Source organism: Xenorhabdus eapokensis (assembly GCF_001908105.1).
This window is the reverse complement of sequence record NZ_MKGQ01000015.1, coordinates 23,248-79,352: the sequence shown is the minus strand read 5'-3', so window position 1 is coordinate 79,352 and position 56,105 is coordinate 23,248. Positions and strand designations below refer to the sequence as shown.

The 56,105-nt window shown below is 45.9% G+C and carries 34 protein-coding genes and 4 pseudogenes; 13 read left to right on the top strand and 25 right to left on the bottom strand.

Annotation, left to right across the window (positions count from 1 at the left end):
• Positions 1 to 242 precede the first annotated feature (242 nt).
• From Xedl_RS11710 to Xedl_RS41235, 5 genes and pseudogenes are all read left to right on the top strand, one after another.
• Positions 243 to 569, top strand: a pseudogene (locus Xedl_RS11710) (IS1 family transposase); the annotation flags it as partial.
• A 50-nt stretch (positions 570 to 619) separates the two neighbouring features.
• Positions 620 to 958: a hypothetical protein gene (locus Xedl_RS11705; RefSeq protein WP_074023871.1), complete on the top strand. Its 339-nt coding sequence runs from the start codon at positions 620 to 622 to the stop codon at positions 956 to 958.
• 113 nt (positions 959 to 1,071) lie between these two features.
• Positions 1,072 to 1,347 (top strand): annotated as a pseudogene (locus tag Xedl_RS11700) (helix-turn-helix domain-containing protein); the annotation flags it as partial.
• Between the two features lie 44 nt (positions 1,348 to 1,391).
• Positions 1,392 to 1,547 (top strand): annotated as a pseudogene (locus Xedl_RS11695) (DUF1367 family protein); the annotation flags it as partial.
• A gap of 11 nt (positions 1,548 to 1,558) precedes the next feature.
• The gene (locus tag Xedl_RS41235) at positions 1,559 to 1,837 is read left to right on the top strand and encodes a DUF7823 domain-containing protein (protein ID WP_074023870.1); all 279 of its coding nucleotides are present in this window, start codon (positions 1,559 to 1,561) and stop codon (positions 1,835 to 1,837) included.
• Between the two features lie 412 nt (positions 1,838 to 2,249).
• Here Xedl_RS41235 and Xedl_RS11685 read toward each other — a convergent pair whose 3' ends face one another.
• Positions 2,250 to 13,913 carry a non-ribosomal peptide synthetase gene (locus Xedl_RS11685; protein WP_074023869.1) on the bottom strand — a complete coding sequence of 3,888 codons (11,664 nt, stop codon included), beginning with the start codon at positions 13,911 to 13,913 and terminating at the stop codon, positions 2,250 to 2,252.
• A gap of 184 nt (positions 13,914 to 14,097) precedes the next feature.
• Here Xedl_RS11685 and Xedl_RS27855 point away from each other — a divergent pair, with 184 nt between their 5' ends.
• Positions 14,098 to 14,265, top strand: a complete 168-nt coding sequence (locus Xedl_RS27855) for a hypothetical protein (RefSeq protein ID WP_158024367.1) — start codon at positions 14,098 to 14,100, stop codon at positions 14,263 to 14,265.
• Here Xedl_RS27855 and fliR read toward each other — a convergent pair.
• The 13 genes from fliR to fliF form a co-directional block, all read right to left on the bottom strand.
• Entirely contained in the window at positions 14,247 to 15,029 is a 783-nt protein-coding gene (gene fliR, locus Xedl_RS11680) for a flagellar biosynthetic protein FliR (RefSeq protein WP_074023868.1), read from the bottom strand. The genes Xedl_RS27855 and fliR overlap by 19 nt on opposite strands.
• Before the next feature lie 2 nt (positions 15,030 to 15,031).
• Positions 15,032 to 15,301 carry a flagellar biosynthesis protein FliQ gene (fliQ, locus tag Xedl_RS11675; protein ID WP_074023867.1) on the bottom strand — a complete coding sequence of 90 codons (270 nt, stop codon included), beginning with the start codon at positions 15,299 to 15,301 and terminating at the stop codon, positions 15,032 to 15,034.
• Positions 15,302 to 15,367: 66 nt separating this feature from the next.
• The gene (fliP, locus tag Xedl_RS11670; RefSeq protein WP_143187427.1) at positions 15,368 to 16,105 is read right to left on the bottom strand and encodes a flagellar type III secretion system pore protein FliP; all 738 of its coding nucleotides are present in this window, start codon (positions 16,103 to 16,105) and stop codon (positions 15,368 to 15,370) included.
• A 46-nt stretch (positions 16,106 to 16,151) separates the two neighbouring features.
• Positions 16,152 to 16,649, bottom strand: coding sequence for a flagellar biosynthetic protein FliO (gene fliO / locus Xedl_RS11665; protein WP_074023866.1), 498 nt, complete (start codon positions 16,647 to 16,649; stop codon positions 16,152 to 16,154).
• Between the two features lie 2 nt (positions 16,650 to 16,651).
• Positions 16,652 to 17,059 carry a flagellar motor switch protein FliN gene (gene fliN, locus Xedl_RS11660; protein WP_074023865.1) on the bottom strand — a complete coding sequence of 136 codons (408 nt, stop codon included), beginning with the start codon at positions 17,057 to 17,059 and terminating at the stop codon, positions 16,652 to 16,654.
• Positions 17,052 to 18,059 carry a flagellar motor switch protein FliM gene (gene fliM / locus Xedl_RS11655; protein WP_074023864.1) on the bottom strand — a complete coding sequence of 336 codons (1,008 nt, stop codon included), beginning with the start codon at positions 18,057 to 18,059 and terminating at the stop codon, positions 17,052 to 17,054. Before fliM ends, fliN begins: the two co-directional genes overlap by 8 nt.
• A gap of 5 nt (positions 18,060 to 18,064) precedes the next feature.
• Positions 18,065 to 18,541, bottom strand: a complete 477-nt coding sequence (fliL, locus tag Xedl_RS11650) for a flagellar basal body-associated protein FliL (protein WP_074023863.1) — start codon at positions 18,539 to 18,541, stop codon at positions 18,065 to 18,067.
• A 214-nt stretch (positions 18,542 to 18,755) separates the two neighbouring features.
• On the bottom strand, positions 18,756 to 20,222 hold the full coding sequence (locus Xedl_RS11645) for a flagellar hook-length control protein FliK (protein WP_074023862.1): 1,467 nt from the start codon (positions 20,220 to 20,222) through the stop codon (positions 18,756 to 18,758).
• Positions 20,219 to 20,665, bottom strand: coding sequence for a flagellar export protein FliJ (gene fliJ / locus Xedl_RS11640; protein WP_074023861.1), 447 nt, complete (start codon positions 20,663 to 20,665; stop codon positions 20,219 to 20,221). The genes Xedl_RS11645 and fliJ overlap by 4 nt, the downstream gene beginning before the upstream one ends.
• A 138-nt stretch (positions 20,666 to 20,803) precedes the next feature.
• The gene (fliI, locus tag Xedl_RS11635; protein WP_074023860.1) at positions 20,804 to 22,168 is read right to left on the bottom strand and encodes a flagellar protein export ATPase FliI; all 1,365 of its coding nucleotides are present in this window, start codon (positions 22,166 to 22,168) and stop codon (positions 20,804 to 20,806) included.
• Positions 22,168 to 22,872: a flagellar assembly protein FliH gene (gene fliH, locus Xedl_RS11630; protein WP_074023859.1), complete on the bottom strand. Its 705-nt coding sequence runs from the start codon at positions 22,870 to 22,872 to the stop codon at positions 22,168 to 22,170. Before fliH ends, fliI begins: the two co-directional genes overlap by 1 nt.
• Entirely contained in the window at positions 22,865 to 23,857 is a 993-nt protein-coding gene (fliG, locus tag Xedl_RS11625; RefSeq protein WP_074023858.1) for a flagellar motor switch protein FliG, read from the bottom strand. The genes fliH and fliG overlap by 8 nt, the downstream gene beginning before the upstream one ends.
• Positions 23,854 to 25,566: a flagellar basal-body MS-ring/collar protein FliF gene (gene fliF, locus Xedl_RS11620; protein ID WP_074023857.1), complete on the bottom strand. Its 1,713-nt coding sequence runs from the start codon at positions 25,564 to 25,566 to the stop codon at positions 23,854 to 23,856. Before fliF ends, fliG begins: the two co-directional genes overlap by 4 nt.
• Before the next feature lie 239 nt (positions 25,567 to 25,805).
• On the opposite strand from fliF, the gene fliE reads away from it, so the two are divergent.
• Entirely contained in the window at positions 25,806 to 26,117 is a 312-nt protein-coding gene (fliE, locus tag Xedl_RS11615) for a flagellar hook-basal body complex protein FliE (RefSeq protein ID WP_074023856.1), read from the top strand.
• A 175-nt stretch (positions 26,118 to 26,292) separates the two neighbouring features.
• On the opposite strand, the gene Xedl_RS25730 is transcribed toward fliE, so the two are convergent.
• The 4 genes from Xedl_RS25730 to fliD all read right to left on the bottom strand — a co-directional run bounded on the left by Xedl_RS25730 (position 26,293) and on the right by fliD (position 30,131).
• Positions 26,293 to 26,868 carry a C2H2-type zinc finger protein gene (locus tag Xedl_RS25730; protein ID WP_143187425.1) on the bottom strand — a complete coding sequence of 192 codons (576 nt, stop codon included), beginning with the start codon at positions 26,866 to 26,868 and terminating at the stop codon, positions 26,293 to 26,295.
• Between the two features lie 969 nt (positions 26,869 to 27,837).
• Positions 27,838 to 28,212 carry a flagella biosynthesis regulatory protein FliT gene (gene fliT, locus Xedl_RS11605; protein ID WP_074023855.1) on the bottom strand — a complete coding sequence of 125 codons (375 nt, stop codon included), beginning with the start codon at positions 28,210 to 28,212 and terminating at the stop codon, positions 27,838 to 27,840.
• Entirely contained in the window at positions 28,212 to 28,622 is a 411-nt protein-coding gene (gene fliS / locus Xedl_RS11600) for a flagellar export chaperone FliS (protein ID WP_074023854.1), read from the bottom strand. The genes fliT and fliS overlap by 1 nt, the downstream gene beginning before the upstream one ends.
• A 12-nt stretch (positions 28,623 to 28,634) precedes the next feature.
• Positions 28,635 to 30,131 carry a flagellar filament capping protein FliD gene (gene fliD / locus Xedl_RS11595; protein WP_074023853.1) on the bottom strand — a complete coding sequence of 499 codons (1,497 nt, stop codon included), beginning with the start codon at positions 30,129 to 30,131 and terminating at the stop codon, positions 28,635 to 28,637.
• Between the two features lie 275 nt (positions 30,132 to 30,406).
• On the opposite strand from fliD, the gene Xedl_RS11590 reads away from it, so the two are divergent.
• From Xedl_RS11590 to fliZ, 3 genes are all read left to right on the top strand, one after another.
• Positions 30,407 to 31,393 (top strand): flagellin N-terminal helical domain-containing protein, encoded by a 987-nt coding sequence (locus Xedl_RS11590; RefSeq protein WP_074023852.1) that lies wholly within the window; start codon positions 30,407 to 30,409, stop codon positions 31,391 to 31,393.
• Between the two features lie 274 nt (positions 31,394 to 31,667).
• Positions 31,668 to 32,390 carry an RNA polymerase sigma factor FliA gene (locus Xedl_RS11585; protein ID WP_074023873.1) on the top strand — a complete coding sequence of 241 codons (723 nt, stop codon included), beginning with the start codon at positions 31,668 to 31,670 and terminating at the stop codon, positions 32,388 to 32,390.
• A 53-nt stretch (positions 32,391 to 32,443) separates the two neighbouring features.
• Positions 32,444 to 32,959 (top strand): flagella biosynthesis regulatory protein FliZ, encoded by a 516-nt coding sequence (gene fliZ, locus Xedl_RS11580; RefSeq protein ID WP_074023851.1) that lies wholly within the window; start codon positions 32,444 to 32,446, stop codon positions 32,957 to 32,959.
• 183 nt (positions 32,960 to 33,142) lie between these two features.
• Here fliZ and putA read toward each other — a convergent pair whose 3' ends face one another.
• On the bottom strand, positions 33,143 to 37,123 hold the full coding sequence (gene putA, locus Xedl_RS11575) for a trifunctional transcriptional regulator/proline dehydrogenase/L-glutamate gamma-semialdehyde dehydrogenase (RefSeq protein ID WP_074023850.1): 3,981 nt from the start codon (positions 37,121 to 37,123) through the stop codon (positions 33,143 to 33,145).
• Between the two features lie 517 nt (positions 37,124 to 37,640).
• Between putA and putP the strand changes: the two genes are divergently transcribed.
• Positions 37,641 to 39,125, top strand: a complete 1,485-nt coding sequence (gene putP, locus Xedl_RS11570) for a sodium/proline symporter PutP (protein WP_074023849.1) — start codon at positions 37,641 to 37,643, stop codon at positions 39,123 to 39,125.
• Positions 39,126 to 39,311: 186 nt separating this feature from the next.
• On the opposite strand, the gene guaA is transcribed toward putP, so the two are convergent.
• Together guaA and guaB are read right to left on the bottom strand one after the other, a co-directional pair.
• A complete protein-coding gene (gene guaA, locus Xedl_RS11565; RefSeq protein WP_074023848.1) occupies positions 39,312 to 40,889 on the bottom strand; it encodes a glutamine-hydrolyzing GMP synthase in 1,578 nt (525 codons plus the stop codon).
• A 78-nt stretch (positions 40,890 to 40,967) separates the two neighbouring features.
• Complete coding sequence (gene guaB / locus Xedl_RS11560) at positions 40,968 to 42,434, bottom strand: IMP dehydrogenase (protein WP_074023847.1); 1,467 nt, start codon at positions 42,432 to 42,434, stop codon at positions 40,968 to 40,970.
• Positions 42,435 to 42,607: 173 nt separating this feature from the next.
• Here guaB and xseA point away from each other — a divergent pair, with 173 nt between their 5' ends.
• On the top strand, positions 42,608 to 43,957 hold the full coding sequence (gene xseA, locus Xedl_RS11555) for an exodeoxyribonuclease VII large subunit (protein WP_074023846.1): 1,350 nt from the start codon (positions 42,608 to 42,610) through the stop codon (positions 43,955 to 43,957).
• Between the two features lie 226 nt (positions 43,958 to 44,183).
• Here xseA and speD read toward each other — a convergent pair whose 3' ends face one another.
• The 3 genes from speD to Xedl_RS11540 all read right to left on the bottom strand — a co-directional run bounded on the left by speD (position 44,184) and on the right by Xedl_RS11540 (position 48,359).
• Positions 44,184 to 45,689 (bottom strand): adenosylmethionine decarboxylase, encoded by a 1,506-nt coding sequence (speD, locus tag Xedl_RS11550; RefSeq protein ID WP_074023845.1) that lies wholly within the window; start codon positions 45,687 to 45,689, stop codon positions 44,184 to 44,186.
• A gap of 614 nt (positions 45,690 to 46,303) precedes the next feature.
• On the bottom strand, positions 46,304 to 47,149 hold the full coding sequence (gene fghA, locus Xedl_RS11545) for an S-formylglutathione hydrolase (RefSeq protein WP_074023844.1): 846 nt from the start codon (positions 47,147 to 47,149) through the stop codon (positions 46,304 to 46,306).
• Positions 47,150 to 47,249: 100 nt separating this feature from the next.
• Positions 47,250 to 48,359 (bottom strand): S-(hydroxymethyl)glutathione dehydrogenase/class III alcohol dehydrogenase, encoded by a 1,110-nt coding sequence (locus tag Xedl_RS11540; protein ID WP_074023843.1) that lies wholly within the window; start codon positions 48,357 to 48,359, stop codon positions 47,250 to 47,252.
• 422 nt (positions 48,360 to 48,781) lie between these two features.
• On the opposite strand from Xedl_RS11540, the gene sfnG reads away from it, so the two are divergent.
• Entirely contained in the window at positions 48,782 to 49,864 is a 1,083-nt protein-coding gene (gene sfnG, locus Xedl_RS11535; protein ID WP_074023842.1) for a dimethylsulfone monooxygenase SfnG, read from the top strand.
• Positions 49,865 to 50,012: 148 nt separating this feature from the next.
• On the opposite strand, the pseudogene Xedl_RS11530 reads toward sfnG, so the two are convergent.
• Positions 50,013 to 56,006 (bottom strand): annotated as a pseudogene (locus tag Xedl_RS11530) (amino acid adenylation domain-containing protein); the annotation flags it as partial.
• Positions 56,007 to 56,105 lie beyond the last annotated feature (99 nt).

The following is a 56,105-nucleotide window of genomic DNA, read 5'->3' as shown; positions in this document are numbered from 1 at the left end:
CGTTGGGTATTTTTGCCAATTTTCAACAAGGTAAAAGTCAACGGGACTGGCTTCAACAAGCCAATGTTATAGGATGTTAAAGTCGAGCATCGCGTTAAACATAATCACTCCAACAGAAACTCTACTTGTATTAACCAATAAACTCATCATCCATAAATAACAAGCGAATAATGCTTAATAATTAGTTACCCTCTGGAATTAAAGTGAATGTTTTTTACCCATTCCCTTGGGTGGTTAAAGAAATATGGTATGCTTGGGAACCTCGACTAAAGCGTATCATCGCTCACACGTTTGGAAGGCGGAGCAAAAAAACGCTTAAAAAGCTTCTGAAAAAATTATCGCGATTCAATGTTGCTTTTTGGTGTACCGATAAGTTTAAAGATTACAATATGTTACCTGAAAATACACACCTCGTCGGGAAAAGTTTCACGCAACGTATCGAGCGTGAAAATCTTACACTTCGCAACAGAATTAACCGATTGAACCGTAAAACACTCGGCTATTCAAAATCCCCTGAGATGCATGACAAAGTTATTGGGACTTTTATTGAAAGAGAATACTATCTTTGAATCAGATCAACGGATTGAATGCATGACCCACGGGACAAGAAAATTTTTTCGTGGTTGGCCTGTGTCCTGCTTGTCAGGCCGCCCAACGTCAACGCCAGCAGGAGGCTGGCGTCACCAAGGTAGAATTGTTGCTCGACAACCAAGAATTGGAGATGCTTAAACGCAATGGTGTACTACGTAGACTGGGCAGGGAACCTTATGAGATCAATGAATATCTCACAATGCTAATTCGAATGGATGACCGTTCATTAAAAAAGCAAATGGCTGAGTTACAGCAACAATGTTGTGAAAAATGCGGTGAATCGTTACCCGTGACGGAATGCTGTTTTTCAGGTGAGGCCGCGTGTTGGAATACATGGGGCTGGCATGAACTGAAATTAACGCTATAAAGTGTTATTTCTGGCGTATCGTTGTATTTGCAGATAGTATCTGTCCCGTAGATTATACCAATCGCCATTGAAGATGCTTGATTTCTTATCCAAATCAGATCATGTTTGCAGCTATGAAAATTCATCTGATACCAGAACAAAAACGCGCCCTTGAATTGATGCATGATACCACGCGTGACAGTCGAGTTCGTGACCGCTTCAAGGCCGTGCTTTTGGCATCAGAGGGCTGGACAGCTCAGATGATAGCCCAGGCCTTGCGTATTTATGAAAGTACGGTCAGCCGTCACCTCAAAGACTTCATCGCGCAGGAAAAGCTGACGCCGGAAAATGGGGGCTCTGAAAGCCATCTCTCTGCTGAACAAACCGCCGACCTGATTGAATATTTGACCGCCCTAAACTTACGCTGCTGTGCCATTACCTTAAGGGAACAAGAATGGCGCAGCATAGTTTTATCAAAATTTCTGACGACACCTTACGGCCAGCTACTCCAGCGACCAGAGAATATCTGCATCTGAAAATCAAATGCGGCGATGTGTTGCAGGCTAATTTTAAGAAAGCCCGCAATCCCCGTTTCCACCGCAAATACTTTGGCCGCATACTATGGGCACTTTAAATATAACTTCAAACAATGAGATAGATATTACGGAAATATCATCATTCAGTTGGGGTGAAATAAGTAACACATTTTATATTAATTTATCTACTAAACAAGATAAGGGGAGTTACCAGAAGGTAGGGCTCCTCTTCCAAAATAAAGAACTTCGGGTAGCAGTTAATAATGAGTCTTATAATCTTGGCAAGGCACAACTAGGGTATCATGAGGGGGATGGACCTTTGATTACGAATTTTCGTATCAAAACGCTAAGGTACAAAGGCTAGGCGCTTTATTGCAACAAATGCAAAAAACGGGGTAGCCCCAAAACTTTTGCCTCCGCTGGGTTGGTAAATAAACCGCTCAAATCTACACCAGTATCCAAGCCTCGCACTCGCGGGGCTTTTTGCTATCTACCTGTAGTCAACTTAGCGTTGACGACTCGATCGGGATCGGTCAACACCTATATCGTAGTTAAATCAATGTATTGGGTGTTATTTTAGCCATTTTGGTCAGTAGGCTAAAAAATAGCCTGCTCTTGTTTTGATCCAAAACGACAATTAGCTCCATACCAAAGCCGCAGAAATGCGGTTTTTTTATTTCTCCAATGTGAGAGGTAGTCATGTCTCTGTTAGATAACGGATTGAAAAGTGGCTCCACAGGGTGTGGAACCACTTATTTTTCTTTTGGCTAATGGTATCAATTCAGGTTATTCGCTACCGTTGAGCGATTTGGGTTTATCGCCCTGGCCAGTTCACATAATGTGGGATGCGTGAACAAGGTTGCTAATGGAATTTCCATGTTTTGTTCACGCATACGAGCCAACAATTGTATTGCTATCAATGAATGACCTCCCAATGCAAAAAAATTATCATAACGACCGATTCGTTCCCGTTGCAGCAATTTTTGCCAAATCTCAGCCAGAGCAGTTTCCACCTCACCGAGAGGCGCTTCGTAACCGAAAGTTGTTCCAACAGTAGATTGGCCTGATGTCCGTGTATCTTGCGTTGAGTCAGCCTGAATAGGGTTGAAGTCGGTCAGTAGTTGCTGGCGTTCTGTGGCAGACGGGGTAGCAATGTTCATGATTGGTTTTTGGGGTTCGGTTTCCAATGTTTTTACCAGATCCGCTAAAGCCGTCGTCATATATGCAATCAGGTGTGCCGGATCAATTCCTGCTATAGCCTGAGCGGTCAACAGGAAACCTTTCCCCAAATCATCTACAGCCAGATAGATGGGATAGTTAGTTCTTTCTCGTCCTGTGACCAGACGTATACCGTCCCATAGGGTATTGGCAACATCCGGTTGGCTATGGCGGTAATTAAGGAGTGTATTAAAAAGCGGCAGGGGATGTTTTACACCACTGCAACGTTGAGCCAGCGCCAGTGGTGCCTGTTCGTGTTCAAGTAACTGCGTCAAACTGCGGTATGCTGCTTGCACGGTTGCTTGTGTGCTGTTCCCCGCAAGCGTGATCCGCACGGGCAGGGTATTGATAAACAGCCCCAGAATTCGCTCAATATCGGCACTTCCTTGCATACGTCCTGACAAAACCGTCCCGAAGACGACATCATCTCGCCCACTTATTTTTGCCAGAACTTGTGCCAACGCAACATGGAACAGAACGCCGGGGCTAACTCCTTGGCGGCGCGCCTGTTGGCGGATAGCACGGGTCAGTGCTGTATTAAGTGGCTTGATGATCTCAGTGACAGGCCTGTCCCCACTGTGAACATCTAATATGCCGAAAGGCGTAGTGGGTGTATCCACACCTGCGAGCATATTCCGGAAATAGGCTGCGTGATCTGGCATCGGCACATGTAAGGAGTGGGCGATAAAATGGCGGTATGGTAAGGCAGGTGGTAATTTTTCAGTACGATGATGCAGGCGTTCATTGATTTCAGCAATGATGATATTCAGCGATATATGGTCATTGAGGATATGGTGGCAACACAACGCTAACAACCACTCGCCCTGATTCGGATCATATGTGATATCAGCAGAGAATAGCGGAGCCTGGCTGATATCGAGGCGGTGTTGATATGGATCGGTCTGTGCCAACAATTGGGATGGTACGTCCTTATCGTTATCTGGCACGAAGGTTTTGATACACAGAGGTGCCTGACGCCAGACAACTTGTACTGGCTGGGTTAAACCCTGCCAGCAGATGGCAGTGCGTAGAATATCGTGACGATGAATAACCTGTTGCAAAGCAGCCAGAAAAGCATCAAGACGCTCGCGGGTGTTAAAAGCCAGCAAGAGGTGCAACAGATAAACATCGCCTTGTGTTTGCAGCAGATGCTGGAACAGCATACCCTCCTGTAATGGTGCCAGTGGGTAGATATCCTGGATATTGTTGGCGCCATTAGGAACGGTAGCAGTGATAGTCTCAATCTCGTGTTGCGTCAGAGAAACCAGCGGCAGCATATCAGGAGTGATAGCGGTACAACCATCGGGGATGAGATTGGGCGGAGCGATAAACGTGGATTCATCATCTTGCATTACCTGCATTATTTTCGCCATTTCAGCCAGTGTTGGGGTGGAAAATACAGCACGAACATCAAGGTGCCAGCCTCGATTGTGCAGCCGCTCAATCAGGTTGATAACCATCAGGGAATGACCACCGAGTTCAAAGAAATGATCATAACGCCCAACCTTTTCCAGCCTTAGCAATGCTTGCCAAATTTCAGCCAGAGTAATTTCCATTTCACCGAGCGGCTCTTCATAAGTATGGGTTACCATGGATGTCTGATCCGGCATCGGTAATGCCTGGCGGTTAATCTTGCCATTAGGCGCTAACGGAAAAGCATCCAGTGTCACAAATGCGCTGGGCAGCATATAGTCGGCGAGATGGAGTGCGAGTTGCTGGCGCAGTTCTGTCGGTGTCAGTTTTGCATTCGGTTCGGCGATCAGATAAGCAATCAGGCGCTTATCACCCAGTTTATCTTCACGGGCAAGCACGATAGCTTCACGTACGCCGTGGCATTGCATCAATCTGGTTTCGATTTCGCCCAGTTCGATACGAAAGCCGCGTAGCTTGACCTGAAAATCATTGCGGCCAAGATATTCGATATTGCCGTCAGATCGCCAGCGAGCCAAATCTCCGGTTTTATACATGCGAGCGTTGGGATGTTCGCTAAAGGGATCGGCAACAAATTTCTCTGCTGTCAACTCTGGTTGGTTTGAATAACCACGGGCGACCCCCATTCCGCCGATATAAATTTCGCCACTCACGCCAATAGGCACCGGCTGACCAAGTATGTCCAAAATATAGACACGTGTATTGGACAGTGGCCGGCCGATCGGAATATTGTTGGTGATAGGCGGAGTCTGTTTGTTATCTGTCACCATTGCTTTATCTACCTGCATAACGGTAGCAGTGATAGTAATTTCTGTCGGGCCATAAGCGTTGAACCAGCGGCAGGATTGGGTTTCTGGGCACGACAGCCAATCCATTAAATAACGGTATTCCACTTTATCCCCCCCAACAATAACGGTGCGTATAGAGGGGCTGAAACCGACACGCCTTGCCTTCATTTCTTGTGCCCAATGGTGCCAGAAAGCTGTCGGTAGATTGATGATTGTCACTTTCTGTTCACGTAAAAAATCAACAAACGCGCTATTCGGTATTTTGATATGAGGTGGGCGCAGAACCAGCGTGGCACCCGATGCCAGAGTAGGAAAAATATCTGACACTGAAATGTCAAACGCGAAGGTCACAAATTGCAGAATACGATCACCCAAGCCAGGTTCACTGATCTGACAATGGGCATGGATAAGGCTGACAACATTGCGATGTTCCAGCATGACGCCTTTGGGGTTTCCGGTTGAACCTGAGGTGTAGATGATATAAGCCAAATGATGTGGCTGAACGCCTGTTTGCCTGGGGTCAGGGTTATAAACAGGCTGTTTTTGCCGATTATCTTGATGAATTTCATCGTCCAGCAACCAGATGGGAATATCTTGTATTGCTAAACGTGTTTGTAAGTGTTTTTGCGTCAGCAATATTACAGGCTTGCAGTCTGACAACTGATAAATCAGCCGCTCGGCAGGATATGCTGGATCAAGCGGAATATAACCGGCACCCGCTTTTAAGATCCCGAATAGACCAATAATCATATCCAAACCCCGTTCAACTTGAATTGCCACGCGATCATCAGGGCGTACACCAAAAGCAATCAGACTGTGTGCCAGTTGGTTGGCTCGACAGTTCAGTTCGTCATAACTCAAGGATTGTTCTTCAAAGATCACCGCCGTAGCATCGGGTGTGCGTTGTACCTGAGCTTCGAACAATGAGTGAATCAACGCATCATTTGGAAAATCGGCTTGAGGGGCATTGAAATCAACCAATAATTGTTGGCGTTCTGTAATGGGCAACATCGGCAGGCGAGCAATAGCCTGTGTTTCATCGGTTGTCATGGCTGTCAGGACATTGGTGAGATAACCCACCATGCGTTCAACTGTCGTTCGGTCGAAGAGACTTGATGCATATTCCAGATAGCCACTGAGGCCATCCTGATTTTCGGTCAGTGACAGGGTCAGGTCGAAGTATGCGCTGCGGTGTGGCGGTGTCATCAAGGAGACCGATAAACCCGATAATTCAAGGGATTGCGTGGGAGTATTGTTCAGAGCCAGCATCACCTGAAAAATCGGGTTATAGCTCAAACTGCGTTCAGGTTTTAGGAGTTCCACCAATTGTTCAAAAGGCAGATCTTGATGTGCGTAAGCTGCCAGCGTCTGTTGACGAACATGAGCGAGCAAATTTGCCACAGAGTTGTACTGTTCCAGTTCGATGCGTAAAGGCAGGGTGTTGACAAAAAAGCCGATCAACCCTTCAAGTTCACTCAATGAACGGTTGGCAACGGGAGTGCCAATGACAATATCATCCTGTCCGCTCAGACGGGCAAGCACGATGCTCCAGGCTGTAAGCAAAGTCATAAATAATGTTGCATCCTGCCGCTGTCCAAGCGCCTTGAGAGCCGACAATAAGTCAGCATTCAGGTGAACTGCAACATGAGCACCGGTATAACTTTGTTCTGGCGGGCGAGGGTGATCAAGAGGGAGAGACAACAAGGTTGGTGCGTTTTGCAGTTGCTTCTGCCAGAAATCCCGCAGTGCAGTGAGCACCTCACCTCGCAGCCATTTCTGTTGCCAGACGGCATAATCCGCATACTGGATGGGAAGGTGGGGTAAAGGATCGCTACATTTTCCTTGTGCAATACGGTAGAGAACACTCAGCTCGCGGAGCAATATCCCGGCTGACCAGCCATCGGTGATGATGTGATGTTGGGTAAGGATCAGCACATGTTCTTGATCAGACAGTTGCAGTAATTGACCTCGGATCATTGGCTCATTAGCGAAATCGAATGGGGTTTGTGTTTCAAGTTCGGCTAATTCGTTAATACGGCTCCTGCGAGCAGTTTCGTCTAATTTGCGCAGATCCCGACGGGTCAGAGAAAAACCGGTATCTGCCCGATCTATGTGTTGGTAGGCGATATGTTGGTAAGGTTGTTCATCAATCAGGACAAAACGGGTGCGCAAACTTTCATGTCGGCTGACGAGATGGTCAAGTGCAGCCGTCAACGCAGCCTGATCGAGATACCCGCTGAGATGCAGGATTATCGGGATATTATAGGCCAGATTGGCTTTAGTATTGAGCTGAGCAAGGAACCACAAGCGTTGTTGGGCGAAGGAGAGTGGCAGTGGTTGATTGCGGTTGGTTGCAGGAATAACGATTTGGGTTGTCACAGGCGTGTCGAGGAGCAAGGTAGCTAAATCGGCCAGGACAGGATGGGAAAAGAGTTGCTGCAAGTGCAATTCCCGCGCCAGTTGCTGGCGTATGCGTGCGGCAAGCTGAATGGCGAGCAGGGAATGCCCGCCGAGTTCAAAGAAATGATCATGACGGCCAACGTGTTCCAATTTCAGCAATGCTTGCCAAATCGCGGCCAATGTTATTTCTATGTCTCCGATGGGTGCTGCATAATTGCGGGTCGCGAGTGCGGTTTGATCTGGCATTGGCAATGCCTGACGGTTGAGTTTGCCATTGGGAGTTAATGGAAAGGTTTCAAGCGTCACAAAAGCACCAGGCAGCATATACTCTGCGAGGTGTTGTGCCAGTTGCTGGCGTAGTTCTGCGGGTATCAATATCGTATTGGGTTCGGCGAGCAGATAAGCAACCAGCCGCTTTTCATTCGGTGTATCTTCGCGGACAATCACCACCGCGTCTCGTACACCACGACATTGCGCCAATATCGTCTCAATTTCGCCGAGTTCGATGCGGAAACCACGTATCTTGACCTGAAAATCATTACGACCAAGGTATTCAATATTACCGTCAGGTAACCAACGCGCCAGATCACCACTTTTGTACAGGCGGGCATCAGGATCTGAAGAAAAAGGATCAGCAAGGAAGCGTTCTGCGGTTAGTTCTGGCAGGTTCAGATAACCGCGGGCAACCCCAATCCCACCAATGTAAAGCTCCCCTGTAACCCCGATTGGTACGGGTTTTTTGTGACTATCAAGCAGATAAATTTGGATATTGGCGATGGGTTTTCCAATCGGTACTCGTCCGATATAACGATTTGGCACACACCGCCAGGCGGTGACATGAATCGCTGCTTCAGTTGGGCCATATAAGTTATGTACCTGACAATGCGTAAAATGGGACAGACACTTTTGCTGCAAGACATAAGGGAATTCTTCACCACTGCATAAAATATGGCGCAAAGAAGGGCAACATCCGGCAGGAGTGGCATGGATAAATTGCTGTAGCATAGCAGGCACGAAAAAGATAAGAGTAATTTGGCGTTTTTCTATCTCAGACAGTAAATAGTGCGGGTCTTTATGACCATCGGGGCGAGCTAAAATTAATTGTGCTCCAAACATCAGGGGCGGGAAAAGCTCCCAAACGGAAACATCAAAACTAAAAGGGGTTTTCTGTAAGACCCGATCCAGCGGGGTTAATTGATAAGCCTGTTGTGACCAGAGCAGGCCATTCACGACCCCACGATGTTCATTCATTACCCCTTTAGGCACGCCCGTTGAGCCAGAGGTATAAATCACATAAACCAGATGGCGTGAGGTGAGGCCAAGCGCCTGGGGATCAGGATCACTGGTTGGCATATCTGCGGTAAGGAGTGCAAGATTGTTGAGATCCACAATGGGTACGCGGGTTAGCCGATTGATTAACATTGTTTGGGTAAAGACAGTTTGGGTAAAGACAGTTTGGGTAAGCAAAGCCACGGGAGCCGCATCTTCAAGTATGTAGGCCAGTCGTTCGGCTGGATAGCCTGGATCGAGCGGGACATAGGCACCACCGGCCTTAAGGATAGCAAGTAATCCCACCATCATGGCCGGACTGCGTTCGGCACAAATCGCCACCCGATCATTCGGGCGGATACCTAAGGCAATCAGATAATGCGCTAAGCTATTGGCCTGACGATTCAGTTCAGCATAACTTAACGATTGTTCTTCAAAGATAACAGCAATTGCATCGGGATTTTGCTGCACTTGCTTTTCAAACAGTTGGTGAATAAACGTGTCTTGTGGGAGATCAATTGCTGTATTTTGCGAGAATATAGCGTCTGGGGAAGATGGGGGGGCATTGAAATCCAGCAGTAATTGTTGACGCTCCGCAACGGGTAGAATCGAAATAGCCAAAATTGGCTGGTGGGGCGAGGTTTCCAGCGCTTCCACCAGCCCCGTCAGAGCGGTGGTCATATAGCCGAGCAGCCGGATGGGATCGATGTCCAATACGGTTTGAGCAATCAGGCTAAATTCATCCCCCCAATCATCAACAAACAAACCGATGGGATAATTGGTTCTCTCTTCTTGCATCAGCAGGTGCACACCTTCCCATTTAGCCAACGTGGTATCCGCCTGGCTATGACGATAATTGAGTAGTGTGTTAAAGAGCGGCAAAGGGGGGATCACGCGACTGCAATGTTGAGCCAACGTCAGTGTGGCTTGTTCGTGCTCCAGCAACTTCATCAAATTAAGGTAGGTCTCTTGAACGGTTGCCTGTACGTTATGATCTGTCAGCCTGATCCGAATGGGCAAGGTATTGATAAGCAGCCCCATAATTTGATCGATGCCGCTACTGCCCCGCATGCGCCCCAGTAATACCGTACCGAAGACGATATCATCGCGCCCACTGGTTTTTGCCAGCACCAGTGCCAAAGCAACATGAAACAATATACTGGGGCTGACCCCCTGACGTCGGGCTTGTGTACGAATGGCCTTGGACAATGCCACATCCAATGGCTGTTTCGCCTCCAATATCTGCTTATCCTCACTGTGAATATCCAGTATCCCAAAAGGCGCTGTTGGGGCATCTATGTCAGAGAGCACCTGACGGAAATAGGCTTCATGATCTGAAGTCGGCCAATGCAGGGATTGGGCGACAAAGTGACGATAGGATAATATTGGGGGCAATTTTTCAGCATGGCGGTCAGGATATCCATTCTCGCTATGGTCAGGTAATAAGGCATCAATTTCATTAATGATGTGTTCCAGTGTTATATGATCACAGATTAAATGATGGATACACAAAACCAGTAACCACTCATCCTGATGCGGATCATAGGCGATGTCAGCGGAAAATAGTGGAGCCTGACTCACATCAAGGCGGTAATGCTGAGGATCGGTGTGTGCCAGTAATTGGGAAGCGATATTCTGTTCGCCATTGGGTAAGAAGGTATTAATGCGCAAAGATGCCTGTCGCCAGACGACTTGCACGGGTTGTGCCAATCCCTGCCAGTAGATTGAAGTGTGCAAAATATCGTGACAGTTAATGACCCGTTGTAAGGTTGCCAGAAAGGTATCGAGCCGTTCACGGGTGTCGAAGGCAAGCAACTCACGTAACAGATATGTATCGCCCTGTTTCTGCAACAGATGATGAAACAAAATGCCTTCCTGTAGCGGCGCGAGAGGATAGATATCTTGAATATTAGCCGCGCCACCAGGAATCGTTGCGGCGATGGCATTAATCTCGTGCTGGGACAGGGAAACTAAAGTCAACATGTCGGGGGTAATGGCTGTACAGCCGTCAGGGATGAGATTGGGCGGTACAGTAAATACCGTTGTCTTTTCTGGTTCTGTATGCCCTTGAACGGTATCTTTTTGAACCGACAGTAGCGCTTTTGCCATCGCTTTCAATACGGGTTTGGTGAATATAGCCTGGATGTCAAGAAACCACCCCCGTTCACGTAGTTGTTCAATCAGGTTAACGGCTATCAGTGAGTGCCCACCAAGCTCGAAAAAGTGATCGCAGCGGCTGACATATTGCACTCCGAGCAACGTTTGCCAAATTTGGCTCAGGATGGTTTCTGCTTCCCCTGTGGGTGCCTGGTAACTGCGTGTGACGATTGCGGTATGATCGGGTTTGGGAAGAGCCTGACGGTTAAGTTTGCCATTGGGTGTGAGTGGGAAGGCGTCGAGTGTCACGAAGGCACTGGGTATCATGTATTCGGCAAGATATTGTGTGAGCTGTTGCCGTAATGTCATGGGTTCCGGTTTAGCATCTGCCTTCGGTAGCAAGTAGGCGACTAGCTGTTTTGATGCCGGACTGTTTTCACAAGGTAATTTTTCACAAGGTAATACCAAGGCTTCACGCACACCGTGACATTGCCGCAGCCTCGCCTCGATCTCCCCTGGCTCAATACGGAAACCCCGCAGTTTAATTTGGAAATCATTACGGCCAAGATATTCAATTTTGCCATCGGGCAGCCAACGCCCCAGATCACCGGTTTTGTACATACGGGCACCTGGATTGTGGGAAAACGGATCGGCAAGGAAGCGTTCGGCAGTGAGTTCGGGACGGTTCAGGTAACCGCGGGCAACGCCGACACCAGCGATATGAATTTCTCCCACCACCCCTCGCGGAACGGGTTGACTGTGCATGTCAAGGATATAGATCTGGGTATTGGCGATGGGACGACCAATCGGTGGGGCATGGTCTCCCTGACTCTCACAGCGGCAAAGAGTCGCACAAACTGTGGCTTCCGTCGGGCCATAGGCATTGATCATTTGCCGTCCTGGTGCCCAGCGTTTGGTCAGCGTAGGCGGACACGCTTCCCCTCCCACCAGTAAGGTGTGCAGGGTTGCCGGAAGTGTCTCCATGCTTGCCAGAGCTGTGGGAGACAAAAGGGCATGAGTAATGGCGTGAGCCTCTAAATAGTGAGACAGGGTTGTTCCCGGCAGAAGGTTCTCCCGTCTGGCAAGGTAAAGGCAAGCGCCCGCCAATAACGCCATGCAATACTCCCAAATACAAGCATCAAAACTGTTTGAGGCAAATTGCAAAATTCGACTGTCTGGCGTGATGGCTAGCATGTCTTGCTGGGGGATAATCAAGTTACACAAACTACGATGTTCTATCATGACGCCTTTGGGCTGCCCTGTGGAGCCGGAAGTATAGATAACATAAGCCAGATGACGGGAGGTCAGCCCCAACGCGGGGATCTGTGGGTTTTCTGCCGATTTTCCATCCCAAACAGAATAGTCTGGAAGATCAAGTAGTATGGTTGGCAGGTGACTGTTTCCTATTTCGGCCATCGTTGTTTGTGTGATCAGTGCTACGGGGGCGGAGTCATTGAGCATATATGCCAGCCGCGGGGTTGGATAAGTCGGATCGAGGGGAACAAAAGCACCACCGGCCTTGAGGATAGCTAATAAACCAACCACCATCTCCAGACTGCGTTCAATACAAATTGCCACCCGATCATCAGGACGCACGCCGAGAGCAATCAGATGGTGCGCCAGACGGTTGGCACGTTTATTCAGTTCATCGTAGCTCAGCGATTGCTGTTCAAAGACCGCAGCCGTGGCATCGGGTGTGCGCCGTACTTGTGCTTCGAACAGTTGATGGATCAGGGTATCTTGCGGGAATTCGGCTTGGGTGGCGTTGAAATCCATCAATACCTGTTGGCGTTCAATGTCGGGCAGGATTGGCAGATTGGCTATTGTTGTATGTGTAATTTCTGTATGTGTAAGAGAGGGCATTTCCAGAGAAGTGAGAACGGCATCAAGCAGGACAGCAAGACGGGAGCGGAGTGCTATGACCTCCGTGGTACTCAGATAATCAGGAGAAAAAACGAATTCCATGGCAATCGGGGGCGCGGTATCTTCAGGACAGTCGGTGTTGGTATATTGCTTCATTCTGATACATAGAGGGTAGGGGGCACCAGAATGTAGCTCTAACTGTTTGACGCTCATGTTTTCGCCTTCCATATGCAAATGGGTTTTAAACGGTTCGAGAGATAAAGTCACGTCAAATAATCGGGCATTTCCGTCTTGTCGTTGCGAGTGTATGTGTCGGTTGAGTTCTGCGATGGGAAAGCGTTGGTGCTTATGGCAAAGACTCATTTCGGTTGCAGCTTTGCGCATAACATCACGAAATGTATCCTCCGGTGAAAGCGTTATACCAATGGGGATCACGGATGCAAACATGCCCATTGTGGACTTTTGTCGCGTATTCTGGCGATTGTGCAAGGGAATACCGATAACAATTTCATTAACATCTGTTGTTCGTGCGAAATAGCAAGCCAGGATGGCATACATGAAATACAAGAAGGGCAATTTCTGTCCACCAGCGACTTTTTCGATACGTTTAAAAAGAGTCTGGTCGATTGACCAAGTGACAGATTGAGGAGCTGCGGGGTTGGTTTGTTTATGGTTCGTCGTGTTATTGCAATTGACAGGCTGGAGCAAAGGCGGTGGCAGGTTTTCATAGCGTTGCAACCAAAATTGCCTGTCGTCTGAGTAGCGTGCAGAAGCAAGATAATTGAGGTTATCCGTAATAAAATCCAGATAAGAATAAGCGGAGTTGTTTAATTTTTCTCTTTTTATCAGTTGGTTATAGTTACCGATAACCTCGTTGATAAGTATAAATATACCTGTGCCATCCATGATCAAATGATGACAGCAAAATTGCCAATACCGACAGGTATTGCTTACTCGCAATAATGTGGTGCGCCACAATGCTTCATTCAGATGAAATGGGCGCGTGAATTCGTCATCCATGTACTGTTTTACTCTGGTATCAGCATCTGGATGGGATGAAAAATCCTGTATATCTACGATGACAGGAAGAGAATGAACAACCTTTTGGCTGGGTAAAGCGTGGATGTTGAGAAACTGCAAACGCAGAGTGTCATGACAATCAACAACAGATTCAAAGGCGCGGACAAATAATGCTTCATTCAACTCTCCTTCAATGCGAATAAAAGTGCTGAGGTTGTAGTTAGAAGAATGGGGATGGATAGCCTGATCAAACCAGATAGCTTGCTGGGGAGAACTAAGCGGATAGGTCGGTGAAGAGAGCGAATTGTTATGACAAATTACTGAGGAAGTATATGAAGTGTCGCTATGTGACATTTTTGTTTCTCCTTTGTAATCATTGGCTTTAAATTTGTTGCATCCATCTGAAAATAAATTAAATACCGCCTATAACTGTTTTTTCGTAAAAATGAACTGGATATCGGTCATTTGTTGGTTTTTTGTTCTAAGCTCTCGCTTGATAGTAACATTATGAAATTAAGTTAACTGAAATAAATACTGTATGTCGATATTTTTTGTTGTAAAAATGTTAATGCTGAATGCGATGGCTATGGTGGATAGTTGCAAAGGAATATCAGGACAAGGTGATTATGGTTTGGTTTATCAGGATGTTATCCCGCCAGATTGGCGGGTTGATCAGAAAAATAACGGTTACAACACCAGTTCATGAATAATGATCGCCAAATGGTCAAACATTTCTCCAAATAACTGCTCAGTGAATGGCACCAATGTTGGAAACAACAGGGAAAGCGTGAAAATGCCGACAGTCAGAGTTAACGGAAAACCGACCACAAATACAGAGAGTTGTGGTGTCATCCGGTTTAACATGCCCAGGGAAAAATTCATAACCAGAAGTAAGGTAATCATTGGCATTGCCAGCATCATGCCATTGATAAAAATCAAACTGGCACTTTGGGATAACAACAGAAAACCCTTGGGATTCAATTGAGTTGATTGAATGGGAATAGAATAGAACGTATCGGCCAGAATTGACAATAGCCATAAATGCCCATCAAGAGCCAGGAACAGCAACATCATCATCATATTGAGGATGCGGGCTAAGATAGGCATATTTGGGCCACCGGTAGGATCAAAAAACGTGGCGAATGAAAGTCCCATTTGTAAGCCGAGCACTTCACCTGCATGACGCACTACGGCAAAGGCGATCTGCATGGTCAGTCCCAAGGCCATACCAATCAATACTTGTTGTATCAAGATCCAAATTCCGGCAACCGAAAAAATCGGAATTTGCGGGGAGGGGAGAGTTGGAACGAGTAAAGCGGTGATCGCTAAGGCCAGGCTGATTTTAATTTTTATCGGTATCTGTTTTTCACTGAAAACGGGTGCAGTGCTGAACAACGCTAACAAGCGCACCAATGGCCAGAAAAAATCGCTGACCAGACGAGAAAGTGTTTCGCTATCAAACGGGATCATAATTAACCGATAATAGCCGGAATACTGCTAAACAGAGTGCGCATGTAATCCAGCAATAAATTGAGCATCCACGGTCCGGCAGTGACGATAGTCACGAAAACGGCCAGGATTTTCGGAATAAACGATAAGGTCATCTCGTTTATCTGAGTTGCCGCCTGTAATAAGCTGATGATCAAGCCACTAATTAAGGCAGATAAAAGAGGAGGGGCGGCCAGTGCTAACGCCACTTTCATCGCCTCAACACCAAGGGCCATTACCGATTCTGGAGTCATAATTTTCTCAAACCGCTTTTTGATCTTTATTCCAATAAGATTTCACGCTAGACATAAAGCTGTTGATTAGACATAAAAACTTTGTGCCAGTGAACCAAGCAAGAGTTGCCAACCATCGACCAAAACAAACAGCATAAGTTTGAACGGCAGTGAGATAGTGGCGGGTGGAACCATCATCATCCCCAACGCCATCAAGACACTGGCAACAACCAGATCGATGATCAGGAACGGAATGAAAAGAGTAAAGCCAATCTGGAACGCGGTTTTCAATTCACTGGTAATAAACGCAGGAACGAGCACGCGCATTGGAACAGCATCTGCCGTTTCAAATGCACCCTGATCGGCAAGGCGGGCAAACAGTGCCAGATCATTTTCCCGTGTCTGACGTAACATGAATTGGCGTAAAGGCTTGGCTCCCTGATCCAGCGCGACTTCCAGGGTGATTTTATCCTCACTGTAGGGCAGGTAAGCGTTTTGATAAACTTTATCGAATACCGGTGCCATGATGAAAAAAGTCATAAATAACGCCAGACCTAACATAACCTGATTAGGCGGAGCAGAAGGTGTTCCCAGCGCATTGCGCAGCAAACCAAGTACAATGATGATACGGGTAAAACTGGTCATCATTAGCAGGGCAGCGGGAATGAACCCCAGTGCTGTGATGAAAATCAGGGTTTGGACTGGCAATGACCAACTTTGTCCGCCATTGGCTAAGGGCTGGCTGATGATACCAGGAAACTCAGCCGCAGCATTCATGGGGAACAAGGGCAGCAGGAGCGCCATAAACAGCGTCATCGAACGCATTGGAGAAAGCTGTGAGACAAATTTTTTGCCTGTCATAAAAAAAACGCTATTTTTCATCATCGTCCTTGTCATTCTTGCTTTTTCGCTGGAGGGTATTTTTGAGCATCTGACCAAATGGCAGCGACTTGGGCGCGGTTTCCTTATCCACCTTGTCAGGGGGGGCAGGCATTTGATGCAGCATAGTGATCTGTTGAGATGTGACGCCTAAAACCAGCCAGCTATCCTCGACTTCTACCACAACAACGCGCTCTTTCGGCCCAAGGGCGCAGCTTGCTTTAACGTTTAACAAACGATGATTTTTGCTTTTAGCAGGGGAAAAACCCAAACGGCGAACAAGCCATGTTATGAAGAAAATCAGCAATAAAACACCGCCCAGAGCGCTGCTGACTTGCATCAACGTTTGGCTGGCCGGCAGGGGATCACTATTGCTTGCCTGTTTGATCGTATTCATATGGGTATGGCTGGTTGCCGTGTTAACAGGTGCAGCATCAGATGCCGCACCTTGTTGAAAAGAAGTATGAATGGAAGGCGGGTTTGCCATCATAGTTAACGACTCAAGCGACGCATGCGTTCGGAAGGCGTGATGATATCTGTGATACGGATACCGTATTTATCGGATACGACAACCACTTCTCCTTGCGCTATCAAATAACCATTAATCAGGATATCCAAGGGTTCTCCCGCCAGACCATCAAGGGGAACGACTGAGCCTTGTGACAGTCTCAACAGTTGTTTGATGGTCATTTTAGTCCGCCCCAGCTCGACCGAGAGCTTGACAGGAATATCCATGATCAAATCAATATCGGAGAGTTGGGCTAACGCATCCTGCACTTCCAGATTCTCAAATATTGACGCGCCGCCGTCAGAGGTTTGCTGTGCGGCCTGTTGTTCCAGCGCTTCTGCCCACATATCTTCAGTCGAGCTGGTATCTGTAGGTTGTTTAGCATCACTCATTGGGCTTTTCCTCATCCAGAGCAGTTAAAACAGGGTTAATCAGGTGTTCAACACGCAGAGCATATTGCCCGTTCAGTGTTCCATATTGGCTGGTGAGCACAGGCACACCATCAACGTGAACGATTAGACGTTCAGGTCTTTCAATCGGCAAAACATCGCCTTTTTTCAATTCAAGGATCTTTGACAGCCGCAGAGGGATATCAACAAAGTTCGCCACCAGTTCTAATTCTGAATGTTGAACTTGCTTCACTAGACTTTCACGCCACTGGCTCTCTTCCTGACGTATATTTTCCACCGGAGGATTGGTCAGGCGCTCGCGCAGAGGCTCGATCATGGCGAATGGAATACAAATATTGAATTCGCCGGTCAATGCACCGATTTCTACTTGGAACGGTGTAGTCACCACGATGTCATTCGGTGAAGTGGTGATATTAGTGAATTTCACCTGCGTCTCGGAACGCACGTATTCCACTTCAAGTTTAAAGATCGAATCCCAGGCGTCACGATAGGCATCCAGTGCCAGTTTCAGCATCCGGTTAATGATCCGCTGTTCGGTATAGGTAAATTCACGGCCTTCCACTTTGGTTGGAAAACGGCCATCCCCCCCAAACAAGTTATCAACGGCGATATAAACTAAGCTGGGTTCGAAAGCGAATAGCGCCGTTCCCCGCAATGGCTTCAAGTGAACCAGATTGAGGTTGGTGGGTACGGCCAGATTGCGGGCAAATTCGTGGTAAGGCTGAATCTTGATAGCGCCGACCGTAATATCCGGACTACGGCGCAACATATTAAACAGCCCCATCCTGAATTGGCGGGCAAAACGTTCATTGATGATTTCCAGTGACTGCAAACGTTCGCGTACGACACGGCGTTGCGTATTGGGATCGTAAGGGCGTACCTCACTTTCTCGGGACGCAATTTGTTCTACGTCATCAGCAGAGGCACTGTCACCATTGAGCAGAGCGTCGATCTCTGCTTGTGAAAGAATATTGTCACTCATTATGATTATCGCAGAATAAACGTGGTGAATAACACATCGGTGATTTCCTGATCGGGTTCACCGGGTATTAGTGTCGGGTGTAGTGTCTGTTTGATATCTGCCACCAAATGCATCTTGCCGTCATCTTTTGCCAGTTCGGCGGCTTTCTGGCGAGATAACAACAGCAACATACGACTACGAACTTCTGGCAGATATTCATGGAAGCGCTGACGGGTTTTCTCGTCAGTCAAACGCAATGTGATGCCAACGTACAGAACACGATCGAAATGCTCTTCGTTGTCGATCAAATTGACGGTAAAAGGCTCCAGTGTCATAAATACGGGAGCATCAATGGCTTTGGTTTTTTCGCTACTGTTATTGGTTGACTGGTTCATTACCCACCAGCTATACCCTCCGATGGCAACACCAAGAACAGCAATCAGTACTAACAGTATCATCCAAATTGGATTTGTGCGTTTAGGCTCGTAGCTATAATCAGACATGGACAGATAAATTCCTGTTTTCTGTTGCGAATAAGTCTCCGCGCATTCCGTGGCGAAGCCCTTATCCATCAAAATCGAGATCAATTATCCCGCGTCTTTGTTTCGGCAATGGCTGGAACAAACGGGGAAAAAACCATTAACTCACACGTTTGTCATTGACCTGTTTTCGTTTTATCCGATGTCTCACGAAATTAGGTTAATGTTTAGGTGCTCATCAGGCAAAAGTATCAATACCTCCTTGGGTCGAGGTAATTTGTTGAGGTGTTACCCTGATGGCTGATACAGGGGAGGCTGTGATCCCCATTGTTGAGGCAAAATCAGACTCTTGGGTTTCAGCATGGGAGTTAGCATCACTGTTCGGGTTATTGGCATGGTTATCAGCAAAATACGCTTGTTGTCCGTTTCCCTGAGCATCACTATTAACGCTGCTTTGTGCCAATTGAATGCCGTTTTCAGCCAGCGCATGACGTAACCCTGGTAATGCCGCTTCCAGAGCTGCACGAACATGCTGATGAGCGGAAACAAAATGCAATTGTGCCTGATTGTCTTCTACGCTCATGCGGATATGCAGCGCTCCCAGTTCCTGAGGATGTAAGCGAAGTTCTGCTTGTTGCAGGCCATTACGGTTAAAGAACAGTACATGCTGATTAAGCTGCTGCTGCCACTCTTCACTGCCAAGATGCGCATTCAATAAAGGTGTCGTGAAAGATGTCGTGGTGCTGTTAAGCTGAAATTGCCCCATTGGCTGTTGTCCGGCTGAAAGCAGGGAAGGGGTTGCCAATACCATCGGTGAGTCGATAGAAGCTGTTTCTACTGTTGAGGATGTCAATGCTGGTGTAGCCTGTATTGACATCTGGAGCAGGTTTGGATCTTTGTGATTACCTGAAACTGTCTCTTTGGTAAGGATCTTGCCAGATTCAGCTTTATTGTTGGTCGCAAGGTTATTGGTAGCCAGTTTGAATTGTGCGGTGAACGGCGCCAATTCAGATTGAAGGCTGACGGAACCCTCTGTCTTATTGTTCAGAAGGCTCTCCTGTTTAGCAGAAAGCTGAATGTTTTTATCTTGCTCACCCGCTTTAGACTGTTCAACAAGATTGGTGTCAGTTAACCCGCTATACCTCATATTGCTGCCTAATAGTGTATTAACCGTGCTGTTTTCGCTATCCAGCCAGGCACTTTCCGGCAATGCATCTTCTGGTAATGGATTTTTCAGCAGTTTATTTTCTAACGGCTCATTGCCCATCAAATCTGGTGAGTTTTCAGCCAGAACGGCGGAATTTGTCTGAGAAGTCAGCAGCCCAGCAAGCTGGATGGGTATCGCCGCACTTAATGCGGCGGCTGATAAGAGGTCTTCATCTTTTAATACAGCCAATTCAGCACTGTTTTCTTGCTGTGTTGTTTCTACCCGTGCTTTATCCTTGGTTACACTGTTGTTATCTGGCACTGCTGCTAATTGCGGCCAGTCGTTTTCTGCTGTTTTATCAGTGGTGGATTTTCCCTCTCTCAGGCTATTTTTATCCGCCTGGGTAGTGGGCTTGCGCATAGAGGCTGTTTCTGCATCAAGAAGTTGCCCAAATTGAGAAGAATGGTGACCGTTCACGGCATTATTTAGAGCCGGCTGACTGTTATCCGTACCTTTGTCCGTGAATTTTAAATCAGTAGGCAAAAGAGTGAGATTCATTGTTTCATTCTCCGTTGTGCACCGCGTTGTGCGTACTCGTCCATTTGTTTTTGCTCCATGCGATTTTGGTGTAACTTCAAATTATGCTCTGCCCGTTGTTGCAGTGTGTCGAAAGCGTTCAGGCGTTGCTGTTTTTCCTGCCATTGTGATATGGCTTGTTCAAGACGCTTTTTCCATTGGTTGAGCTGTAATCTGTGCTGTTCAATTGCCATTTCCAGCGTTTTCATAAACTGCTGGTAATTTTGCCAGGTCGAGCAGGACATCCCACTGTTGAGCGTGTCATTCAGACGGGTACGATACTCATCCTGATAAGCCATTAATGCCGTGAGTTGTTGCTCCATTTGTTGGTGACTTTGTCGAATTTGTGCAAGTTGTGATGCTGCTTTTTCTGCCGCATCCTGAGCAAGTTCACGCAAAGTCATGAGAGGGGAGTGTTGTTGCATGGATTTCCTCGTATTAATCACCAACAGACATCAGCGTTATTAAATGACATCAATAGTAAACTTATATCGGCACCGTATTGATAAATGTTATACCCCTTGGAAAAAGTATTTTTTGGTTAAATTTCCATAAGTAAAATATTATGTTGGCAATAATTGTTGAAGCTGAGTGCAGGCCTCATCGTATTCGCTGCGTTCGTCAATACCTTGTTGCAGGAATTGAGCCATATGAGGATAAAGCTCAATCGCTCTGTCAAGCAGGGGATCACTGCCCGCCGCATAGGCACCAACGTTGATCAAGTCTCGGTTGCGTTGGTAGCTGGAAAGCAACTGTTTGAAATGTTGTACTCGCCGATAATGGGTATTGTCGATCAACGCAGTCATGGCTCGACTGATAGACGCTTCGATATCAATAGCCGGATAATGACCAGATTCCGCCAGTGAACGTGATAGCACGATATGACCATCCAGAATGGCTCGCGCAGCATCGGCAATCGGATCTTGCTGGTCATCACCTTCTGTCAGCACGGTGTAAAATGCGGTAATGGAGCCGCCATCACTGACACCATTACCGGCTCTTTCCACCAGAGCCGGTAATTTGGCAAATACAGAAGGGGGATAACCTTTGGTTGCCGGTGGTTCGCCGATAGCCAGTGCAATTTCACGCTGTGCCATGCTGTAACGGGTCAGGGAATCCATAATTAACAAGACATGTTTACCTCTGTCGCGAAAATCTTCGGCGATGCGCGTTGCATAAGAGGCACCTTGCATCCTCAGCAAAGGTGAAACATCGGCGGGAGCGGCCACGACGACTGAACGTGATAATCCCTCCGTGCCCAAAATATTTTCGATAAAATCCTTAACCTCACGGCCACGTTCACCAATTAATCCCACAACGATCACATCGGCTTGGGTATAACGCGCCATCATACCAAGCAGCACACTTTTACCGACGCCGGAGCCGGCAAATAATCCCATACGTTGCCCACGTCCCACTGTCAGCAGGGCATTAATGGCACGAACACCAACGTCCAATACATGGCTGATAGGAGTTCTTTGCAGGGGATTAAATGGCGTTGTTGTCAGGGGAGCACGATAACCTGTATCAGGGGCAGGTAAACCATCAAGGGGGCGGCCTGCACCATCCACAACTCTGCCGAGTAATTCCGCTCCCAGAGGCAAGCGGCGTCCGGCTCCGGCATCTTCGCCATAAGAACGGGCATAGACGCGAGCGCCCGGCACAATGCCTTCCAATTCTTCCAGTGGCATCAGCAACAGTTTTTCGCCATTGAAGCCGACGACTTCACTTTCCACCTCTTCAATGGTGTTGCCATTTTGGCGCTCGATCAGGCAGGTAGCACCGAGCGGCATATGTAAGCCAGTGGCTTCCAGTACCAGACCCGTAGCGCGGGTCAGGCGTCCATAGCGACGTACTTTGGGGGTTTTTTCCAGACGCTTTTCTAATGAATCCAAAGTTGCCAGCCAGCGACCCAATCTTGCCGTCATCACAATTCTCCCGGTGCTGCCAGACGACACATTTCATGCCAGCGGGTAGCCAAACTGGCGTCCATATCGCCTTCATCGGCACTGACTTTACAGCCGCCCGGATGCAGTTTGTTATCCGCAACTAAACGCCAGCCGTGCAGCGCCAAAACTTCCCCCAGTTGCTGCTCAACCAGAGGAATATTTTGTGGATGGATACGCAATTGGGGTTTGCCGCTGAACATGGGTTCTTGCTGGATAAATTCGCGAATTTGATTCAGCAGGGCAGTGCCATCGCAAACCGCAGGCTGCCCCAAAATATGATGGGCAGCAGTTAATGCAAGTTGCATCAGGCGGGAAGCAATCACGGTATCCAACCCATCCAGTGAATGGCTAAAGTCCGTTAGCAAGGCTTTCCACTGATCAGTAATAACTTGCTGTTGTTGTTTGGCTTCCTGCAAACCTTGTTCTTGTCCTGCTTGGCGGCCTTCCTGAATACCTTGTTCATAGCCCTGTATCTGGCCTTCTGCAAAACCCTGCGCATGACCCGCCTGACGAGCTTGCTCTTTTAGCTCGTCCAGTATTCTTGCTTGCTCCAGCAGCCGATCCTGTTCGCTTGGCGCCTGCTCCTCTTCTATGGGTTCCAGTTTTGCCCGCAGGGTTTCCCACTGAGTCAATTCGCCGGGTTGCCACGGCCGCCAGTTTCCATTATTCGACTTATCAGACATAGGTATCGTCACCGCCATTTAGGATCATTTCGCCACTTTCTGCCAGACGACGAACAACAAGCAGGATGGTTTTCTGTTCAGCTTCCACTTGAGACATTCGTACAGGGCCACGGTTTGCCAAATCATCGCGCATGATTTCAGCAGCCCGCTGCGACATATTGTTGAGGAAGTGATCGCGTAATGCCTGATCGCAACCTTTCAATGCCACCAGCAAGGAATCGGTGGAAACCTCCTGCAACAAGCGTTGGATACTGCGATCGTCCACGTTGATAAGATTTTCGAACAGGAACATTTCATCAATAATTTTCTGTGCCAGTTCGTTATCGTAGGAGCGAACCGCCTCAATGACCCCTTCTTCTTGCTGGCTTTTCATCAAGTTGATGATTTCTGCCGCAGTACGAATACCGCCCATCTTGCTGCGTTTCAGGTTCTGACCATCCAACAGGTTATTCAGTACTTCCGTCAGTTCTGCCAACGCTGAGGGTTGTACTCCCCCAAAAGTAGCGATACGCAGCATGACATCGTTACGCAGGCGATCATCAAACAGGGCGAGGATATCGGCAGCCTGACCACGGTTCAGGTGTACCAAAATGGTGGCGATGATCTGCGGATGTTCATCGCGGATCATGTCGGCCGCCATCTGCGGCTCCATAAAGTTAAGGGTTTCGATGCCCGTCGTGGTATCACGGGACTCAAGGATATCCTCAAGCAAGCTGGAAGCCCGTTCTTCGCCCAATGCCTTGATGAGTACATTGCGCAGATAGTCATTTGCGTTGATGCTGAGGGCAGTAAACTGCCCTGCATCTTCTTCAAACTCTGCCAGTACTTCAACCAGTTGCTGATTAGAGACTTGTTTCATCCCCGCCATCGCGACACTCAGTTGTTGCACTTCTCTGGAATTCAGGTGTTTGAACACCTCGGCCGCCTGATCTTCTCCCAGGGTCATTAACATGACGGCACTTCTTTCTGTTCCGGTCAGGCTCATTGTTCGTTACTCATCCATTGACGGATCACCAGCGCGACGACGCGAGGATCTTTTTCTGCAAGTTCACGCAGACGCTGGCTTTGAAGCTCAACATTGACACGTTGGCGAGCCAATTTGCGGCGCGTTTTTTCATCCAATTCAGCATGGGTTTCTGTTTGCGGTTTCGGCGGGTTCTTTTGCGCTGCCAGCGCAGCTTTTTCCGCGGCACGTTTTTTAGCGATTTGTGGCACGATCATCTTACGCCACAGTAGCCATGCAACCAGTACCAACAGTAACCAACGACCTGCTTCTAACAATTTCTCCAGCAGGGCAGGGTGCTGCCAGAATGGCAAAGGTTCTATCACTTCGGTGGTGTCATTGAACGGTGTGTTAACCACATTCAGGCTATCGCCACGGGCAGTAGAGAAGCCCATTGCTTCACGAGTCAGTGCTTCGATTTGTGCTAGCTGTTCTGGTGTCAGCGCTTGTGTTTCAGGGCCATTTTCTCCCTTCACGGTGGCATAGTTGACCACAACTGCAACCGAAAGGCGTTCCACTGCGCCAGCCTGCAATTGGGTATGACGAATAGTGCGATCCACTTCATAGTTAGTGGTTTCGTCATATCGATTGTTGCGGTTATTACTTAACATACGCTCGTAACCATTGTTTTTGTTAGTGTTACTGCGCTGTTGGTCAGGTTTTTCGTCACCGTTGCCTTTGGCATTTGCATTCGGTTTTTCAATGGGGGCACTTGGTGCAGCACTTGGCTGGTTTGATAATGCACCAGGAACGCCACCCACCAGTGGCCCGCCGCTTTGCTCGCTGGTACTGCTTTGTTTAGAACGGACAGCCGCCTGGTTTGGTGGCTGGTTAGGTTTATATTCTTCTGCGGTTTCTTCGCGCCGAGAGAAATCAATTTGTGCCGTGACCTGTGCATGCACATTGCCACGGCCAACCACCGGCGCCAGGATGGTTTCAATCCGATGCTGGAAACGGTTTTCCACTTCCTGTGTATATTTCAACTGAGTGGTATTCAAATCGCGGCTAGTGGCATCACTTTGTGTTAACAAGCGACCGGATTGATCTACAATCGTGACATTACTGGCGGGTAAGCCAGCAACACTACTTGAAACCATATGCACGATGGCATTAATTTGTCCTTCATCCAGCACTCGGCCTTGTAGCAGCCCCACGGTCACTGAGGCTGACGGCGATTTTTGTTCACGAACGAACAAAGAAGGCTTAGGCAGAGCCAGGTGGACGCGTGCGCTCTGGACTGGTCCCAGTGATTCGACGGTACGAGCCAACTCACCTTCCAGCGCGCGTTGGTAATTTACCTGCTCACTGAACTGGCTGATACCGAATTTTTCTTTATCCAATAGTTCGAAACCTGCCGCTCCCCCTTTGGGCAGCCCTTGTTGTGCCAGTTTCAGGCGAGTCTCATGTACCTTATCGGTAGGTATCATAAGTGCCGCGCCATCCTCGGCAAAACGGTAAGGGATATTCATTTGGGTTAATTGCGTAACAATCTCGCCACCATCCTTATCGCTCAGATTGCTGTAAAGTACCCGATAGTCGGGACTGCGCAACCAGAGAAACAGGGCGACGAAGATAGCGATGGCAGCGGAGCCAGCAACTAATAACGGAACTTTTGGATCAGCTTTTATCCTGCTGATGATAGCGTTGAAGCCTTTATTGTGGTTTTCAACGTCGGTTGTTGCTGCACTCATAGACGATCCTTGCCTTGCTGGTCAACATGAATACTAAAAGCGTGGCGTAACAAAACAGACTCCCCATACGCAAGCGAAAAGATTCTTCCTATTATTAATCCCATCATTATTCGCTGTTCACACCTCTTTTAATGGCACAATAAGCTTCGAATTTTTACTTCAATTACCCGCTTTAGTTCAGAAAGGCTATGTTACGGTGTCATCACATAATCAATAGGGTGATTTAACGCGAGGTTTTTATGTCAATTCCGGCAATTGAAGGTGTGCTGCAACAGATGCAGGTTCAGGCTTTACAAGCAGCAAATATTGCCAAACCCATGCCAATACAAGGCGGTTTTGCCAGTCAAATGACTGCGGCAGTGGAAAAAATAAACCAAACACGCCTGAGTGCGACGAAGCAAGCACAAAATTTCACGCTGGGAGTTCCAGGAGTGGAGCTAAATGATGTCATGGTGAATATGCAAAAATCGAGCATTTCTCTGCAAATGGGTATTCAAGTGAGAAATAAACTGGTTAGCGCGTATCACGAGATTATGAATATGCAGGTTTAGATGCTTATCTAGCGGAACAAGAGCGAAGATTATGCAGGCAAATAACACACCACCACCTCAGAGCAAATGATGCTGGGAGGTGAGGTGTTATGAGTTATGAACTTTCATGTTGCTATTTTTTCCCAAACCAACTACTAAGTGATGGTAATCCAGTTGGAGATGAAGAAAATCCTTCTTAATCTAAATCAGCAGCATTTAATTGTGCAGCGACAGGATCACGTGGTCGAGACCTAACAGGAGTAAGTGATGCAGAGCTTGTTGTTGCCATTGGTCCATACCGTTGTGGTTGTCTTTGATGTCCTATTGGGCCTCCTGCTTGTTGAGAATGACTTTGAGTAGAAGATGAAGGCTGAGGTAGTCCAGATGTTCCGGCTCTAGTGCCGATAGACCGTCTTGGATGTAATGAATCTGGTTCTATAAATTCCTCAAGTACGGCCCAATCATTTAATGTTAGAGGATGGGTAGGAAAATTTTGTGTCATGGGCTGATTTGCATGAACAGTTTTTACATGTCGATTTAAATTAAAGCCACGGGTAAAGCACACTTTACAAACCTCACACTGAAAAAATATCTCCCCTGTATGTGCTCGCATATGCCTAGCTAAGTCACGCTTAGTTTTAAAGGTATATCCGCAATTCTCAAAAGTACAAGAATGTGGTCTGTTTTCTCCATGCCTTAATTCATGAATTTGACGTGCTTCTTGAGTAGTAAAAGTTTTCTGACAAGTGTAGCAGACAAACGGACCAGGCATAAAAACCTCCATGAATGAACGAATAGATCTTACTCTGGCTACTATTAAACCTATTCCACTCTAACAACAAACGAATAATACTGAACAATTAATTACCATCTGAAACTAAAGTAAATATTCCTGTATCCATTCCCTGAGTGGTTACAGGAATAACCCATGCTGCCACCCGTTCCCATCGCGTAGCCGATTTGCTTGGATAACGAAGATGAATTGAGAATTTACAGAAAATACGGCCTAGGAACAGAGAAATGAGCAGATAAACTGATGAGGCATGGGAAAGCGGTGAGCTTGGTTGCAGTGAGGCTCACGTTAAAGTATCTGATGATATTACGGAAAAACTGATTAATGAGGCACTAGACTTACAGTCAATTTCAATCAGGTTGAATAAGTCTCTGATAGAAGACCTGAAAATGATAGCAGATCTCAATGGATTAGGTTATCAGCCGTTAATCCGGCAGGTTTTAAATCGTTTTGTTAATAGTGAAAATATGAATATGCAGGTTTAGGTATATAACAAATTTATTTATTTTTTCGCATTAATTTTTTGGGCACACATGGGGCAATAGTGAGTTTTTCGTTTGCATGAATCGAAAGCGGCACTATGTGCAACCAGAGAATCAGTCCCTTTGTATTTATCAATGATACCACGGTGCTTAAACTCGGTGCCGATCATTATCAGATATTTTGATTTGTATTATTCGCCTTTTAATTAAAAATAATACGTGTTGATAATATCGCCTGTTAATTGCCTCCTAGAATAGGAATCGCCACTATCATTTGATGGTTAAATTTTTGTTAAAAACTATATAAGATACCTTGATTGTTTGCAAAATATCAATACAATAAAGTGCCGAATTAGGTTAACCAAAAAAAATGATAGTGACGAATTGACACCACCTGAAATAAAAAATAAATGACACCATTAATCAGAGTTATTGTTAAATGGAATCACTCGTGCCTTTGTGATATCTATTTTGATTCAGTTGTTGTTAACTCCATCTCATAGTTATTGATTGGGAACTGTCCATATGTATCATGTAAAAGTTGTTTACAACTTTCCTGTTTAATCAGGTCACTGAGTTCATTTAACCTTCTTTGCAACAATCTCTTAGTTTCTTTTTCATTATCCAAGACAGTTTGCAAAATTTTGGTCAATTGCTGTTGTAATGGAATAGGTGCGTCTGAATTTCCTGATAGTAAAGTCACCACTTCTACTGCCTTCAGATAAGTGATTTCCATATCAACAAGTTCATCCCACTTTTCATTTCTGGCTAAATCAATCATTTGCTCACTTAAACTAAGGATCTGCTGATAAGCTGACAAAAGATCCATATCATTTTTCATTAAACAATATCCTGACTGGCGTTGTAATGAGGATCTATTTGCCGCCAAGAGTCGGAAATCTCGGAAAGTAAATCAATCACTTCGGTAATAGCCTTCTCATCATTGCGTAAATTGGCATGGAGTAAACGGCGGCTCATATAATCATATAAAGCAAAAAGATTCTGGGCAATCTCACCGCCTTTTTCGAAATCTAATCCTTCTTTGAGGCCATTATCAATGATATTAATCGCCTTTGAAATAGCTAACCCTTTTTCTGGAATATTCCCTTGTTGTATCAGAATGATTGCACGACGCAGGGCGCTAAGCGCCCCGTTGAACAATATCTGAATCAACTGATAGGGAGAGGCATTCATAATTTCGCTCTCAAGATCTACCTGAGCGTATAACTGGCTTGCCGAACGTTGATACATTGGTGTCCTTTTTTATCTTAAAAGCTGAGCCAAGGATAAACCTGCCTGATTCATTGAAGTAGTCAGTTTTTCCAGTTCAATGAATTGTTTTTTATAGCGCGCCATTGTGGCATCAATGTTTCTGTTAGTCTGTTCTGCTTGTCTTTCCAGTGTTTTCAGACTCTTCTTAATACCTTCTGTTGCTGCATCGATAGTCCCTTCATGGCTATCTAGCGTTTTTTTCAATAAATTAAAATTCTGGGTGGCAAAACCGGTTTTTTCTCCATCCCCCATAAAGAAAGCCTTAACGTTGGCAGGTTTCTCTTTCAGGTTTTTTTCCAGTTTTTCGTTGCTAATTTCCAGCTTACCATCCTCTTTTTGTTTGATGCCCAGTTTATTCAGGGTAGCGATATCATCAACATGTTGTGCCGCAAACAATTGTTGTCTTAGCTGGCTTTGAATATTTTTTAAAGTACCATCACCCAATAAGACCCCATTGTCTTTCGAAGCTGCTTCACCTTTTGCAACAGGCTTGAATTTTGTCAATGAAGTAAAAGTAGTCTGTACTTCATTATAAGCATCAACCCACTTTTTGATTGCTTCTTTCATTGGTTCGATATCACGGGAAACAACCAGTGTTTCTGATTTAAATATTTCTTTGGTTATGGTTTTGGTTTCGGTTGTGCCATTTTTTCCCGGAACTTGTTCTGTGACTGTTTCTGATTTTGATTCTGAGACTTTTTTCAGATTTAGAATAACACCTTCTGGTGCATCCTTTATTTCATTAGTTTGGCGTTCAATCTCAATTCCATTGACTGTTAATTTTGCATTGGCAGGTTCCACCACTTGGTTCATTGCACCAGAGCCGACACCTTCATTGTTATACTTGTAGTTCAGCAGATTATTCAGTTTATCATCACCATCAACCTTGATAGTCATGACTGATTTTGTGCCGGCTTTTTTCGAAGTCAGTATCAAATAGTTTTTATCATCTTTTGCTTTGATAATGCTGGCATTAACATTGCCTTCTTGTTTATTAATTGCATCACGAATTTCAACCAGAGAAGTTTCATTATCTTTCAGGGAAATAAGAATTGGCTTTTCTTTTTCTTCACCGGTTTTTTTTTCACCTGGCTGCGTAATAGTAATGGTACGAGTACCTTTACCTTGTTCCCCTAATGGGGCTTTTACATCAGGAAATGCCTGAGACTGCAAAGACTGAGCCTTGGCAAGCTGTTGAACTTCAATGACATAGTTACCCGGACTGGCTTTAGAATCCGTACTTGGGGTAAATGTTTTATGATCTTCGCTGGTTTTAGTGGTATTGAGTTTATCGAATTTTTTGAGTTCTTCGGATGCACTCTTTAATTTTTCCAAACTGCCTTTTAATGTGCCAAAACCGGTTAGTTTCGCGTTATAGCTGCTTTGTTGCTGCGTTATTGGGTGTAAACGTTTTCTTTCATTTACTTCAAGTTGATCCAGTATCCCAGATATCCCAGATGTGGCTCCTGCTGAGGAAATGCTAGCCATATTGACTCCTTTTAGTAAAAAGCATCGCTGGGTGTGTTATCGGACTAATTTGCGAAAAGTTTACTGACAAAATAATTTTTTTGATGGCTGGAATAGTTGATGAGAACAGGCGCTATTTGGGTTATCGGGAAATTTTGTGAAAAAAAATAAAAAAGTTTTTCAAGAAATATTAAAGGTTCTTTTTAAGGAGCCGATAAAACTGTTGGCGGTGATGAACACCGTGAGCAAAAGGCTCAAACTCATTATATCGACTTGATTTTAAAAGGAACTCTACTATGGCATCAGTTATTAATACTAACTACTCATCTCTGCTGGCGCAAAATAACCTGACCAGATCTAAAGGCGTTTTAGGCTCTGCTATTGAGCGTCTGTCCTCTGGTTTACGTATTAACAGCGCGAAGGATGACGCTGCTGGTCAAGCGATCGCTAACCGTTTTACTGCTAACGTTAAAGGTCTGAATCAGGCTTCCCGTAACGCAAACGACGGTATTTCCATTGCTCAGACTACTGAAGGTGCGCTGAACGAAATCAATAACAACCTGCAACGTATTCGTGAACTGGCTGTTCAGTCTACAAACGGCACTAACTCTGAAAGTGACAAGAAATCCATTCAGGCAGAAGTCGATCAGCGTTTGGCGGAAATTGACCGTATCTCTGAGCAAACTCAGTTTAATGATGTAAAAGTACTGAGTGAAAAAGCCAAATCAATGACTATTCAGGTTGGTGCTAGTGATGGTGAAGTTATCAAAATTGATCTGAAACAAATTGATAAAGGAACATTAGGTCTGGGTGAGTTTAGAGTTGCATCAGAACAAGATGCAACGCAAAAAAAAGCAGTAACAGACGCTGAAGCTAAAGTAAAAGACGCTCAGGAAAAATTAAAGGCCGAAACAGATGATAAGAAAAAGCCGGATTTACAAGCGAAGCTTAATGAGGCAAATACAGAACTTAAAACAGCAAAAGAAGCAAAAGGGACTCTAAACCCTACAGAAAAGCCATTGGAAAAATTAGACGACGCTCTCGCTACAGTTGACAGCCTGCGCAGCTCCTTAGGTGCAGTACAAAACCGTCTGGAATCCACCGTTAATAACCTGAACAACACCGTTAACAACCTGAGCGCTGCTCGCAGCCGTATCGAAGATGCTGACTACGCGGTTGAAGTTTCTAATATGAGCCGTGGCCAGATCCTGCAACAGGCGGGTACTGCTGTTCTGGCTCAGGCGAACCAAATTCCACAATCCGTTATGTCTCTGCTGCGTTAATTTTTATTTTCCAGTTAGGCAACTATGCAGGGTAACCTGCATAAACAACGCTTATAAAATAAGGATCGGTGCGCCGATCCTTATTTTTTAGTATTTAGTTAGTGTTTTTATCAAGATTGTCAAGGACAGCCTGAAACTGATTATGCATTTGGGCGGACAGCAAAAATTTCGCATAGGTGAAAAAGAAGTGCTTTTACTTCATTGTTCCAACGATTGGACCGATTAGGGGATTGGATAATGGTATCCAGTCTCTTATCCAAAGGTGTCTGTTGTTGTGAGCGATTTGTATACCGCCGAAGGCGTGATGGACAAAAATAGCCTCTGGAAGCGCTATGTACCCCTGGTTCGCCATGAAGCATTGAGGCTACAGGTCAGATTGCCGGCCAACGTAGAACTCGATGACTTGCTTCAGGCCGGTGGCATAGGCTTACTGAATGCGGTGGAGCGGTTTGATTCCATGCAGGGAACCGCCTTTACCACCTATGCGGTACAGCGCATCAGAGGTGCAATGTTGGATGAGTTGAGGAGCCGTGATTGGGCTCCGCGTAGTGTGCGGCGTAACGCACGTGAAGTCACGCAAACCATCCGTAAACTTGAGCAAGAGTTAGGCCGTCCAGCCAGTGAGCAGGAAGTTGCTAAAGAATTAAAGATTAATCTGATAGAATATCGGCAAATACTGTTAGATACGAATAACAGTCAACTGTTTTCTTATGACGAATGGCACGAAATTCACGGTGAAAGCTGTGAGCCAGTGATTGAGGAAGAGCATGAAACCAACCCTCTTCAACTATTACTGGAAGGTGATCTTCGCCAGCGGGTAATCGAGGTCATAGAATCGTTACCTGAACGAGAAAAGATGGTTCTTACGTTGTACTATCAGGAAGAACTGAATCTTAAAGAGATCGGCGCAGTGCTTAATGTGGGAGAATCCCGCGTAAGCCAGCTTCACAGCCAGGCGATAAAAAGGCTGAGAGCACGTTTGAATCCAGAACAGTAACTTTTTGCTTGTTTGTTTTTTTTGTTAAGACTATACACAGGGCTTTATCTCTTATGTCTATTACAACACAAAAGAAACGGCCTCTTAGCCGTTATATCAAAGATTATAAACATAGCCAGACTCATTGTCTGCACTGTCATAAAACCCTCGACCGTATTTCGCTGGTTTTTAACGGTCAGGTCATCAATAAGGAAGCTATTTCTGAGATGACTGAATTGGTGGATGACAAAACCTGGAATGAGTTGCAGGGTAAATTTGTGGCGCTGTGCCGCTTTTGTAGTGAAATTTATTGCAATAGCCAGACTGATTATTTCGACATTATGTCATTTAAACAGTATCTGTTTGAGCAAACAGAGATGAGTCATAGTACTGTACGTGAGTATGTGGTTCGTTTAAGGCGTTTGGATGAATTACTGACTTCAAGTAATTATCCAACCAGTGAGTTTACGCCGGAAAAGATCCAGGAAAAACTCAGTGAGGAATTATCTCAATCTGCGTTTAGCAATTATAATATTGCCCTGCGTAAATATGAACAATATTTGAGCTGGCAACAGAGTGGTCGTCATTGATTAATTATACCGACAGGTAATGTTATTAAATTGAAACGATTTCAGAGGGGAATGCGATTATCACGCACTCCCCTCTATGTATATTTACGTTGAACGGATTAATTTAGCCACTTATTTTAATGACTAAATAAATGGCTTTATCAGAAATAACTTGCACCAAAAAATGACATTCGCTGTTTCATGTTAACCAATGGTCATCAGGCTGGCATTACCGCCTGCGGCCGCCGTATTAACACTTAATGAACGCTCATGCAGTAAGCGTTCTAGCAGTAAATTGGTTTCACCACGGGCAAAACCCTGTACGGAAATAATCGGCCCTTTACGTTGGGCAATCACTTCACACACATGGCGTAATTGGTCACAATCACCATGATAAATAACCGCTTCCATCGCTGTTTCTTCATTCTGCCAATCGTTGACCCAATAAATATGCTGGCGAACCTCATTAGGTAACTGACGATGTAACCCTTGATGCAGTTCGTCTTTTTCCCAAATTGCCTGACAACCGACAGAAAGCACCGCGGCTAATTGCACCAATGTGTCTTGTTCGTTGTCTGCAAGGCAAAGAACATGACCGCGCGGCAGTAAGGCATAAGTATTGCGCTCTCCGGTTGGCCCTGGTAACAGGCGTATTGTTCCGCCTTGTGCCAGTAAACTGTATTCCTGAATTACCTGATTCAATCCTTCATTATTCTGCTCGGTTGCCCAATTTGCCAGTTTGTAGAGCGGCGAGTGCAGGTCAACACGGGCTTTGGCATCAAGCTCATATTCTGTATCCTGCCGTTCCAGGGTTTGGCTGGCAGCATTGAGAGGGCGCTGTGACAGCAAACGATACAGATACAGAGGCCCTCCGGCTTTTGGTCCTGTACCTGACAAGCCTTCACCACCAAACGGCTGCACGCCGACGACTGCACCCACCATATTGCGGTTGACATATATGTTGCCGACTTTCGCTTTGCCTGTGACTTGGGCGATGGTCTCATCAATACGAGTATGGACTCCCAATGTTAAGCCATAGCCGGCAGCGTTGATCTGCTCCAGCAGATTATCTAACTCACTACGTTTAAAACGGACGACATGCAGAACTGGCCCGAAAATTTCTTTCTTCAATTCATCGAAACTTTCCAGTTCAATCAGCGTTGGTTTAACGAAAGTGCCTTGTGACCACTCTTGGCTATCTGTGGTATTTTCATATACCGCCTGATAAATTGTCCGGCCTTTGGTACGCATGGTTTGGATATGACGCTCGATACCCGCTTTCGCTTCTGCATCAATGACGGGGCCAATATCTGTAAATAAGTGCTCAGTATTCCCCATCCGGCATTCAGCCATCGCCCCTTTCAGCATAGTGATCGTTCTTTCAGCGACATCTTCCTGAACACACAGGATACGCAGGGCAGAACAGCGTTGGCCGGCACTGTCAAAAGCGGAAGCGATGACATCGGTAACAACTTGTTCGGTTAACGCGGAGGAATCTATGATCATGGCATTCAGGCCACCGGTTTCTGCGATCAACGGTGTCGGGCGACCTTGTGCATCAAGGCGACCAGCAATATTGCGCTGCAACAAGCTGGCGACTTCGGTAGAGCCGGTAAACATGACACCACGTACACGCTCATCACCGACCAGCAATGCACCTACTGTTTCCCCTTGTCCGGGTAATAATTGCAGTACATCGCGAGGAATACCAGCCTGATGCAATATTTTTACTGCAATGGCGGCAATAAGTGGTGTTTGCTCTGCGGGTTTGGCCAGAACACTATTACCTGCTGCCAATGCAGCCGCGATTTGACCGGTGAAAATTGCCAGCGGGAAGTTCCACGGGCTGATACACACCACAGGTCCTAGTGGGCGATGGGTATCATTGGCGAAATCCTGGCGAACCTGGCTTGCATAATAGTGGAGAAAATCCACCGCTTCGCGTACTTCGGCAATCGCATTGTTGAATGTTTTACCCGCTTCACGAACCAAAATGCCGAGCAAGGATTGCAGATTGTTTTCCATCAACTCCGCTGCACGGACTAAAATTGCGGCACGTTCTGAAGGGGGAGTGGCAAACCAAATTGTGCCGGCATCGGTAGCCACATCCAGCGCATAGCTAACTTCCTGTTCAGTAGCTTCGCGCACATAACCCACGATATCGGAGTTTCTGGCGGGATTGTTCACAGGCTTAAGCGCCGGCAGTTCTCCTGTCGGTTGGTAATCGCCACCTAATAACGGTTCGCTATTCCACGTTTCCATTGAAGAACTGAGCAGGGCGCTGGAAAGAGAAGCTAAACGATGTTCATTGGCGAGATCCAACCCTGATGAATTGACACGGTTTTTGCCATATAAATCACGGGGCAGAGGAATTTTAGGATGAGGCAAGCCGATTTGCCCTTCAGCTTGCGCCAATTCCTGTACGATTTTTACCGGATCAGCAACCAATTCGTCAATCGGCAGTGACGTATCGGCAATGCGATTGACAAATGAAGTATTGGCTCCATTTTCCAGCAAACGCCGCACCAGATAAGCCAGTAGTGTTTCGTGTGTGCCTACCGGTGCGTAAATGCGGCATGGACGATTGAGTTTACCTTCTGAGATCTTGCCGACGACTTGTTCATAAAGCGGTTCACCCATGCCATGCAGGCATTGGAATTCATATTGCCCCGGATAATAGTTTTGTCCCGCCAGATGATAAATGGCAGATAAAGTATGGGCGTTGTGGGTAGCAAATTGCGGGTAGATCAAATTAGGGACAGAGAGCAGTTTGCGGGCACAGGCAAGGTAAGAAACATCGGTATAGACCTTGCGGGTATACACCGGATAGTCTTCCAAACCATCGATTTGGGCACGTTTAATTTCACTATCCCAGTAAGCCCCTTTCACCAGACGGATCATCAACCTGTGACGGCTGCGTTGTGCCAAATCAATAATGCTGTCGATGACGAAAGGACAACGTTTCTGATAAGCTTGAATGACAAAACCAATACCGTTCCAGCCTTCCAGCTTTGGTTCGAAACACAATTTTTCCAGCAAATCGAGGGAAATTTCCAGACGATCGGCTTCTTCTGCATCAATATTGATACCGATATCATATTGACGAGCCTGTAAGGTCAGGGAAAGCAGGCGAGGATAGAGCTCCTCAATAACACGTTCATATTGGGCACGGCTATAACGTGGATGCAGGGCGGAAAGTTTGATAGAAATTCCTGGTCCCTCATAAATACCACGGCCATTTGATGCCTTGCCAATGGCGTGGATCGCTTGCTGATAAGAAACCATATAGGCTTGTGCATCTTCTTCGGTTAATGCAGCTTCGCCGAGCATATCATAAGAATAGCGAAAGCCTTTTTCTTCCAGTTTACGGGCGTTGGCAAGGGCTTGGGCGATGGTTTCTCCCGTCACAAATTGTTCACCCATCAAGCGCATTGCCATATCCACACCCTTGCGCACCAACGGCTCGCCGCTTTTGTTGATAATACGGTTCAGGGATTTGGATAACTTGGCTTCATTATGGGTAGATACCAGCTTGCCAGTGAACAACAAGCCCCATGTTGCAGCGTTGACAAACATGGAGGGGCTTTGGCCTAAATGGGAATGCCAGTTGCCATTACTGATCTTATCGCGGATCAGGGCATCACGGGTTGCTTTATCGGGGATACGCAGCAGGGCTTCGGCGAGGCACATCAATGCCACACCTTCCTGTGAAGAAAGTGAAAACTCTTGCAACAATCCCTGAACCAAACCTGAGCGGCCAATGCCCTGTTTTTGTTGACGCAGCTTTTCGGCAATAGAATAAGCGAGCTGATGCGTTGCCTTGGCTTGTTCTTCAGATAGCTGTGCACGTTGCAGCAGCATAGGAACCGCTTGGATTTCGGGGAGGCGATAGGCCGCAGTAATTGCCGAACGTTTCACCGATTGGGGTAAAATATGTTCGGCAAAATCCAGAAATGGTTGATAAGACGCCTCAATCGGTGATTCTACTTCGGAAATCAATTCTTCTTTGTTATCCTGATCCGCTGATATTTCTGGGAGTTTTTCCTCATTTTCCAGACGTTCAAGATAATTAAAAATGGCTTGCTTAATTAGCCAGTGTGGGGTGCGTTCAATTCGTTGTGCTGCGGCTTTTATGCGATTACGTGTTGCTTCATCGAGCTTTACACCCATAGTGGTACTACCCATTTTCACTCCTTAATAGGTAAAACTAGAACAAGTTACATAACAATATCTTTCATGTTGCAACTTTGTGCAACTTCGTTAAAAGTGATCATTCTAAATTTGTGAAATTAATCTTGTTTTTATTATTTTTTCAGAGAGTCTTGTTATAAATTTCTATTTATTATATTGATATTTATGGGTTTTATTTTAATTGTGCAAAGTTTAGGTATAACCAGTTATTTAATTTCAGGTGCAACTATTGGAGTGATAAATGTGATTTAGCAAGCGTTTTTTATAAAAATACAGTTAATTAGTTGTTAAAAATGTTTTGGCTAAACTAGGATAGAATGTAATTTTAAAATAATTACAAGTGTAAATAGTGCGTATGAAAACTAATATCATCTTCAGGTGCAACTGTTGTCGCAGCCTGATAAAAAGCGAAGTATCACTTGGGAGTACTGCGCGCACAGATGATATTATTTACACAAATAACACATTTGCAGATACATAATTTATAAAAACACTATGGAGAAGAACCTGCATGACAGTAAATTCACCAATGCTCATTACCTTCATTATCTATATCGCAGGAATGCTGCTGATAGGTTTTATGGCTTATCGTTCTACCAAAAATTTTGATGATTACATATTGGGTGGTCGGCGATTAGGTAGTGTGGTAACGGCATTATCTGCTGGCGCTTCTGATATGAGTGGCTGGTTATTGATGGGGTTGCCAGGGGCTATTTTTTTCTCTGGAATTTCAGAGAGTTGGATCGCATTAGGGCTGCTATTAGGCGCATACCTGAATTGGCGATGGATTGCAGGTAGATTACGCGTTCATACTGAAGTGAGTAATAACGCATTGACGTTACCAGATTATTTCACTCATCGCTTTGAAGATAAAAGTAAAATCCTGCGTATTATCTCGGCACTGGTTATCTTGATTTTCTTTACTATTTACTGTGCATCGGGTGTTGTGGCGGGTGGACTGTTGTTTGAAAACACGTTCGGCATCAGCTATGAAAAGGCTATCTGGTTAGGTGCATTGGCAACGATTGCCTATACCTTCCTTGGTGGTTTTTTGGCAGTGAGTTGGACGGATACAGTTCAGGCAACGTTGATGATTTTTGCTTTGATTTTAGTTCCTGTTTTGGTTCTGTTCAAAGTGGGGGGAGTTAGCTCCGCTATCAATATTATTGAAGCAAAAAATCTGGCCTATTTAGATATGTTTAAGAATCTGAATATTATTGCCATTGTTTCTTTGTTGGGATGGGGATTGGGTTATTTTGGTCAGCCACATATTCTGGCTCGCTTCATGGCGGCAGACTCTCACCAGACTATTCATAAAGCCCGTCGCATCAGTATGACGTGGATGTTCTTGTGTCTTGCAGGTACTGTGGCTGTTGGCTTCTTTGGTATCTCATATTTTGAAATATATCCTGAGCAGGCAGGGCCAGTATTGCAAAACCGTGAGCGTATCTTTATAGAATTAGGTGTGCTCTTATTTAACCCGTGGATCACTGGAATATTGTTGTCTGCGGTACTGGCTGCGGTTATGAGTACATTGAGTTGTCAGTTGTTGGTTTGTTCCAGCGCATTGACGGAAGATCTCTATAAAGCATTTATACGAACCAAAGCTAGCCAGAAAGAATTGGTATGGGTTGGTCGTATGATGGTTTTGCTGGTGGCAATTATTGCTATCGCGCTCGCAACTAACCCAAACAATAAGGTACTGGCTTTAGTCAGTAATGCCTGGGCTGGATTTGGTGCGGCGTTTGGTCCGGTGGTTTTGATTTCGGTATTGTGGAAGCGCATGACTCGCAATGGTGCATTGGCTGGTATGTTGGTGGGAGCTATCACCGTACTGGTTTGGATGGAGTTCCGTTGGTTTTCCTTGTATGAAATTATTCCAGGTTTCATTTTCGCGACGATTGCTATTATCGTGGTGAGTTTGCTAGGAAAAGCGCCAAGCCAAGCGACACAACAGCGTTTTCTTAAAGCCGAAGCGCATTATAAGACTAAGTAATCCAAATAAAATAATAAGCCTCTGAATATTTAGGGGCTTGTTAGGACACTGTAGCAAATAGCCGATGGTAGTATAAAACGGTTCATGATAACCCTTTCACTGAGTGGTAAACGAAAAAACCATCAGTAGCGTACTGATGGTTTTAGATTTATGGGTGCTTAAATTTTGTTATCGATTTATCGTAAATCATTCCCACTCAATCGTCGCTGGTGGCTTACCGCTGATGTCATAGACTACCCGCGAAATACCATCGACTTCATTAATGATCCTGTTCGATACACGACCCAAGAAATCATATGGCAGATGTGCCCAATGAGCGGTCATAAAGTCGATAGTTTCTACCGCACGCAGGGACACAACCCAGTCATATTTACGGCCATCACCCATAACACCAACAGAACGCACTGGCAGGAACACGGTAAATGCCTGGCTGACTTTATGGTATAAATCCGCTTTGTGCAGTTCTTCAATAAAGATGGCATCGGCACGACGCAGTAAATCACAATATTCTTTCTTCACTTCGCCCAATACGCGAACACCAAGGCCCGGACCTGGGAATGGGTGGCGGTATAGCATATCATGTGGCAGCCCCAACTCCAGACCGATACGGCGCACTTCGTCTTTGAACAACTCTTTCAGCGGTTCAACCAGACCCAGTTTCATATCGTCTGGCAAGCCACCGACATTATGGTGAGATTTAATAACATGGGCATTACCTGTTGCAGATGCTGCTGATTCGATAACATCTGGATAAATCGTGCCCTGTGCCAACCACTTAACCTGAGTTTGTTTTGATGCTTCTTCATCAAAAACATCAATAAATACATGACCAATGGCTTTGCGTTTAGCTTCCGGATCATTAATTCCTGCCAATGCAGACAGGAAACGTTCTTCCGCTTTAACATGAATGATGTTTAGGTCAAATTTACCGGCGAACATCTCCATCACTTGATCCGCTTCATTTAAACGCAGCAGGCCATTGTCTACGAAAACGCAAGTCAAACGCTTACCAATTGCGCGATTCAGCAACAGTGCCGTGACAGAAGAATCCACCCCGCCAGACAGTGCCAGAATAACGTGATCATCACCAATCTGTACGCGCAGACGTTCTACAATATCTTCAATGATAGAAGCAGGTGTCCACAGCGCTTCACATTGACAAATATCCAGAACGAAACGTTTCAGGATATTCGTGCCCTGGTGAGTATGAGTGACTTCCGGGTGGAACTGCACACCATAAAACCGTTTTTCGTCATTAGCCATGATGGCAAACGGACAAGTATCAGTGCTGGCAATCGTTGTGAAACCAGCAGGGATAGCCGTTACTTTATCGCCATGACTCATCCATACATCCAGCAGTGGTTTGCCGGTTTCACTCAGAACATCTTGAATATCGCGGAATAGTTCGCAATTATTCTTGATTTCAACCTGCGCATAACCAAATTCACGCTCATCAGAGTTGGAAACCTGGCCGCCCAATTGCATAGACATGGTTTGCATACCATAGCAGACACCCAGTACAGGTACGCCCGCATTGAAAACATACTCCGGCGCACGTGGGCTATTGTGCTCAGTCGTGCTCTCTGGTCCACCAGAAAGGATAATACCATTCGGGTTAAATTCACGGATTTGTTCTTCAGTGACATTCCATGTCCAAAGTTCACAATAAACACCGATTTCACGAATGCGGCGAGCAATAAGCTGAGTATATTGCGAACCAAAATCAAGGATCAAAATGCGATGCTGATGGATATTAGTTGTCATTTGAGGTGAGTTCCAAAAACAAGTGGCAATTAAAAAATAAAAAAATCAGTGGCCCTAGGGTGGGCCACTCTAAATAAATTACAGACCTAAACGGTAGTTAGGTGATTCTTTGGTGATTGTCACGTCATGAACGTGGCTTTCCTGAATACCCGCACCACTGATACGAACGAATTCTGCTTTAGTTCTCAGTTCATCAATGGTTGCACAACCGGTCAGCCCCATACAGGAACGCAAACCGCCCATTTGCTGGTGGACAATATTTTTCAGCAGACCCTTGTAAGCCACCCGACCTTCGATGCCTTCAGGAACCAGTTTGTCAGCCGCATTATCAGTCTGGAAGTAACGATCAGAGGAACCTTTGGACATCGCGCCCAAAGAACCCATGCCGCGGTAAGATTTGAACGAACGGCCTTGATAAAGCTCGATTTCTCCTGGTGACTCTTCTGTCCCTGCCAGCATGGAACCTACCATCACACATGATGCACCTGCCGCAATCGCTTTGGCGATGTCACCGGAGAAACGGATCCCACCATCTGCAATCACAGGGATACCGGTGCCTGCCAGTGCTTCAACCGCATCGGCAATAGCAGTAATCTGGGGAACACCAACACCAGTAACGATACGAGTCGTACAAATAGAACCAGGGCCGATACCCACTTTAACCGCATTCACACCCGCTTCTACCAGTGCCTTAGCGCCTTCACCCGTTGCTACATTACCGCCGATGATTTGCAGATCAGGATACTTAGCGCGAGTTTCACGAATACGCTGTAATACACCTTCAGAATGGCCGTGAGAAGAGTCAATAAGCAGTACATCGACACCCGCAGCAACCAATGCATCAACCCGCTCTTCGTTGCCAGCACCTGCGCCAACTGCCGCACCGACACGCAAACGGCCTTGTTCGTCTTTACATGCGTTTGGTTTACGCTCCGCTTTCTGGAAGTCTTTTACTGTAATCATGCCAAGCAGATGGAAGTTATCATCAACAACCAGCGCTTTCTCTACCCGTTTTTCGTGCATTTTATGCAAAACCACTTCACGAGCTTCGCCTTCTTTTACAGTTACCAAACGTTCTTTAGGGGTCATCACTGCCGTCACAGGCTGATTCAGATCAGTCACGAAACGCACATCGCGGCCAGTAATAATGCCCACTAATTCGTTCTGTTCTGTTACCACTGGATAACCTGCAAAACCATTGCGTTCAGCCAGTTCATGAACTTCGCGCAGAGTTGTTTGTGGCGTTACAGTAACAGGATCAGTGACTACACCACTTTCATGCTTCTTCACGCGGCTGACTTCTTCAGCCTGGCGTTCAATTGACATATTTTTATGAATGAAGCCAATGCCCCCTTCTTGTGCCAGTGCGATTGCCAATGAAGATTCCGTTACAGTATCCATAGCTGCGGAAAGCATAGGTACGTTCAGGCGAATGGTGGAAGTTAATTGGGTGGACAGATCTGCGGTGTTAGGCAAGACTGTTGAGTGGGCAGGAACCAACAATACATCGTCAAAAGTTAATGCTTCTTTTTTAATTCGTAACATGGGCAATATCTCACCAGGCTATGGAGCAATAAGAGGGATAAAATATTGCCGCGGCATTATACAGGCCGAAATCGGTTGCCTCCAGCATTTTTTGAAAAAAATTCTTGCTTAGTCGTGTAATGAGACTAATATCGGTTAATTAAGTCCTTGTTTTAAAATTTGATCTAGCTCACATGTCACTACCAACCCATACCGGAATTTTTTCTGTCAGCCGTTTGAATCAGACTGTTCGTCAGCTATTGGAGCTGGAAATGGGCAGAATTTGGTTGTCCGCTGAAATGTCCAATTTTTCTCAGCCATCATCAGGGCATTGGTACTTCACATTAAAAGATGAACGTGCACAAGTTCGTGCTGCCATGTTTCGAAGTCATAACCTGCGGGCAACGTTTCGTCCACAAAATGGTCAACAGGTATTGGTTCGGGCACAAATTACTCTGTATGAACCGCGGGGTGATTATCAACTGATAGTGGAAAGTATTCAGCCTGCGGGTGATGGTTTGTTGCAACAACAGTTTGAAATATTGAAGCAAAAACTCGCCACAGAAGGCTTATTTGATCAGCTTCATAAAAAGTCACTTCCCTCTCCGGCAAAACGACTCGGTGTCGTCACATCTTCCAGTGGTGCTGCATTGCACGATATTTTGCATATCTTGAAACGCCGTGATCCTTCCTTGCCCGTTGTTATTTATCCTACCGTTGTTCAGGGAGCCGAAGCACCATTACAGATTATTCGGGCAATCGAGCTGGCAAATGCGCGACAAGAGTGTGATGTTCTGATTGTCGGACGTGGCGGAGGATCGCTGGAAGACTTATGGTGTTTTAATGATGAACAAGTGGCACGGGCAATATTCCAAAGTCATATTCCCATTGTCAGCGCTGTCGGCCATGAAACCGATATCACCATTGCGGATTTTGTCGCTGATTTACGTGCACCAACGCCTTCTGCGGCAGCAGAGTTGGTTAGCCGCAATCAAACAGAATTATTACGGCAAATCCAATCCCTGCAACAACGCCTGGAAATGGCGATGGATTATTTCTTCGCGCAAAAACGACAGGAATTTAATGTATTGCAGCACCGTCTTCAGCAGCAACGTCCTGATTTGCAATTGGCGCGTCAGCAGAATCATTTAGCTGAGTTACGGCAAAAGTTGATTGATAGTTTTTTACGTTGCCTAAAACAGCACTCAATTTCATATGAAAAATTGAATCAGCGATTACTGCAAATTCACCCTGAGAGGGAAATCCAGCGTCATAGCCAATCTATCCAGCAGTTTGATTTCCGCTTGAAACAGGCCATTGAACGGCAGCTGGGGCGTTATCGGGAAAAATTTGCTGTTTCCTGCTCGCGTATGGAGGCTGTCAGCCCATTGGCAACGTTGGGTCGTGGTTACAGTATTAGCGAAGCTCCTGATGGAAAATTATTAAGGCAGGTTAAACAAGTAAAAGCAGGTGATATGCTGAAAACACGGTTGCAGGATGGCTGGGTTGAGAGTCAGGTGACACAAATTGGATTTGGATCCTAAATAAAAAGCAGCCCCAGCCTGGGGCTTATTCTGTGTTTATACACCGTGTTAATAGAAATCAATCCCTATCCAATTTCGTTTGGTTATCCATTTTAATCACATTGATTGGATAAATATGACAAATGAAAATGTTTGGTCAAGGATAATGCAGTATAGAGGTGAAACTTATTTGAATATTTTTTATATAAAACGATTTAATCTAAACGAGGCTTTCAGGGCTTTAAAATTAAAAACCCCGCTGTAGTATTTTATATTCATATTCTTGAGCATTAAGCTGCGTTTGTAGCTGCATCATAAATGTATCTTGATGTTTAAATTCATTGCAAACGAATAAATCAAGAGCGGCATATTGATGTTCAGGCCATGTGTGAATAGTAAAATGTGACTCTGCTAATATTAGCGCACCACTGACACCCCATGGTTGGAATTGATGGAAGTGATGAGTAACCACATTCAGCTCACATTGTTGGGCAGTATCAAGCATGATTTTTTCAATGGCTGATACAGATTTCAGTACCTCTGCATCACAATCTTTCATATCTATGATCATGTGAGTGCCAAGTTGTCGTGTATTATCCGGTGTACTGACTTTTTCCTGACCACGATATTGAAATTTAGTGCCGTGACACTTATTACAAGTTGCCTCTATGAGCTGTTCTATCGTTAATATGTTCTTTCCGTGTCCAATGGTTATCATATTATTACATGATTTACATTGGTAAAATTTTATACGAGGGTTAATTTCTCCGGTATAGAGTTTATCTGAATAATTATTTTCCCTTGGGATTGTCGGGTACGTTAGAGGTGTAACAGAAAGAACATAGAGATCGCTGACATTACTGATAATACTTCCGCCATGATATTTATTGAATTGCGGATAAATATGTCTGATAAGAAGATTCTGGTTGTTAAATAATTTTTGAACTTCTTGGTTTTCCATTGGTTTTTTTTGACCAAAGGAGAGTAAAATCTCACTATTATCATTTTTAGTGAAACTAATAGCACGTGATAAAAATAGTTTTAATCCGCTCAATGTATAAGGAGGATCTGTCAAGACGATGTCAAAATTTTTAGTGTATACATTAGAGAGTTTTAGATCTAAATATTCAGTATTAATGACAAAATTATTTTGCTCTGCGACATCCCGAATAAATATTAGTAGGTCCTGATCGATATCCTTGACAAAAATATTTTTTGAGCAGTCGTGGCCGAGCTTTTTAAATGCCATCATCAGGGCTAAGGAAGTCAAATCATCATCACCCAAAAATAAAATATTTTGTTTAAATACTCTTGGGTTATTAAGTAATAGCATTACCCGGCGTATTGATGTCTCTAATGTCGCATGTGCTTGATCTAACAAAACATTGACTTTAGGTCTGCTGTTATATATAGGCGCCAATAAAACGGAAAGCTCTTGCTCAAACTCTTCTCGTTTCTCCTCTGATGACAGCAAGTTATATTTATTTATATCAATTGATCGGTATCCCAGTTCATCTTGTACGTATTTTACGCCGATAGAGTTTAACCTAAAAATACCTTTGTTTTCAGCGTAATCATATTTGATTAATTCTTTTTTAAATGCGAAAATGATAGGAATAGGTAAACCGCTTTTTAATGAAATATCTTTATTTGATGTGCGGTCATATAAATATAAGCGTATTAATAATGTCTCTAGCACTTCAACTGGGTGTGACAACTTCATATTATTTCTTATAACATTCAGCGTGTTCATGGTAATCTCTTTTTACGTGATTTACTAATTTTACAACGTAATTAAAACTCAGAATTATTAACCCAGATGTTTAAATTCCACTTGAATCTACTACTACTGTTGTTCTTTCTGAAGTCTGCAATTTATCCTCCTGCCATAAATTCTGGAAATTCACTTATACTGTTTATAAATTTAGCCATTATATAAGTGATTATAATTTTCAACTAGTTTCTATTACTTTTGAAACAATAAATAAGGGTAATGTGTTTGTATTTTTTTCTTAACTGAATCCACCAGTATTGTGATATTATTCGCAAAATTAATGTAAATATACTCAAGTTGGAGTATATTTCTCAGTTTTATTGGGTAAAAAACAATTGGATTTTTTAAATAACAATAACCCGTATTTTATTCTTTACTAAATTAGTCAAATAATAACAATAAATAATTATCACGTAGAAAATAATCATAACGCGACTGTTTTTTAATTGCCGAAAAGGATGAGCTGTTTTCTTCCACGGCGATGAAAGAATTTGCCACTAGATATGGTTCATCACACCTCAAAGTAAGTGTTTTACCAGAATATTCCCATCTGGATTGTAGGCGGAAATTATAGCTATCTCGACTTGAACTAATTATTTCCGCTCAATATGCCTTTGCATTGCTTTGGCATGATAAGAGATATGATCTTCAATAAAGCTGGCGATAAAGTAGTAGCTATGATCATATTCTGGCCGAAGATTGATAGTTACTGGATAACCGGTTTCATCGCAAATATCTTGCAATAAATGAGGGCGTAACTGTTCATCTAAAAAGTCATCATTGAGACCCTGATCAATCAAAATAGGAAGCTGTTCTTGCGCATTCCTGATCAGTTCTACAGTGTCATATTGTTTCCAATCTGATGTATTTTCGCCAAGATAGGCTGAAAATGCTTTTATTCCCCACGGAACCTGGCCAGGAGCCACAATAGGTGAGAATGCCGATACACTGCAATAACGACCTGGATTTTTCAATGCAATGATCATTGCACCATGACCTCCCATTGAGTGCCCACTGATTGCCCGTATATTCGTTACCGCAAAGTGTGTTTCAATCAGCTTGGGAAGTTCTGAAACAACATAATCATACATACGATAGTGTGAAGCCCACGGCTGTTCTGATGCATTGAGATAAAAGCCAGCACCTTTTCCAAGATCATAGGCGGGATCGTCAGCGACATCATCACCTCGTGGGCTGGTATCTGGAGCAACAATGACGATACCCTGTTCAGCAGCATAACGTTGGGCACCTGATTTTGTCATGAAATTTTGCTCGGTACAGGTCAAGCCGGAGAGCCAGTAAAGGACGGGTAATCTTCTGTCTTTAACCTGAGGGGGCAAGAAAATGGCAAAACGCATCTGGCAAGCCAGAACTTTTGATTTATGTTGATAGACATCCTGCCATCCACCAAAACAGGTGTGGTGTTCGATTCTTTCCATTATTTCCTCTCTAAGGTCATTTGTTGCAGTGATTATTTTATTACTTGTCAGATACCGTGTTGGCTTGCAACACGGTTTTCTGTCTACGATCCAGATTTAATCAGTAGTAAATGACTGTTCGGATCGATTTACCTGCATGCATCAGTTTGAAAGCCTCATTAATATTTTCCAGAGCCATTGTATGGCTAACGAAAGGTGCAAGTTCGATTTCACCTTTCATCGCCTTTTCCACCATTTCCGGTAATTGGCTGCGTCCTTTTACGCCACCGAAAGCTGTGCCTTTCCATGTACGTCCGGTAATAAGTTGGAATGGCCGAGTGGAAATTTCTTGCCCAGCGCCCGCTACACCGATGATGACTGATTGCCCCCATCCTCGATGTGCGCTTTCCAGAGCGGCACGCATGACATTGACATTACCGATACATTCGAAAGTATGATCAACACCCCATTTGGTCATCTCCACAATCACCTGTTGAATAGGTTTGTCGTAGTCATTGGGATTGAGGCAATCAGTGGCACCAAATTGTCTGGCAAGATCAAATTTAGTGGGATTGGTATCAATGGCAATAATGCGTCCCGCTTTTGCCTGGCGAGCGCCCTGAACAACGGCCAGACCAATCCCACCCAGCCCGAAAACAGCAACAGAATCTCCCGGTTGCACTTTGGCGGTATTGTGTACGGCACCGATACCAGTAGTCACACCACAGCCCAATAGGCAAACTTGTTCATGGTTTGCTGTTGGATTTATTTTTGCCACGGATACTTCAGCTACGACAGTGTATTCACTGAATGTGGAACACCCCATGTAATGATAGATAGGTTTTCCGTTGTAAGAAAAGCGTGTTGTGCCATCTGGCATGAGACCTTTACCTTGCGTTTCACGGACTGCGATGCAAAGGTTAGTTTTCCCAGACCGACAGAACTCACATTTGCCACATTCTGCCGCGTATAGTGGAATGACATGGTCACCGGGTTTGACACTTGTGACACCGTCACCCACTTCGACAACAACACCGGCCCCTTCATGGCCCAGAATAACAGGAAATATTCCTTCAGGATCGCTGCCTGAAAGGGTAAAGGCATCCGTATGGCAGACACCCGTATGGCTGATTTTTATCATGACTTCACCCGCTTTTGGTGGAGCAACGTCAATTTCGATAATTTCGAGTGGTTTGTTTGGTTCAAAGGCAACGGCAGCACGTGATTTCATATAACCCCTCTTTATTGTTAAACAGAATAATTGTTAAACAGAATATTTTAATACTTCTATTTATCTGGATATTATCCGGATGGTGTGATTTTATTTTTGAGCTATGACCAATCTTATTGTATTTAAAAAATATTAATTGGAAATATTTAGTGTTTTATATTGAGTGCCTGACTCAATAAATCCTTAAATTCTTTTGTTTTTTAAAGGGATTTTGATAAAAGATCCCATAACCATGAGTTGACTTTAAATTGAGAAATAATGTTTTTTGTAAATTATTTAAAATAAAATAATAAATTTTATCAAGGCCTGCTAATAATATGTCTCATCAGTTGCTTGGTGTGATATCGATCTATAAAAATCATTGAAGATGATAAACGCTCTTCCCGAATAGTTATATTCTAATTTCAAATAATGGAGGTTTAATGGCTGAATTCAATTCTCAACCCATTAAATTTGCTTATTGGGTACCCAATGTTTCAGGTGGATTGGTTATAAGTAAAATCCAGCAACGTACTCACTGGGATCATACTTATAATCGCAGGCTGGCTCAAATCGCCGAAAATGTAGGTTTTGACTATGCATTGACCCAAATTAGATTTACGGCTGGGTATGGTGCTGAAAACCAACATGAATCGATGGCTTTTTCGCAAGATCTGCTTTCAGTAACAAATAACTTGAAAATCATCGCAGCTCTTTTACCTGGGCCTTGGAAACCGGTATTGGCCGCTAAACAGATAGCAACAATCAGTCAGCTCTATGGTGCCCGTATTGCGGTTAATATTGTGAGTGGTTGGTTTCGCGGTGAGTTCAAAGCGATTGGTGAACCCTGGTTGGATCATGAAGAACGCTATTTACGTTCTGAAGAATTTATCCGTTGTTTGCAAGGGATCTGGTCGCAACCGGCTTTCAGTTTTTCTGGTGATTTTTATCGTTTTCATGATTATGTTTTAAACCCCAAGCCACAGGCACCACGACCGGAAATTTTTCAAGGAGGGAGTTCCAGAGCGGCCAGAGACATGGCGGCACGTGTTTCCGATTGGTATTTTACTAATGGTGGCAGTGTGGAATATATTCACAAACAAATCGAAGATATCAAAGCTAAAGCCTTATTGCATAATCATCAGGTAAAAATAGGTGTTAATGGTTTTGCTATTGCCCGTGATGACGAGAAAGAGGCTCGTGCAGTATTACAGGATATTTTAGATAACAGTGATTTTGAAGCGGTGAACAGTTTCCATCATGAAGTACAAAATGCGGGGAATGCATCACCGGAAAAAGAAGGGAATTGGGCAAAATCAACGTTCGAAGATCTTGTACAGTATAATGACGGCTTTAAAACTAACCTTATTGGTACACCATTACAAATAGCCCAACGAATTATTGAATATAAGAAGGTTGGCGTAAACCTGATGTTGCTTGGATTTTTGCATATGCAGGAAGAGCTAGAGTATTTTGGTAAAAACGTGATCCCACTGGTTAGGGAATTGGAACAACAAGCTGATTGAGTCATCATTTATTGTTTTTAAACGACGCATTATTCGCGTTTTCTATGCATAAAAAAGAACCCAATAGATTTCAGGTTGCAGTATAGCGGCAGTTTGAAATCTATTGGGTATATCAGTTAATCAAATTTATACTGGGATATCAGGTTACTCACTCAATATTCTGCCATAGGCTGGTTATCCATTGCCCGACATAGGGTGCGGATAACATAGTCATATGATTGCCGGACACAACCATTGTATTGAGTTCTGCTACGTGAAGACGCCACTGGGTTTCACGAACTCTCCTTTCATCCTTATCGCCTTCCTCTGCGTTAATCAGATGCATAAGCCCTTCATAACGGGTACGGGGTATATAACCTGTATTCAGATTAGCCTGCATAACGCGAACAATTCCTTGCAACAGTGATATTGGTGTTTTTGCCGGAAAGAGACCGACCTTAACCAGAGCACGGTGCAGATGCTGAATTTGTTCATCCGGCGCCAGATCATCAAAATCTTGTCTGGTGAGCGGAAGAGACTGGTTTAATATCATATTATAGATATCGATCAACTCCATTATTGTCTCAATATGGTTGACTGACTTGAGGGCACTTCCTTGCTGGTCAGGTTCATCGGTATCGATAAGAATAAGATCGGATACCTGCTCTCCTTCAGCTTGCAATTGCAAGGCTATTTCAAAGGCAATCCAACCACCAAAAGAGTGGCCTAGCAGGTGATAAGGGCCATGAGGCTGGATTTGCCGGATATGCTGGACATAGGCACGAGCCGCCCCTTCAACACTGCTGTAAGGAAAATGATGCTCAATCATGAACCCACGTGCCTGTAAAGCGTATACCGGAAGTTGCTGTGGGAACGATAGGGCCAGTTCGAGCAAACTGGAGGGGCTGGCACCGGCACCAGGCAGACAAAATAGCGGCGATACAGATGGAGAGCCCTGCTGAATAATAACCAGTGGGTCGAAAGTAGGAACATCCCGCAAGTTTTCAGTGACTGAATCCACGACTTGGTTTAGCAGGGGAGGATGCATGATGGAGAAATGTGTCCCGCCGATAGGGTGGAGCACCGAATCGTGGCCGACAATGTCATGCCAGCCGCGCCAACGGTCGCCGTTGATTGACTTTTCCGCAATATAGAGGTGGACAGGTAAGGCGGATTCTTGCGCGATGTACTCTTGGCCAAGCTGTGAAACCCTATCGGCGGTATAGACACGCAGGAGAATATCTTCGCGTGTGATACCTGCCGGCAACCACTGGTGTTCAATAAAGTGATCAAGTACCTGATCTATGTCATTGAAATCTTGCAGCTCTGCCAAATTCCTTTTATCGTTAATAATCTTTTGGGCATAGAGTGAGTTAATGACTAATTCTATTTGCCTTGCTTTCTTGTTTACAGATTGGTCGGCAGTTGTTGAGATCTCTCCACTCTCTTTAAGGGCATTATAATAGGAATCGATCATACCGAGAAACTCAACTGTCTCACCGTCACTTGTTAATTGCTGGGCTATCTCATAGGCAATCAAGCCACCAATCGACCAGCCAATTAGACGATAAGGCCCTTGTGGTTGGATACGGCGAATGGCCTGAATATGGCAAGTGGCCAGCGCTTCAATCGACATCGGAGGATGTTCCAGTGTATGGATGCCGAGCGCCTGCAAGGCATAGACTGGAAGTTCAGATGGCAACAGGATAGCCAAAGGAGAATACACCAGTGGATCACCGGAAGTTTCGTGAACCAAGAATAAAGGTAGCAAAGTACCAGCCGGATTGAGCGGTACAGGATTTTCATCAAATGGAGATACTGGCATGACGAAGTGCTCCTTAACAGCCTGTGCCAGATCACATAAGGTTGGATGGGCGAATAAGGTAGTCAGTGAAACCTCCATGTTTTGTTCGCGCATGTGATTCAACAACTGCATAGCGAGCAGTGAGTGCCCGCCAAGCTCAAAGAAATGGTCATGGCGGCTAATCCTTTCTAGCCCTAGTAAATCTTGCCAAATCTGCGCCAGGGCGATTTCGGTCTCCCCGACGGGGGCTTCATAGCCACGCGCCACGACCGCCGATAAATCGGGAGCCGGCAGCGCCTGACGGTCGAGTTTGCCGTTCGGGGTGAGCGGGAAATTTTCGACGGTGACAAAGGCACTGGGCAGCATATAATCAGCCAGATGCTGCGTCAGTTGTTGGCGCAGTGCCGCAGGCACCAATTCAACCCCTTCTTCGGGGCGCAGATAGGCGACCAGCCGTTTCTGCCCCGGTTTGTCTTCGCGGGCAATCACCACTGCCTCACGCACACCGTCATATTCGGTGAGTCTGGCTTCGATTTCCCCTAACTCAATGCGGAAGCCGCGGATCTTGACCTGAAAATCATTGCGCCCCAGATATTCAATATTGCCATCGGGCAGCCAGCGGCCGAGGTCGCCGGTTTTGTACATGCGGGCATGAGGGGTGGTTGAGAACGGGTCGGGAACAAAGCGTTCCGCGGTTAACTCAGGCCGGTTGAGATAGCCGCGGGCGACGCCGGTGCCGCCAATATAAATCTCACCGGCAACGCCAAGAGGCAGCAACTGGCCTTGTGTATTCAGAATATAGATCTGAGTGTTAGCTATTGGCTGACCAATGCTGGGTTGTGACAATGATAAACTAATCGGACAGAGTGTGGCGTCTACCGTACACTCTGTGGGTCCGTAAACGTTGATAAAGCGGGTGGTTGCTATGTCTTGCAGCCGAGACCACATGGAAGGGGGAATGGTGTCACCCCCAATCAGCACCAATTTAGGTTGATAACCTGCCCGTGTTCCCAATCCGGTCTCTAACAGCCATTGTAATTGAACTGGCGTGCAGTCGAACATGTCCACAAGATGGCGGGCAAAATAGCGCCAGAGTTGCTGGCTATCGGCACGGATCTCTTCAGGCACGATAATCAATGTGTGGCCTGAGAGTAACTGCAGCCAGATTTTCACCGAGGCATCGAACACAATACTGGCATTCATGGCTATGCGACACGGCGGGGTGAGGGCGAGCGCGGTATTCAATCCCGTCAGCAGATTGATAACATTCCTATGTGTCACCATCACCCCTTTGGGTTGTCCGGTAGAACCGGAAGTGTAAATCACATAGGCCAGATGGTGTGGTGTCAGCCCCCGCGTTTGCGCATCGGGATTATTTTCAGTGCCCTTATCAAAAACAGGGGGTGACTGAGTATCGAGTAATAGGCAGGGTAAGTTGCTATCCAGCACTTCAACAAGTGCAGACTGGGTAAGCAGAGCTACTGGTGCTGCATCGTCTATCATGTAAGCCAGTCGTTCAGCCGGATAAGCTGGATCCAGTGGCACATAGGCTCCGCCGGCTTTGAGGATAGCCAGCAGTCCCACCATCATTTCCAGGCTACGTTCAACACAGAGAGCCACACGATCATCAGGACGTACCCCCATAGCGATTAGCTGATGCGCCAGACGATTGGCACGGCAATTCAGTTCACGGAAGCTGAAAGACAGATCTTCGAAGACTACGGCGGTGGCTTCAGGCGTGCGGGCGGCTTGTTGCTCAAACAGTTCATGGATCAGGCTGTTTTGTGGGAAGTCAGTTTCGGTAGTGTTGAATTCGACCAGTAGCTGTTGGCGCTCAGTGGCAGGCAGAATTGACAGATCCAACACCGGCCGCTGGGGTTTGTTCATCAGGGCTTCGGTCAAGCCGCTGATGGTTGCGACCAAATAATCCGCTATTCGGGCAGGATCAATTGTCTCGGCGGCCTTGACTGATATGCTGAAATCTTCCCCAAGGTCATCCACTGCGAGGGTCAACGGGTAATTAGTTCGCTCCTCAGAAAACAACGGGCGCATGCCATCCCAGGCCGTATTATTCGTGTTTGGCCGGCTATGGCGGTAATTGAGCAAGGTACTAAACAGCGGCATCGGTTGTGCCACGCCACTGCACCGTTGTGCCAGCGCTAATGGCGCTTGCTCATGTTCCAGTAAGGCGGTCAGGTTTTGGTAGGTCTCCTGCACAATTTCTTGCACCGTGCGCCCGCCCAGAGAGATACGCAGAGGTAACGTGTTGATAAACATCCCCAATATGCGATCAGCCCCGGCGCCGCCTTGCAAGCGACCCAGTAGCACAGAGCCAAATACCACATCATTGCGGCCGCTGGTCTGGGCCAACACTTGCGCCCAGGCCACATGGAACAGCACACTAGAACTCACGCCAATACGACGCACCTGAGAGCGAAGGGTCTGCGACAATGTGGGATCAAGCAGAAGCTGGTGTTTGGTGATAACACTATTATCGCCCTTATCGCTGGGTACATTGAGTACCCCAAAGGGGGCGGTGGGTTCATCAATATCCGCCAGTCGGGCGCGGAAATAGGCTTCATGCTCTGCCACTGGCACACTTAATGTTTGGGCAATAAAGTTGCGGTAGGGCAGCATAGCGGGCAGCGTTTTGGCATTGCCCAGAAGTATCTGGGTCATTTCCGCCAAAATCAGCTCCAGGGTCATATGGTCACTGACCAGATGGTGGAAACGCAACGCCAGCAGCCATTCATTTTGTGCCGGATCATGGGCGATATCGGCGGCAAACAGCGGGGCGTGATTCAGATTGATACGGTGCTGGCGCGGATCAGTATAAGCCTGTAACTGTGCCGGAATATCATCCGTTGTGGCCGCAGTGAATTCACGGACAGTCAGTGACGCCTGACGCCAGACCACCTGCACCGGTTGCTCCAATCCTTGCCAGAAGACGGAAGTGCGCAGGATATCATGGCGGTTGATGACCTGTTGCAGGGCGTTCAGGAAGCTATCGAGACGATCACGGGTATCGAAAGCGAGTAAACTTCGCAACAGATAGGTATCCCCCTGGGTCTGTAACAGATGGTGGAACAGGATACCTTCCTGCAAGGGAGACAGGGGATAGATATCCTGCACATTTTTGGCGCCGCCTGGGATCTGCTCAATGATGGCATCAATATCAGGTTGGGAAAGCGAAACCAACGGCAGCATATCGGGGGTGATGGCCGAGCAATCGTCGGGGATACGATTGGGGGGCACGACAAAGGTGCTGGCCTCATGCCGGATAGCCTCAGCCATATCGGTTAGAACCGGTGAGGCGAATACACGGCGAACCTCGAGTTGCCAGCCCAGATGGCGTAATTCTTCGACCAGACTGACAATTATCAGCGAATGGCCGCCGAGTTCAAAGAAATGGTCATGGCGACTGACCTGTTCCAGACCCAATAATTTTTGCCAAATCTGCGCCAGGGCGATTTCGGTCTCACCGACGGGGGCTTCATAGCCGCGCGCCACGACAGCCGATAAATCGGGGGCTGGCAGGGCCTGACGGTCGAGTTTGTCGTTCGGGGTGAGCGGAAACGCTTCTAACGTGACAAAGGCACTGGGCAGCATATAGTCAATAAGATGCGGCGTCAGTTGCTGACGCAAATCAGCGGGCACCAATTCACTTCCTTCTTCGGGTCGCAGATAGGCGACCAGCCGTTTCTGCCCCGGCTCATCTTCACGCGCCAGTACCACTGCCTCACGCACGCCGTCACATTGGGTGAGTCGGGCTTCGATTTCCCCTAACTCAATACGGAAGCCGCGCAGCTTGACCTGAAAATCATTGCGCCCCAGATATTCAATATTGCCATCGGGTAACCAGCGGCCGAGGTCGCCGGTTTTGTACATACGGGCATGAGGTGTGGTTGAGAACGGGTCGGGAACAAAGCGTTCCGCGGTTAACTCTGGGCGATTGAGATAACCGCGGGCGACGCCGGCACCGGCAATATAAATTTCCCCCGCCGCCCCGCAAGGAACGGGCTGGCCGTGTGCATTCAGAATATAAATACGGGTATTGGCAATTGGCCGACCAATCGGTGGTGGGTTATCACCTGAAGAGAAACAGGGATAGAGTGTGGCACAGACCGTGGTTTCCGTTGGCCCGTAGGCATTGAGTATCTGCCGTCCCGGTGACCAGCGTTTGATGAGGTGTGGCGGACAGGCCTCGCCCCCTACCAGCAAGGTTTGCAGGGTATCGGGCAGGGAATCCATCGCGGCTAATGCAGTCGGTGACAAGAGAACATGGCTGATAGCCTGATCTGCTAAATAACCGGACAGGATAGCGCCCGGCAACAGACTAGCCCGTTGGGCGAGATAGAGGCGGGCGCAAATAAGCTTTCATAATAACGATACACTCATTTTTCTCACTCCCGGTTGTTGCCCTGATGAAAAGGCGGTCATAAATTCTTCAACGCACAC

What these genes read in the sequence shown, in the direction of transcription:
- fliD (WP_074023853.1), bottom strand. Translation starts at nt 30,131, where the DNA reads ATGGCTAGCATTTCCTCAGCAGGAGCCACATCTGGGATATCTGGGATA.
- putA (WP_074023850.1), bottom strand. Translation starts at nt 37,123, where the DNA reads ATGGGTAGTACCACTATGGGTGTAAAGCTCGATGAAGCAACACGTAAT.
- fliF (WP_074023857.1), bottom strand. Translation starts at nt 25,566, where the DNA reads ATGAGTGCAGCAACAACCGACGTTGAAAACCACAATAAAGGCTTCAAC.
- fliT (WP_074023855.1), bottom strand. Translation starts at nt 28,212, where the DNA reads ATGAAAAATGATATGGATCTTTTGTCAGCTTATCAGCAGATCCTTAGT.
- fliE (WP_074023856.1), top strand. Translation starts at nt 25,806, where the DNA reads ATGTCAATTCCGGCAATTGAAGGTGTGCTGCAACAGATGCAGGTTCAG.
- fliZ (WP_074023851.1), top strand. Translation starts at nt 32,444, where the DNA reads ATGTCTATTACAACACAAAAGAAACGGCCTCTTAGCCGTTATATCAAA.
- Xedl_RS25730 (WP_143187425.1), bottom strand. Translation starts at nt 26,868, where the DNA reads ATGCCTGGTCCGTTTGTCTGCTACACTTGTCAGAAAACTTTTACTACT.
- fliR (WP_074023868.1), bottom strand. Translation starts at nt 15,029, where the DNA reads ATGATCCCGTTTGATAGCGAAACACTTTCTCGTCTGGTCAGCGATTTT.
- fliI (WP_074023860.1), bottom strand. Translation starts at nt 22,168, where the DNA reads ATGACGGCAAGATTGGGTCGCTGGCTGGCAACTTTGGATTCATTAGAA.
- Xedl_RS11590 (WP_074023852.1), top strand. Translation starts at nt 30,407, where the DNA reads ATGGCATCAGTTATTAATACTAACTACTCATCTCTGCTGGCGCAAAAT.
- fliJ (WP_074023861.1), bottom strand. Translation starts at nt 20,665, where the DNA reads ATGCAACAACACTCCCCTCTCATGACTTTGCGTGAACTTGCTCAGGAT.
- fliL (WP_074023863.1), bottom strand. Translation starts at nt 18,541, where the DNA reads ATGTCTGATTATAGCTACGAGCCTAAACGCACAAATCCAATTTGGATG.
- Xedl_RS27855 (WP_158024367.1), top strand. Translation starts at nt 14,098, where the DNA reads ATGTCGATATTTTTTGTTGTAAAAATGTTAATGCTGAATGCGATGGCT.
- fghA (WP_074023844.1), bottom strand. Translation starts at nt 47,149, where the DNA reads ATGGAAAGAATCGAACACCACACCTGTTTTGGTGGATGGCAGGATGTC.
- guaA (WP_074023848.1), bottom strand. Translation starts at nt 40,889, where the DNA reads ATGACAACTAATATCCATCAGCATCGCATTTTGATCCTTGATTTTGGT.
- fliN (WP_074023865.1), bottom strand. Translation starts at nt 17,059, where the DNA reads ATGAGTGATGCTAAACAACCTACAGATACCAGCTCGACTGAAGATATG.
- sfnG (WP_074023842.1), top strand. Translation starts at nt 48,782, where the DNA reads ATGGCTGAATTCAATTCTCAACCCATTAAATTTGCTTATTGGGTACCC.
- putP (WP_074023849.1), top strand. Translation starts at nt 37,641, where the DNA reads ATGACAGTAAATTCACCAATGCTCATTACCTTCATTATCTATATCGCA.
- Xedl_RS11645 (WP_074023862.1), bottom strand. Translation starts at nt 20,222, where the DNA reads ATGAATCTCACTCTTTTGCCTACTGATTTAAAATTCACGGACAAAGGT.
- Xedl_RS11540 (WP_074023843.1), bottom strand. Translation starts at nt 48,359, where the DNA reads ATGAAATCACGTGCTGCCGTTGCCTTTGAACCAAACAAACCACTCGAA.
- Xedl_RS11685 (WP_074023869.1), bottom strand. Translation starts at nt 13,913, where the DNA reads ATGTCACATAGCGACACTTCATATACTTCCTCAGTAATTTGTCATAAC.
- fliH (WP_074023859.1), bottom strand. Translation starts at nt 22,872, where the DNA reads ATGTCTGATAAGTCGAATAATGGAAACTGGCGGCCGTGGCAACCCGGC.
- xseA (WP_074023846.1), top strand. Translation starts at nt 42,608, where the DNA reads ATGTCACTACCAACCCATACCGGAATTTTTTCTGTCAGCCGTTTGAAT.
- fliG (WP_074023858.1), bottom strand. Translation starts at nt 23,857, where the DNA reads ATGAGCCTGACCGGAACAGAAAGAAGTGCCGTCATGTTAATGACCCTG.
- speD (WP_074023845.1), bottom strand. Translation starts at nt 45,689, where the DNA reads ATGAACACGCTGAATGTTATAAGAAATAATATGAAGTTGTCACACCCA.
- fliS (WP_074023854.1), bottom strand. Translation starts at nt 28,622, where the DNA reads ATGTATCAACGTTCGGCAAGCCAGTTATACGCTCAGGTAGATCTTGAG.
- Xedl_RS41235 (WP_074023870.1), top strand. Translation starts at nt 1,559, where the DNA reads ATGGGCACTTTAAATATAACTTCAAACAATGAGATAGATATTACGGAA.
- fliM (WP_074023864.1), bottom strand. Translation starts at nt 18,059, where the DNA reads ATGAGTGACAATATTCTTTCACAAGCAGAGATCGACGCTCTGCTCAAT.
- fliP (WP_143187427.1), bottom strand. Translation starts at nt 16,105, where the DNA reads ATGCGTTCGATGACGCTGTTTATGGCGCTCCTGCTGCCCTTGTTCCCC.
- guaB (WP_074023847.1), bottom strand. Translation starts at nt 42,434, where the DNA reads ATGTTACGAATTAAAAAAGAAGCATTAACTTTTGACGATGTATTGTTG.
- fliO (WP_074023866.1), bottom strand. Translation starts at nt 16,649, where the DNA reads ATGATGGCAAACCCGCCTTCCATTCATACTTCTTTTCAACAAGGTGCG.
- fliQ (WP_074023867.1), bottom strand. Translation starts at nt 15,301, where the DNA reads ATGACTCCAGAATCGGTAATGGCCCTTGGTGTTGAGGCGATGAAAGTG.